The organism is Nostoc sp. NMS2 (assembly GCF_017115105.1).
GTDB lineage: Bacteria > Cyanobacteriota > Cyanobacteriia > Cyanobacteriales > Nostocaceae > Nostoc.
Window position 1 is genome coordinate 1 of the sequence record NZ_JABXKH010000037.1, and the last position, 54,257, is coordinate 54,257.

A 54,257-nucleotide genomic window follows, 5' to 3' on the forward strand; every position below is an offset into this window, starting at 1 on the left:
GATAGTTTAGGGGTCGCCCTACGCAAAAATAGCTCGATGCCAGGGATAATTTTTTTAATGAAACCCGCTAGCTTATATAACAGCTAGCGGGTTTTAGTTTATGCTGAATTTAGGATTGGATAAATTGCTATGGCTTATGACTCAAGAACTGTAGTTTTTCACTCTCCCCCATTAAAAAGCAATTAAAAAGCAACAGGAATAGGAGGATGTTTTATACCTCGACGAGCCTGAGTAAGAATCATCGCAATATAAGCCCACGTGCTTATCTTCTCGCTTTGATTCTGAAACGGAAGTTTCACTCCCCGTTGGTTCTAATTCTAGTGACGGTACTTTCTCTTTACTTTTAAATTGGTCTGATGATGGGGGTAACGAACTATTGCTTGAATTTTGCTCTAATTTTTCTAGTTGTTCGACAGCTAAAGAATGAAGATTACCTGCAACTTCTACCAATTTCTCTTTATCCAGAGATTGGAAGTAGTTCTGGTTCATCTGTGAGAGGTCTTCTTTGCTCAGTCGATTCATTCCTGCTTTGGCTTTGTTGCAAAATCATTTTTTACATTACCACACGATTGTCACCCCTACTTTTACCTACACTGCAAACTCTTGTTTTAGGGGGGAGAGTGAAAAATTACTCTCCCTTTCCTCCTATGCTCCTTTCCCCTTGTGGCGCAGACATGATTTGCTTTTGCTGTTCTTGTAGCCAGGTTTCAAAGAGTTCATTCAGCAGGCGCACTTTCATAAATTCATCCAGTTGTGCGGGGATAAATTTTTCCAGCCGCAAAATCACGAACCAGTCGGCGATGCGGGTAGGGGGCAATATCTGACCTGGTTGACTGCTAGATAGCATTTGCACCATTACAGGATGTAGTGCATTCAGTTCAATCGGGCCTACTAAGCCTCCAGTTTGGGCTTCTGGCCCGAGTGAATATTCACGCGCCAAGTCAGCAAAAGAGTTTTCTTTTGCCTGAATGCGGAAGTAAAGTTCTTGGGCAATTCCTACATCCTGGGTTCGCAGTAGGGAATAAATTACTTTGTCTAGTTTTGCCTTGGACTGAAAGAAGTAGGATTCTAGTTTATTACCCCAAGTAGCGTGCTTGAATTTTTCAATTTTGAGCTTACGAGTGGTAATCACTTCTAGTTGTTCGGTAGTCAGCCCTTGATGTGCCATCCAAGCCTGGATGTCTTCTTCATTTCTGAACTGTTTTTCAACGTAAAACTGCTGTTTGGCTTGGGCTATTTCCTCAGATGTACACTCTATTGCTATCTTGTCGGAGCGTGAATTTTGCTCTATGGCCTCATCGATGATCAATTCTCTCTGCAACTGTGGCAGCATTTGGTAATTTCCTAGCAAGGAAATCAGTTCACTCGCTGTGATTGTACGATTACCGATTTGGATCGCTTCAGTCATTAGCTTTCGGGCATCTCAATAATATCTAGTTTGTTAAAGAAGCTAAACCGTAGCCCATTCACTGGGAGCTTTTGTCTTAATTTTACCGAGTTAGGTACACTTACCTCACTTTTTCAATAATTACACACTTTAAAATATACAGATCATATATGTTTTTATAAAATATTTTACGTAAAAACGGCAACACGTGAAGACAAGATTAAAAGGGATTATCCCTCTTTCATGAAAGTGGGTTCAAACTTGATAGCGGTTCTTGACCTAGTGAGATACGTTTTCAAAGCTACTAAGCTTAGGAAAAAAGATTTGGGTGTACCTCAGTTGCTTAGGAAACGCTATACTTCGTTGGCTGTAACGTCGAAAACTCGTTAATTTATCCGAGACTGACAAAATTAGGGTTATTTCTCTTTCGCCCTCGGACAGAGGTTGGGTAAAATCTGCTAAGTACAGACAACCATAAATCTGGCAATAGCTAGATGTTGTAATTCTCTCAAACGCTATAATCTACATCTGTTGCACCGAGAGATTAACTTGTGGATGTCATTTTAGAACGATCGCACGAATTAAAAAAAGCCTTAGTTGATTTTGTCCTTGATGCTGAAGGCGAACTGGCACAAGCACTGGAAACTTATGCAGCAGCACAGTTGCGCCGTGGAAGTGGGGATAGTACCCAGCAGGACTTAATCATCGATAGCTTTCTAACAGCAGGCAAAGTCGGTGATAAGTCTCCATTAGAGTTGTTTATCGAAAGCCATCCAGATTTAGAAGAGAGCGATCGCAATCTGATCAAAAGCTGGCATCATAGTTTTATTGGTTTATTTGCCATTACTAACATCCTACCTGATGGCTTTGAATTGACGAACTGGTTGACCGATAAATGCTACGTCGTCAAGCCTAACAATACCCAAACATTACAGGCAATATCTCGGTTGAAAATAGGAGAAATTTTACTAACTCGCATTTCTCCTGTTACCGACACCTACTGGATGTTGTCTGGCCCTTACACAATAATGGGTAAATTAGGGAAACCAAAACTGGCTGTAGCAATTGGCAATTTCAAAGAAAACTATAAAAGTAATCTTTATAGCGATGCTCCAGACTTGCTAGAAGAAGCTTGGCAGTCAGTAGAACAATATCATCAGCAGTTTGTGGACTTTTTTGGCACTGATGAAATAACACTATCTGGATACCATCTTAATAAGAAAATTGCGGAATTTCAAGAAATAATTACTGAAAAAACCTTTGCAGCAGCAGGAATTGATACTTCCAAATCCTTGGCGGAAGTGGCAGAAGCCGCTGGCATTGGAGACGAGGAAATCAAAGCAGCAGCACAAGAGTTTGGCGCTGATTCTAACGTAGTCTCTCAGGTGTTGAACAGCAAAGGCGGCAATAGCAAAATGGTTATGCCAAAGGTCGATTTACCTGCCGAACTAAAAAAAGCAGAACAGGTAACGGCTCTTTCTCATCCCCGTTGGGGACAAATGTTTTTACCAACATATAGTAAGGTACAAGCAATCTTATTAGCAGAAGACTGGCAAAGTGTTCAAGGGGCGGAAAAACTAGTTCGCTACTATCTCGAAGATAAAAGTATTAATGCCTTTATTTGGCATCGATTAGCGCAACAATATCCAACTCAATTAGAAAATGTGTTGCAAATAGTTCTACAACGTCCAGAGTTTCATCTTGAAAGTGACTTGGATGCGCTTTTGCAAGAATTCCACAAACCTATTGAGCCAGAGTTACCAGATATTGCTAGTGTACCTATACATTTGCATAACTTATTTCAGGAAGCTTTAGGAGAAGTTAACAAATCTAAACCAAAGGGTAAAGGGCAAGCAAAGCCAGCAAAGGGTTTTCAACGAGGTTAGTAACTCACCGTTCGCGCAATGGCATTCATGCTCGAAACCAAATAACCCTTGGACTCGGTGTTGGCGCAGAATTTCTGTAGCTTGTTGCAACATTTTTTTTGATGACATTTGGGAAGTTTCTTTACCTATCCCTTATTTCATCAAATTAATTCTCTATTAGGCGAACGGTGAGTAACTACTAAAGAAAGAAGTAGCTAATTGAGAACACAAAAAACCCCGACTTGATAGCCGAGGTAGATGGGAGAAGTTCAAATGTTGATTAAATATAGCGATACCGAAACCTGCTTTTCTTAGCTAACACCAGTTATATAGTTAAGCTTAGTCTTTGATAAGTTATGTAAATAAATTTAACAACAATATTACAAATAGTCAACTATACTTGACAAAAAAATTCTGATAACCTTTATAAGAACTACTTATCAGTTAGAGTATAGGATTTTTTTAGAGACGTGGTGAACAAAATAGGCAAAATAAAACGGGTTACTGGCTAAGATAGTGGGATGAAAATGAGAAGCGATCTGCTTTAGAGGTAGAAAACTGAGTGATTAGCTGCATAAATTAAGGTAGTCGGAATTAAGCCAGAGATTTGAGAAGCTAGCTACTAGATCGCTAAAGTCTTTACAATTCCTTTGTTAGCTCAAAAAGTATTTCTCGACCTATGACGAATCAAGCTCCTATCCCGGTTATTGTCAACGGTGCTGCTGGTAAAATGGGCCGTGAGGTGATTAAGGCGGTGGCGCAAGCGCCTGACTTAAACCTAGTGGGTGCAATTGACCACAGTTTGGAACATCAAGATAAAGACGCTGGAGAATTGGCGGGTTTAAGCGAACCCCTGGAAGTGCCAATTACCAATCAATTGGAACCGATGTTAGGGTATGTGGCTGGCGACAGACAGTCTCCTCCAGGGGTAATTGTAGACTTTACTCATCCCGATTCAGTTTATGACAATATTCGTAGTGCGATCGCTTACGGTATTCGTCCAGTAGTCGGCACCACTGGGTTAAGTGCAGAACAAATTCAAGACTTGGCAGACTTTGCCGACAAAGCTAGCACTGGTTGTCTAATTATTCCTAATTTTTCCATTGGCATGGTGCTATTGCAACAAGCTGCGATCGCAGCCTCAAAATATTTTGACCATGTGGAAATTATCGAACTGCATCACAACCAAAAAGCTGATGCTCCCAGTGGTACTGCCATTCAAACGGCGCAGTTACTAGGAGAATTGGGTAAAACTTTTAACCCTTCTCTTGTAGAAGAAACGGAAAAATTACCAGGAGCTAGAGGCAGTGTAGCAGATGAAGGGATTAGAATTCATAGCGTGCGCTTGCCAGGATTGATTGCTCATCAAGAAGTTATTTTTGGCGCAGCAGGACAGATTTATACTTTACGACATGATACGAGCGATCGCGCTTGCTATATGCCAGGAGTGCTACTAGCAATTCGCAAAGTCTTAGAGCTAAAGTCGTTAGTATATGGATTAGAAAAGATACTTTAGACTTTAAATACACAATTGGGCATTCATGTTAGTACCACTGACTCGCCAGAAATTTGAACAAGTTATCCCCCTAATTGCCACTGGTTTGCAGTACAAGTACTATTGGGGGAAGTTTTCAAATTTTTTGCAACGGCTGTTAATTTCTGTAGTTGCCATAGTTGTTATATTGCTTGTGACAGTCGTTTTTAAGCTTGAGTTTGCTTCAATAGTATTTGTGCTAGGGGTAGTTGGCGCTTTTTTTTGGCTGTGGTATCCAGTGTTTCAAGCAAGTATGCGAAATTTGCAATGCCGCCGCTATAAGTATGGCGGCTTTTTCCGTGGTCGAGTCCTAGATTGGTGGATAACAGACCAGTTGATGGGGAAACAAGAAACAGTCAACAGCAAAGGCGAACTGGTGATTGTGGAAAATCGAGAAAAACAAATTAACTTAGAGGTGGGTGATGAAACAGGATTTACCATTGAGTTTATAGCACCATTACGTCCTGCCCACAAAGTTATTACTCGCGGTCAAATTGCCGAAATGGTAGTGCTGTCAAATCGTCCAGATTTGAGCAGTATTGAACAATTTAGCGATATATACATTCCCAGTCGTGACCTATGGATTAGTGATTATCCTTATCTGCGCCGGGATTTCTTTAACGAAGTCGGTCGTCGCTTGCGTGAAGACCAACAACAAAAACCGCGTCGTCGCCGTCGTAGAGTCGAGGATTGAAAAAAAAGTCGAACAATTTTGGATTTTAGATTGACCTCATACCAATTTAATGTGAAGTTGCACATATCTCGATCCCCCTAAATCCACGCCACTTGCTTCATTTGGGGAGACCCCTGTTCCCGCAGTGGCTCCCCGATAAATTGGGGGACTTTGATAGATGTTTTTCCGGTTCCCCCCTTAATAAGGGGGGTTAGGGGGGATCTAATTCTATGCAGCTTCATAAAAAATTGGTATCATACCGTCAATGCTAAGGCTTGAATAAATAATTTTGGCTCTTCAGTTCATTTTATGGAATCGAATAATAAATAAAATCTAATCATAGCCTGTGTTTCTTGCTGTTACTGGATTTTAAATTTTTGAACCTTTCTATAAAACTGCGATTTTAATGCCGTACCATAAAACCAACGCAAGAACCATAATTTTTAAATTTGGGGGCTTTAAACCAATACAGTTTAGTTAAGCATTTCTTTCTTTTCTTCCTTTGCGTGCTTCGCGGTTCGTTAAAAAAATTCACTTTGACAAAGAGTAAAGCCTTAACTGAACCGTATTGGGCTTTAAACCTTTTTAAAGGTTAAATCTTTCAATCCAAAATTTGGTCAAGGAAGCAGGATAATGTAATCAATTTGCTAACGAGAGCATCCCACTTTGATGAGTTTCCCTTTTAAACGATAGGTAACAGACCCACAACTAAAACCTGCCGAATTAGACTCTACATAAGTCTGCATAGGTGGATTTTGTTTATCTAACCGCCATTTCCAATTACCAGATATTTTTTTTAGAGTGGGATACTTTTTTAAAAACTGTGAGCCTGCAATAATATCGTGAGTTCCCTTAACACTTACCTTAGAACTATTAAGGTATATATTGTAATTGTAAATAACGTTTTTGTTTTTATTATTACTATTAACAGGTTTGCCAGGATAAGCATAGAGAATGTTCTTAAAAATCCTGACATCAGATGATACATTAGCAAATATTTGCCCATCTTTAATTTCGGGGCTTTGATTATTTAAAACAGCAGTATTATTTATAATATCAACATGATCGCTTAAAAATGTATGAATACCTGAACCACCATTATTAAATGTCAGATTGTTTTTAACTAAAGTGCGTCCTTGATATGCACCTAATTTTGAGTTATTCTGATTATTTCTTGAAGTATCGATAATAATGCCATTACCATCTGTAATCTTTCCGACTGCAATCCAAGGGATAAACATACGATTGTTATAAGTCTTGTTGTTGGTAACAAACATCTTGTATCCCCGGTTGTTGTCAAAATTCCAATTGCTCAACATCGAAATACCACTGCAACCATAAACGCTGTACCAAGCATTATCGAACACTACGTTATTATTTATTGTCACGTAGTCTGATTCAATGGCTGCAATGCCTACTCCTCCACACTTGTGTACCTTGTTATTGACAACACGTATATGGTGAGTGTGACCATTTTTTCGTCCATCCACGTTGATGCAGTTTCCATTCGTCAGTGGGTTTAGTTTGTTAGTTTTCTGACTCATTGCATAATCTAGGGTTACATTGTCATTGTTCCCTATGACTTCAAGCCCATTTATCTCAATATATGACGCTCCACTGTGAATCAAAATTCCATTCCATCCATTGTGCTTAATTTTCGGACGATGGCCAGGATATGCTTTAAACTTAATCCATGCATTTGCTTTTCCAGAGCGAGTAATAGATACTACCTGTCCATTTGGGTTTGCATTCCTGTACACTCCGTTCATAATCAGTACGGTGTCCCCAGGGTTAGTCAGATTTGCTGCCTTTTGAATTGTCCTAAAGGCGGATGAATTAGAGAGTCCGCTATTTTTGTCGTTTCCAGTAACACTAACATAGTATGTTTTCGGAGTCGTTTTAGTGCCTATTAGCTGGCGACTCGATACGATCATTTCCTTGTTAGTGGATACTTGATGGACGTTTTCAACTAAAGATACTTTTATATTTTCTCCCTTAGCAAAAAGACTCAATACTAAGGGAATTGTAAAATATACACTTAAATTGAAACCTGGAATTACCACAAGAAAAAGGCTCCTTGGTCAAGACTATTTAACAAAAATATCAGGATATTCAGTGATTTTGAATACTTTTTTGAATAAAAAATACAGTAGAGCCGACTTTTCTAGCTCCCCCGATTTCCATCTTGTCCATAGGCTTGCCAAGCCAAGTCTACCAATCCATCAACGATCGCAGCTGCTACAACTGCATTACCTTTGCGACTCTCAATTGTAATATGGGGCACTAAGGAGTCTTGTAAACGCCCCTTCGCTTCATCAACATTGACAAATCCCACTGGAGTCGCAATTATCAAAGCAGGTCTAATTTCCTCAGCCTCTATTAAATCAACTAGTACTGTTAGTGCTGTTTGTGCTTGACCAATCACAAAAATACCCTCTGGATAACGCTTTGCTAAGGTTTCGATTCCCCATGCTGCCCGAGTTTTTTCTTTTTGAGGGCGTGTCAGAGCTTCCATGCTGCAATACACTGGATTAGCAAAGGTGTTTTGAATCTCAGATGCAATACCTACTTGTACCATCGGGACATCTACCACAATCGTGGTACGCGCGGCTAGTGCTGCTGCTCCTGCTTGTAAGGCACGCTCAGAAAAACGAATCAAAGACTTATACTCAAAGTCAGCTGTAGAGTATATTACCCGCCGCACAATCTCATATTCTGCGGGTGAAAAGACATGATTTTCAATTTCATTATCAATGATTGCTAAACTTTGAGCATCAGTTACGTGCCATTCCATTTTTCTTGAGCTTCTTAAATAATTAGCTTTCAGCTTATCAGCTTCAGGGATTTAGGAGTTAGGAGTTAGGAGTTAATTAAAACTCATAACTCCTAACTCAGCACTTATAACTCATTATTAGAAGAAGGCCGGCTGAAAACAGGAGATAAGTAGGCAACCAAGACACCGATAATAAAGCCAGAGATATTGCGAACTAGAGGTAGCCAGTCGCTTGTGCGTGTAACCACTGGCCCAATACCAAAGGCAATAAATAAGATCCCCCATAAAGGTGAGAAAATTAAAGCCCATTGCCAAGCAAAAACTTGTCCTTTCTCGCGGGGTTGAGCGGCAAATCCACAAATTACCCCACCAATAACTGAGGTAATCAAGGTGAGAATCCATTGCTCTCGTGGCAGTCCGGGAACAACATTGCAACCACCTTTGAGCAAACAGCCTTTAACAGATTCTAAAGCTTGCAGAATAGCTTGGTCTTCGCCTTCTTCGCGGACAAAGTACAAATTACCAAAGCGGGTTTGCAGTTCTATCCAGAATGTCCTGGGTAAAAGTTCATAAACAGCATCGCCGACGCTAAAACTGAGGATGTTACCGCCACGAGAATCAGCAACTAGTAAAATGCTTTTGTCATCCAAACCCCAATATTTTATAACCGCCCGACCTGGGGTGCGGTCATACTGAGTCAATACTCGCAGTTTCCAGCCTGTATCGGCTTCAAACTGTTCTAAATCTTTGACAAGCTTTTCTTCTTGCAGCACAGGCAGAGATTTAGCTAAGTCTACAACTGGGGTAAAGGTTTCAGGGAGTAACTCAGGATTGTCATAAGCCAGTGCTGGGGGAGAATGCATGACCCAAATTGACCCAGCCAGGAAAAATACTGCAATAGATACCAGAATTCGTCGCCAAAAACAAGATTGCATGGACGTTTTTATACAAATATCAACGGTAGAAGTGAACAAGTTGTTTTATAAAGAGTACGGGAAAAATGATAGTTCTTTACACTTGTTTACTTTACTCTAATCTAAGGGATCAAAGCAAAGGGTTTTTAGGGAGTGGGGACTGGGCAGTGGCATTCATGAAATTTTAAGATAAAGTGCATTTTGTCAATCAGTCAAAATACTCAAAATTCACTAAGCTATGACGGAGTTCCCCATACAATAAAAGAAGCATTATTTATAAGTGAAAGATGACTAACAAAGAATTATTAATCCAAGAAATAGAAACGTTACCGCCGGAGTTGCTAATAGAAGCGCTCGATTTGATCCGTTCTATTAAGGTTAACTATACAAACAAAGAGTTGAAACCAGGTAAGCTTGAACCTATCCCTTTAAGCGATTCTACAGAAACGTCTAGCGTTCAAGAGCAACTTACATATCGTCCTGCTTCGGGACGCTCCATCCTTCGACACGCTGGCACTTGGGAAGGTGACGACTTTGAAGAATGCCTTCAAGCAGTATATGCTACCCGTGGTCAAGCTAAATTTGATGACGAAAACCTATTTTAATAATGTATTTACTTGATACAAATCATTGTAGTGCCATTATTTTAGGCGAACCAAATGTTATTCGTCGTGTGAATGAAGTTGGAGAAAATAATATTGCCACTTGTGTAATTGTCCAGGGTGAATTGACATTCATGATGGAAAAATCCCAACGCAAGGAAAATAATTTGGTTCGCTTGACAGAATTTTTAGAAGATATTCGTATCTACCATATAACAGAGCAAACAGCAACAGTTTACGGTCAAATTAAGGCAGCTTTATTCAATCAATTTGCACCCAAAGATAAAAATAAGTGGCGAAAAACTAAAATTGTTGATTTGGGTTTTGATGAAAATGACATTTGGATAGCTGCTATTGCACTGCAAAATCATTTAACTGTCGTTTCCAGTGATAGTGACTTTTTGCGAATTCAACAGGTGAAAACCTTTTCGCTGGAATCTTGGGTTTGATTTGCAGCATAGAGCTACCTATCGTTCAGCTTGACAGAAATTTGGGAACAAGCACATTTCTCCTAAAAAAATAGCTTGATTAAAATATACTTCACCCGTTTTCCCAAATTGCTGAATACAATGCCGAAGTTTATCCATAAACAAAAATCGCTTTTTTAAGCTGGAAAAGTAGCACGTTTTGACACTGCATAAGGAAAATATAGCGGTTCTCGAATGGAAGCAATACATTTTGACCTCTCTCCAAACCTCTCTCTTTTTAGGAGAGAGGCTTTGAATCTTACTCCCCAACACTAGTAGGGAAGGGGCTACTCTTGTTAAGTCTGTATTGGACTCAAGCGAGAACCGCTATAAGCAATGCCCCATGCCATTTTTTTGGTCAATCTTCGTCATCGAAATTGCTTTCCCAGTTAACAGCGTCGTTGTAACCGTCATTAGCGCGATATACGTCTGTGTTTATGCGACGATTTTCTTGCCTGAGCATTTCTCGTTCTCGCAACGTTAGTGGTGGTTGTTCATTGCTTGGCAAGCGATCGCTATTTCGCCTCGTGGGTTTTGGGCGGGTGAAGTTTCTCCAAGCAGCTTTCGCGCCAACAAAGATGCTGCGTGTACCTACTTGCAGATTTTGAGCCTGAATTCTTGCACTATCGAGACTTTGATCGACTTGTTTAGCTACTTGACTGGCACTTTTTACACCTTCACTAACATCATCAGTTAAGTCAGTTATTTCCAAACCAGTCACGCGGATAGCTTCTAGAGTGGGTGGTAACTCTCGTGAGAGTGTATCAAATAGCTTTTCTGCACTGCGAGCAGCGCGTGCTAACTCCTGCAAAGCCGGTATTGCCGCCACTAAAACCGCAGTCAAGCTTGTGGCGACTAAAAGTAAGGAGAGTCCCAACCAAAACAGGGGGTCAATCACGGTAATGTCATTTATGAGCGTTCTAATTGCTGGGGAAGATAATCTGAGTCTTCAACAGATGTTTGCCGCTTTAAGATTTGGCTTTCTTTTTGACTGGCATCTACACCTGCTGCGATCGCTTCCCGTAATCGATCTAAAGTCTCATCCCAGTTTCTTAGTGCGTTGGCAGAGAGACGATCTGCTTGGATTTGCACACTAGTTGATAAATCTTCTGCCAATTCTGGGAGAGCATTGGCAGATTTCTTCAAAATTTTACGTGTTTCGCGCCCTGTACGTGGAGCCACGAGCAAACCAGTTAAAGCACCGATAGTAGCTCCCAGCATCAAACCGCCAAAAAATACTCCAGAACGGTTATTAGACATGTTGTTGTTTCTCTCCTTACACCTATTTTAGGTGGGTTTTCTCTCCTTGCAAGGATCACCGATTTTATTCGGTTAATCTATACTGACAAAATATCAGCCAAAAATGTTGCTTTTATTCATTAAATATTAAAACCATTAATTACTTATTATTCAAAACTCCCTACGTCCCTATCCCACTGTATCTTTGCGCCCCTGTGTCAGCCCTAATTATAAATATTCATCTGAACTTGACATAACTCATTTTGCAACAGTTCTTTTCCCGGATATTAACTCTAGCCTCCGAAAATAACGCTGCCAGATTTGCTGTCCTTGCAAAAGTAGACTGATAATTTGTCGCACTTGTTGGATTTGTATTTTTAGCACTTGATTTTTCTGCCGTAAGTTATAAATATTCTCCTGGCTGAGATAAATATTTTCGGGTGCTTTATTTAATACTGCATGAGTAAAACTTTCATAAACAGTTAACCTATCTGCTATGTATGCTAGCTGCTGCTTGAGTTGCCACACTCGCCAAGCCACATAGAGTAGTACCAACGAAATAAGGGTATTAACGAGGATAACTAAAATTACCATTGTTTATCTTCACCAATATCAGCTTTGAGGAATTGTTCTATATACTTGACTACGAATTTTAGATTTTAGATTTTTTGGGCATGAACCAAAAAATCGCCAATTCACCAATTTTGTAACAACTATATGCCCACACCTCGCAAAACCACAGCTACAATTGCCTTAGATTCACGACTCGGTTTGCGAAATCAACCCGTATGCTCAATAAGCTCCAGCGTTACTACGTTTCACTCCTTAACCTGATAATTCTAGTCAATTTGCGACCTTTACGGCATCTAAGCACAATGGCATAGCCCCTTCAACATACTGTGAGATAACTACACTCCTTATTGGAGGCTCCTCAGCATCGCTTTTATTATTGTGCTATTACCTCTACCAGTTTTCCAGTCTGTCGCGTGAAGTTCACTAACATTTTGCCTGCAAAACCTCACCAGTGCTTCAATTTGCTGGATGTGCGATGGGTAAAAGGAAAGAGTCTATTAATTCCTCTTCCCTTATACAATTTTCCTAGCCGATGGCTTGTCCCTCTTCCCTTAACCTTTAACATCTTCCTTGTTGAAGGCTTCTCCCTGGTATTTCACTAATTCGTTACTAAATAATGATTACTTTTTCTCTATATCCAGTAGAAGGTGAGGATGTCAAAAAAATTACCATTAACTAATTCCTTCCGAGCCATTTTTGTTGCTTTGACAATTGGATTTGTTGGATGTGGAAATCAAGCTGCAAGAACTGCATTCACTCAAACTACCACCCCGGTAAATGAGAATCTTCCTCAAGTTGTAGCAACAACAAGTGTACTATGTGACTTAACCAGGCAAGTTGCCGGGAATACAGTTAACCTCACCTGCTTAATTGACCCTAGTGCCGATCCTCATGTTTATAAACCAAAGCCGGAAGATCGTAGAGCCATTGAGCAAGCTAATCTTATTCTCTATAGTGGCTATAATTTAGAACCAAATTTGATCAAATTAATTAAAGTGACTAAAAACACTGCACCGAAAATAGCCGTTGGGCAACTTGCGGTATCTAAGCCACAAAAATTTCAGAAAGACGGCAAAATTTTAATTAATCCTCATCTTTGGCACAATCCCAAGAATGCTATCAGAATGGTGGAAGTAATTAATAATAATCTGAGAAAATTAGAATCTAGTGATGCAGAAACTTATAACAGCAATACCAAAAAAATCAAAAATGAACTTACTCAACTAGATAGTTGGATTAAGTCAAGAATTACGAGTATTCCTGCCAAAGAACGTAAGTTAGTTACAACCTCTAATGCACTGAGTTATTACGCCAAAGCATACAGTATTCCATTAGCAGGGGGATTACAAGGTATTAGTAATGACGAAAACTTGACAGCTATACGAGTGAAAAATGTGGTTGCAAATATTAAACGAACTCAAGTCTCAACAATTTTTTCTGACGCGGCAATTAACGATAATTCACTTCAATCTGTAGCAAGAGTTGCTGAAGTGAAAATTTCGGATAGAAAGTTATACGTTGAGGGACTTGGTGAACCAGGAAGCGAGGCAGACACTTATCAGAAAATGATGATCGCCAATACACGCACAATTGTAGAAGGGTTAGGAGGGACGTATTTAATGTTTCAAGCGAAAGCTGCTAATTAGTTAGAATTTTGATTGATGAATCTGATAAACCGAAGTTTTTTAGGTTACAACAAATTCGGTTTATCGAGGAAGGCAGTTCAAGACAGAGGAAAACTGCACTCTATCAAGTACCGCGACCAGACGGGTTTTGGGTTTAAGACAAGAACACTGTTGCGTCAGCTTCCCGCTTTCTTACGAGAGTTCAGGGCTGCTAAATCAGTAGAAGCCGAATCCCCTACTGATTTACTCCAACTGAGCCTCCTGCCTCCTGTCTCCTTCAACAGTCTCTTTTTTGAAATTGAAAAGATGAATGCTATTTATCTTTTAATCTGATATCAATAACAGTTGCATTGAAGTTGTAGTTAAAGCCTTCCAATTCAAATGGCATTCCAATTTTAACTTTACTGTTACCTAGAACGGGACCATTGTCAGTAACCTGAGCTTTACCGTCTAGAGTCAAAAGCAAATCTGTACTAAAATTGTTGCTTTTTGGATCTTGTAATTCTTTTACACTGCCATCAGGTTGGAAAACATTGATTGTTCTAGGTAGCTGTTGAATGGATTTAATTTCAATTTGCCCATAAGGTTGATTACGGATAATTACATTAGTTTTACCGCCTTTTTTTAATCCGTTGTTAAATAATTGTTCAGGGTCACGGACATTCAAACCACGAACTACTAAGTCTACTTCTATAGGTATTGTTTTTGCCCCAACTTGGGCAACAGAACCAGAAGTTCCAGGAAAGACAAAGATGCCGAATATCACTAGCAGAATTACCAGTGCAGCACCTAAATCTAAGAGGTTGATTTTGCCGAACAAGCGACCTTTTGAATCTAAAATAGCCATAAAAAATTTTCCGAGGTAATAGCGAAGTAATTGATTGTAGCAAGAAGGCTTTCGATGAAAACGGCAATTTTTCCTATTTGGTAATAACTCAAAGCGGCTGGGCGTTGCAGTTATGCGACAGTTTATCACGAGTTTTGTAAGTTCGCTGCCACCCCAGCGAACTCTGAAACTTTTGCCTGTTCAGACTGACGCATCCAGAAAGAAAGTAATATCTAGTGTTTAAGCCTATCTCTAGAGGGAATCTCTAGCCCTCCAAAATTCGGTAGATTTGCGTAATGATTAGCTGTATCACAACTCATTTGCGTTTGAGTTAAGAATGCAACTTAGAATCCTCTAAATCCGTCTCATAATTTGTCCGATTATTTTATGTCCTCCCAAAACAATATTCAGAGCTTATTATGTTCAATTGGAAAGTTTTTGTTGCAAATTATCGGGTGTGGCGGCGTAGCTGGTTTTATCCTTTAATTTCAGTGGTAGTTGCCCTGAGTCTGTGCCTGAGTACACCCGTACCTGGAAGAGCTTTAGATTTCTTGCCTCTTCTACTCCAAGGAGTTCAGGCATTTCAGCTTTCTAATATATCCCCTAACCAAGAAGTTGATCTTGGTAAGCAGATTAATCAGGAATTAGTTGGCAGTCAAGTCAAACTTTACCGGAATTCTGAAGTTAATCGCTATGTAGAACAAATTGGTCGGCGTTTAGCAGCTAATAGCGATCGCCCCAATCTTCCTTATACCTTTCAGGTAGTTGACGATGACAGTATTAATGCTTTTGCTACCTTGGGTGGTTATGTCTATGTTCATACGGGTTTGCTGAAAACCGCAGACAATGAAGCGGAACTAGCAGGGGTACTCGCCCATGAAATTGGTCACATTGGCGGGAAACACGTAGTCAAACAGATGCAACAAAAAGCGCTCGAAAGTGGTCTATTAACAGCAGCAGGCTTAGATCGGAGTACGGCGGTGCAAATTGGTGTCCAGTTAGCGCGAGACTTGCCCCGCAGTCGTAAAAATGAATTTGAGGCCGATCAAAGAGGACTACGAACTTTGACACGCACTGGTTACGCCCAGTCTGCAATGGTGTCGTTTATGAAAAAGCTGCTTGGAAAGGGTTCTGCACCAACATTTTTAAGTACGCACCCCGGAACGAGCGATCGCATTGATGCCCTTAGACGCGCGATTAACTCTCAACCTAGTAATGGAAATTATGGGTTGGATAATGCTAGTTATAAAGCTAATATTCGACCATTAGTAAGGTCTTGAGGGCATTGGGAATTGGGCACTTGTACTGAGCGAAGTCGAAGTATTGGGAATTGGGAATTGGGCATTGCTTATTCCACTTGTCTCCCTCATCTCCCGGTTGGTGAGCGAAGTCGAACCACATCTCCCTCACTCCCCCTCTGCCTCATCTCGAATATTATTCAATTCTTATTGCGACGATCAACTTTGATTTTGGCTGGATTGACGGTAACTACAACCTCTTCTAAGGGCAGGGCACGGATATAGTTTTTAAAAATGTTAACTTGATAAACCATGTTATTCGTGACATCCAGTCCAGTCAACCAGCCACTCCGAGGATGATAAGCGCCAGTATCTATGTCTAGCCATCCCTGTCCTTGTGCCAATTTACCGGGAGAAACACCAGGCAGAGTAAAAGTAATGGTGTGACCGATGATAATCAGCTTATCTGGAAAGTAGGGTTTTTCGATGCTGTGAAATTCCTCTCGTATCCAGCACAGTTGATCGGCAGTTTGTTCTGTCACCGATTTGGAAGGGTCAACACCAGCATGAGTTAACCAAATATCCCCCAAGTCGAGATATGTAGGCAAACTCTTGAACCAATCCAGATGGTCATCGGGGATTGAAGCCTCGTGGTAACTGGCTACAGTAGCTTGTCCCCCACTGTACAACCACGCTTGCATCGTCGGGGAGGAAGTTCTTTCATTGGTCAGAATGTTTAATAACATCTGCTCATGATTTCCCAGCAAACATGGGTAGTTATGTCGCTTGACAAAATTAACTACTTGTGAACTATGAGGCCCGCGATCGATTAAGTCTCCCAAAAAATAGATTTGATCGTCTGACGTGGGAGCGATCGCCTCCAACAATGTCATCAAACCTTCATAGTGACCATGCACATCCCCAATTACAATTCGTCTGGGGCTAATTTCGCTCATTTTCTCTTAGCTTCAATAGTTTGGCTAATACTTCTGCTACAGTTTAAGCTGTCTGGTTTCCGTAATGGAAGGTAAAAATACTGAACTAAGTTTTATTTTAATTTAATTATTATTCCAGAAATAAATATTATTAATGATGAACATAGAGTAATATTCACAGTTCTTACTGCTAAGAAAGAAAATTAGCAAATTTCACTGGCGTTAGCTTAAAATCTAAGCTGTTGCTGTATTTCTAACTTTTTGCCTCAACAATGTCTAAGGATTTTTCTACTGAGATTAGTTCGCGCATCTGCAAGCACATGAATGACGATCATGCTGATGCCATAGTTCTTTATGCTAAAGCTTTTGGTGGTGTTACAGATGCGATCGCAGCACAAATGCTGTCAATTGATGCACAAGGTATGGATTTGACAGCGCAAGTCAATGGTGAAGCTGTGCCAGTTCGCATTCAGTTTGATCGTGTTTTAGCGGATGCAGAAGATGCCCATCAAACTCTCATTGCGATGGTGAAGCAGGCGCGGATGAAGGCAAAGTAGAAATTGGGAAGTCCCTAAAGACCCAATACGGTTCGGTTAAGCCAAGAGATGCCATAAATCGCCGTCAAGACGAAGGATTGATTATTGTAGAGACGGCGATTTACCGCGTCTTTGTGATTTAGAATTTTCATCAAAAAACCCTAACCGAACCGTATTGCCTAAAGACCGCAATTGCGCTTCATGTTAGCTATCACCCAGAGATACCGACCTCTTCCTTGACCACTGCGGCATTAGGCTTGCTTTGAATAATTTCAAACATCCAGTCTGAAGAATAATCAGGCAACTCATAGCCAACACTCTTAACATGAGCCAACATCAACTCATCCCGTTGATGCCAAACTGCAAATATTCTCTCTCTGCCATCATAAAGCGTTTCTAAGTCGATTTGATAAACCTCATTTATCCGCTTTAGTTTCAAGCCCAACAAATTTAACAGTCGGCTGAGTATTTTTATTGCTGAAACCTGCTCTTTTTCTCCGATTAAGTTAATACCAAGCGCCCTTTTAATATGCTTACTATGTTGAAAAACAATATTTTTAAGCATTATTAAATCTGGATTACTCTCGGTAAACTCTCGTCCTGCTTCGAGAAACTGAAGCATTCCCAACGCTCTCATTGCTTCAACTTTGAGCGTGTAAGTTTTTAAATCTGGTAGAAAAACTTTTCCTTCACCCCAAGACAATTGTTGATGCCATTCTTGCTGATCTCTAACGTGAAAATATTCACTTTCATGAGTTAGATAATAATGAATTAACAGTTGACGATAATATCCTTGGTCATCTTGCAATTTCAGCCAAGGAGTAACTTCTACACCATACCTTTGTTTGAGAACATATTTATTGATTTGGTTCCGTTCTCCATCAGTTAGAGAATGCTTTACTAATAGCTGCTCATATTCTACATAATCGATATCTTTAGCATTAGCTACCGCAGTTGCTACCGATAGTTGATTTTGCTGCTTAATATCCTTAATTTTACGTTTAATTTCTTTAGCTTTTTGACGGCTTTGTGCCCAATCTTTTTGAACTTTGACAATTTCTAAAACTAATCTTCTGCGGGTAGCCAAATCATCAGCGTCAGTTGCCAAAAATGTAAGCCGTAAATCTCGAATAATATTATTATGAACAGCATTGCTCCGCATTTGAATTTGATGCCCATCAGCAATTAAACCATCTTGCATCGATTGACGATAGAGGCGGATAGAAGCATTTACCCGTGCAGATAACTTGGCCCAAGTTCGCAAATGAATCGGGTCATGAACTAGAGGTAAATCTACATCTATTTTATGTAGTGGACTAAGCAAAGCTAAATTCTCTTTTTGATTTTCTTGATACCAATCAGATAGCAAGCGATAATTTGTACTACCACTACCAATTAAACCAATACCTCGTTTCGCGCACCAGACAACACGCGGCACATCATCTCGCACTCTCGCTAATGCTTGTCTTGCTTCTGAGTCAGGAATTACCCCTTGAAAAATGCCATAAACTCGGTCGAAATGTTGGACATCAATACTAATTCCTGTACCCAAACTAGGCGTAACAAAAACGCCGTCATAAGCAGAGATTTTTTGATTTATTGCTGCAATAAAATCAACGGCTGCGTGTCCAGGTGTGTTTGTAGTGTGGCTACTAACCACCAAAGTTTTGGGAAATTGCCGTCGTAATTTTTGTAAGCGTTCTTTGAGATAACGTTCGATTGTTTCACAACTGTAACGCCCAGCGCGACTATCGGTAGTAACATAACATTTACGTCCAGCAAGTAAATCTAATTCCAGTTGGTGAATTAGCGGTGTTGGGTTTGGCGAATCATAAAAAGTTACATCCCAACCTTGTTGAGGCTTCCATTGGTTGAGAACGACCCAAGGCGTTAATTTAATTCCTGCTAATCCCTGTAAATATTCAAGTGACACATCTGATAAATCAGCATCTTGGGCAATTACTAGACCCCCAGTTGTTAAAACTGTGGAAATTAGTTGCTGGAATAATCTTAATATTTTTACACGCTTATGTTTACAAGTATTACTGTTTAGTAGATGCCACAAAGATTGCTCTACTTCATCTAAAATTACTATTGCCCCGTGCCAATTTTCAGGGTTAAGTTTCCAAATTGAATCAACGCACAATCCAAGGGATTGCTGTAGAGAGAGTGAGCGGAGGATGGGAGGAGCAGGGGTAAGTGTCTTATCAATCTTTTTATCCCCATCTTCTTTATGCGTTCCCCATTGAATACCAATTTTTTCGCACAAAAACCGTCCTAGTAGAATTCTGTGAGTAATTAATAAAACGGGTTGATTTCTAATTTTTGCTTGCTGAACAACGGCTTGCAGTGCTGTAGTTTTACCTGTTCCTTTTGCAGACTTGACTCCTACTAATCCAGAAGTGGGGAAAGGGATTTCACCTATATAAGGTCGATTCAAGGTGAGAGCAGGAGGAATAGTTAACTCAGTATGGGGTTTGGTTTGAGCAAGATAAATTTCTAAATCAATACTTTGCCGATAAACTTTCTCGAAACTAGTTGCACCTTTGGCAACGATAAATTCATCAACCCCTTTTTCCATTCCTGGAAGTTCGATAACTTTAACAGGGCAATTTTCTTGCTGGAATAAACAACCAAGTTGAGAAATAGCATTATTTACAGCAGCAATTGTTTTAGGTTGAGTTTCAAAATCAAAACAAATATAAAAGCTGCGCTTTGTAATTGCAAACGCTGCTAAATCAGGAATTAGCTGACGACGGGTAACTTTGCCAAATTCATCTTTAACAACCCGATAACCACTGGTAATTCCGGGAATAGCAATAGCTGCATATCCTTGTGTCAACAGCGTCGCTGCTTTCTTCACACCCTCGCAGAGAATGAGGGGAATGTTATGTTGCATCACCCATTGCCAAAAGCCTCTAGCTTCACCATCAGCAGTAATGGTGATATTGTCAGGCATGACCAGATTGTAACGTCCAGCGACTTGCTGCCACACTTGCAGCGTTACCCGCAAACAAAACACCCGCGTTGGCGTGCTGGGGGGATGCTCATATTTGATGGACTTACCATTGTGATTCTGTCGGGGTTGGTTTGGCTTAAAGCATCCCCATTCCATCATTTGCCAGTTATTCAAAGGGTCTAGCCCGGAACACCACCAACCACCCTCAGCGATATGAGCATAACGCTGCAACCATCCAGTTTTTACCATTCCTGTATTGGTGCGAGGGAGTAGCTCAGAAATCAATAGGTACTCATAAGCAGTTACGCCTTGGAGTGACCTAAAATTGAGTTGCACTAAGTGTAAGTCTATACCACTACTCTTGACTAATTCCTCAAGGTGTTGGGGGTGTAAATAGTGCAGATGCATAGGGAAAGACCCGAAGAGAAGACGATGAGATTAAAACATTAACACGCATCTGTTTTTTTTCTATAAGAGAGATTGCTAGGCTTTTATGATGCTTTTTTTACTTCGTCACGGGAGACACATCGGTTTAGCTTCTAGTAGGTTATTCTGCCTATTAGATCCCCAAAGTAATAATTTTGTATTGTGATATTTGTTCGATTTTAATTTTTATTTATCAGTAAATATCTGCGTATGTTTTTTTGGGCTTATCTAAATATATTGAGATATATAAAATTATTTTTGAATTGAAATATTGCTTTAAAGGAATATAAGCTAAGTCGCTAATCTATGCTCCGACAGCTTCCTTCGCAGCGTACAACACCTCAGCAATGATTTCCTTTAAACCGCGATCGCAGACAAAAGTCAGCCATGAATTTGATTTTTTCTGCTTTAAACTGTCTGTTTTGTATCATGCTCAATACTTCCCCAGGTTTCAGGTAGAGGGTTAACCCAGGAAATAGGCACAGTAACTACATTTAGAGTTTCACCCTCTTTAAAGATTTCTAAAATATATCCTGGCTCTTGCTGAGTTTTAGTAGGACGCAGATGATCCAACACAACCCCTCTATCGCCAGCTTTTACAGGGCTATTAGGAACATCTTGCTTCAGTTCCACCCACTGAAATAAACTAGCTGTTGTCATCGTTTAATTCTCCCGTGATTTATCAAGGATATAGTGTTATAAATAGTTGCGATTGTTCCCAAGCTAGACAAAGGCTTTCTTCCACTTGCTATTTGGACATATAATGAGATTATGAACATCTTAGTTAAATACTCACTCTATAATGTTCTTTTTATCATTTATAACTGGTGATTAGAATGGCTAAAACATTAACAATACAGTTGTCAGATGACTTAGAAAGTAAATTAACTGCTCAGGCGCAAAAGCTGAATCTATCTTTAGAAGATTTAATTCTGCAATCGTTATCTCAATCAGCTAAACAGGAAAATATCTCCGAATTCGATCCAATTTTACCTTTACTAGGTACATTGAAATTTGATAATTATGATGTAGGAGAAAACCACGATCAATATCTCCAGCAAACTTTGCAGCAGGAGTTAAAAATTGGCGAATAAAGTCTTTATAGATACATCTGGGTGGGCTAATTTATTTATTGCAACTGAGTCCTACCATGAACAAGCAAAGCAGTGGTTTCAACATAAACGTCAGCAAAATCAAGCAATGGTAACAACTAATTATGTTGTTATTGAACTGGTGGCTTTGCTGAATAGCCCTTTACGCGTACCTCGTCCGCAGTTATTTAAATACGTAGAAGCTGTTAGAACTGCTTCTTATATCAACTTGATTTATATTGAACCAACAATAGATTCAGCAGCTTGGGAGTTACTTAAAACTAGAGAAGATAAAGCTTGGTCTTTGGTGGATAGCACTTCTTTTATACAGGACTTACGCAAAAATTGCCAAAAAGCTTAATTTATCGTTCGCGTAGCGTGCCGGAGGCATACCGCCAAGACGCCAAGAACGCCAAGAATTCGTAGAGTGTGCGTAAGTCCTATTATAGTCATGCAACAGCTTGGCATTAAAGAGGCATTAACCACAGATCACCACTTTGAACAAGCTGGCTTTATTCGTCTGCTGAAGTCAGAATAAGTAATAAAAAAAGGCATTCATATAAGATATGCCCTTTATTATTAAAAATTGCTAACCCATTAACTTACGCTCCAACAGCTTCCTTGGCGGCGTACAATACCTCAGCGTTGATTTCCTTGAAACCGCGATCGCAATTAAATTTCTTGGTGCTGGACTATATCTATATTCTGTTACATGAAATCATTGCTAAATAGCAGTTATTATTCAGACCTTGTATTCCGTTCTATGCGGCTTAAAAGGTCGATGATTGCTATCAATACTGCTGTAAATATATTTATAATAATGCAGATAGCCCCTACATAAATTAAATACACAAAAACTATTATATTAAATCCACCAAAACCAAAATATAAAGTCGAATTAAAGATTGAAAATAGGACAAAAGACAAAACGATTACAATGAAATAACCGACAAACTGAACTATTTTTAGAGTCGTAATTAATCTGGTGTATAGTCTATTTTCGTTAGGACTGCTAGGTAATTGATTGCTGCTCATAAATACACCATTTTTAATAAATTACTTTGTACAAAAAAAATTATTTCATAATAAGCAGAAGAGTGTTTCTTTTAAAAAACACTCTTCTATGGAATTCTAGCTATCAGTTTTATAGCTGATAACTGAATTATAATTAAGCTCCGACAGCTTCCTTCGCGGCGTATAATACCTCAGCGTTGATTTCTTTGAAACCGCGATCGCGGGCAAATTTTTCAGTATTACGCTTCACTTTGCCGCGCACAAATCCCGGAATCTTATTCAATTCTGCTTGACCATCTTTTGTCCAATTCAAATCAGAATCAGCAGAAATCCCCCTAGTAATAACTTCTTTGGTATCATGACCGCCGAAGATTTCTAATAGGTGATCTTCCATTCCCAAAGTGAAGGAATTGTAGATCAAATCTGTAATCTGATTCGTGCCTTCATAACCCATAAATGGTTTGTAACCAATGGGGAAGTTTTGGACGTGGATTGGTGCAGCAATTACGCCGCAGGGGATATCCAAACGTTTACCAACGTGGCGTTCCATTTGAGTGCCGAAAATGGCAGAGGGTTCGACACGAGCGATCGCATCCCCAATTTCACCATGATCTTCGGAGATTAGCACTTCATCGCAATACTCGCTAACTTGTTCGCGGAACCAGTCTGCATCATATTTACAGTAGGTTCCAGCCCAAACAACGTGAATCCCCATTTCTCGCGCCAGAATCTTGGTAATGGCGGCGGCGTGGGTATTATCCCCAAAGACCACAGCTTTTTTGCCAGTCAAGTTTTGACAGTCAATTGAACGGGAGAACCAAGCAGCCTGAGATACATGCAGGGTTTGCTCGTTGATGAAGCCCTCATAGTCAACTTCTGCACCTTGAGCGTTAATTACCTGCTGAATCTTGCGAATACAACGGGCAGTTTCTACTACACCCATTGGAGTAATGTCTATATAAGGTGTGCCGAATTGTTCTTCCAGGTAACGAGCGGTTGTTAAACCGAGTTCACGGTAAGGCACCAAGTTAAACCAGGCTTTCGGCATCTTTTTCAAGTCATTCACCGAAGCACCTTCAGGAATTAAGGTATTTACCTCAATTCCCAAGTCAGCCATCAGCCGTTTCAGTTCGGTGCAGTCGTGATTGTTGTGGAAACCCAGGGTGGTAGTACCGATAATGTTAACCGAGGGTTTCTCAGTTTTGCCCTCTGCCAATTCGCCCCGCTTCCGCGCTTTTTCAATGTAGTATTGGACAATTTGATCCAAAGTGCGATCGGCAGCTTGAAGTTCGTTGTAGCGGTAGTGGTTCACATCCGCCAGCATTACATCTCCTTTGGCTTCCAACTGCGCCCGTTCAACAAAGTTGTGCAGGTCTTCTTGCAAAATGCTGGAGGTGCAGGTGGGAGTTAACACAATCAGATCGGGATGTTCCTCGGCATCTTTGCGGACGATGTTATCTACCACCTTCTCTTGGGAACCACGCGCCAAAACGTTGCGATCGACAACACTGGTTGTCACTGGAGTGAAATCCCTCTCCCGCGATAGCATTGAGCGCATGACGTTAAAGTAGTCATCGCCAATGGGGGCGTGCATGATCGCATGGACATTTTTAAAAGAACTAGCGATTCGCAGAGTGCCGATGTGGGCTGGGCCTGCATACATCCAGTAAGCCAATTTCATGTTTGTGTTCTCCCTTTTCAACAGAAATAACACGGAGTCCGACAAAAATGGACTATAAGTGCTTGATTATTATTAAATCGTTTCTGATTGTCTCAAATGTTGTATCCCTGATGAAGTGAAGAGTTGTAAGGGTTTTAGCTGCGGTTTATAGCCGTAGGCATCGCTCAAACCTTGTTGCTGATTGGAATCTAGCTTCTGAATTTAACAACATTACTGTTGCTTTTTTAAAATAAATCTTAATTTTTCGGCAAGTTTGTTTTCAATTTGGGGCGGTGTGTTATGCCAATTCTGTATGAAGATGCGCTAAATCATATTTTAAGTAGAAGAAAGAAGAAAGAAAAACGAACCGCCAAGGACGCAAAGGACACGAAGAAAGAAAGAAAGAAAGAAAGAAAGAAAGAAGTATTTACGTACTGTACAAAATAATCATGTTGTGCATCAACGTATTTACGTCGTTTCAGGTTTTTATTAATCATTCATTGATGCTAAATACACCCGCGTCGTAGGGGCAATTCATGAATTGCCCCTACGACGGATCTTGTTTTCAAATCATCTATACTTGGTCTTTCCTGTCAATGCATAAGTCCTAGAAAGAAAGAACAAAATTAAAGCATGGGTGACTTTTGACTTTTGACTTCTGCCTTGCGGTACTAGAGAGGTGTTAATTACTGCCGAAAAATTTCTACTTTTTGTAACACCACTTCTTGATTCGGACGATCTCTAGTCGTAGATACATTAGCGATCTTGTTGACTATATCTAGACCTTGGACAACTTCACCAAAAACACTGTGTTTGTTGTCAAGGTGAGGCGTTGGTGCTTCTGTAATGAACCATTGCGAACCATTTGTACCGCGTCCGGCATTAGCCATCGATAGGATACCTGCACCAGTGTGTCTCAATTCAGGATGAAACTCATCCTCAAATTGATATCCTGGGCCACCAGTACCCCATCGGCTGGCTGTATCTAAATAACGACTCAGAGGATCGCCACACTGAATCATAAAATCAGGGATGACTCGGTGAAAGCGAACCCCATCGTAAGCTGGAGTTCCCTTACCAGATTCACCAGTTTTAGGGTCTTTCCAGTCGATTGTTCCGGTTGCTAGACCGACAAAATTTTTGACGGTGTTGGGGGTTCGCTCTTCTTCCAAACGAACTACAATTTCACCCAAGGAAGTAATTAAACGAGCGTGCAGCTTGCCATTACCGGGAATATTAATTTCTGGAAAGTTCATTAAGATATCCTATTTTAACAAGTGCCAGTATTTGACCTATATAAGTTTATCAGCATTCAAGTTACTGCCTTTAGACATGACAAAAAACCTGAAGGAAGAAAACTTGAGCCAACAAATATTTTACTCAGGTAAATTGATCGCTGGATTCCGGCTAAAGAATCCTCTAGGGACTAGCTTAAAGCCAACTCGGTGAACAGGCATCACAGGCCAATCTTCCGATCGCGGAATATGAGTTACGCCCATTGTGTACCACAGCACGATATCTTCACCCATCAAGGTTTCATCGTCGGCAATATATTTTGGTAAACCCTGTCCTGGTTGAGTCTGGTTGGGATAATCGCCGCCAGCATAGAGTTCAGCAGGTTTATATTTTGTTACCCAGACGTGATGAGTTGCAAATTCTGCTCGTTGACGGATTTTCGAGCCTTCCACTGGGAAAAACATAGAATTTCCTTCAGGCATCAGCATATATCCAGGTGCAGCCCCTAGCGGATTTTTCTTATCGGCACTAACAATCATCCATTCCCGACTGCTTTTCATATCCAAATCGCGTACAGCAGCCGTTTCTGTTGTGAGTGGGGTTTCTGCAACTGCGATCGCATTTCCTAATGGATTTTTCTCATCTATCGGCAAAGCTTTCACGTTCATTTCCATGACAGAATTAGCTTGACCATCGACATCAAAATCCAGGCGGTAGTTGAAAAAGTGTTGGTGATTTACTCCAAAGATATTCTTAGCGATTAGCCGACCATAGGAATCATCCTCAGATTGCTTTTGAGCAGCCGTTCCCTGCGCCAGCACGATACCTGTTAACTCATTTTGGACTTCCAAAGTCCCATCCTGGTGAAAAATCCAATTAATGCCGTAATCATAATTGTCAACGGCCACAGTCATCGACATCACTAATTCTCGACTGCGACGAACATCATTACGCTGAGTATTGTAATCATAGTGTTTCCATAGCATTCCGCGATCGCGTTCATAGATACCAACAACTCCCGGTATCTTATAAGGTTCTCCCTGCTCATTCGCAAATACAGCATCCAGCAACAGACCGTTTTCAGGAATTTCCTTACCTAACTCCATCGTATTTGCTAACAAACCAAGATTATATTCCCCAACATCAAATGCATTCCTAAACGACCAAGTGGGATCTGGATCGCCGTAAGGGACTACCATTTCCGATAGGCTAGCGCGGTATAAAACTGGTCTGACATTTTTTCCGTCATCGTATGTCACTTGGTATAAAACCAATCCACTACGGGGATGCATTAAATACCGAAACTTCCAACCTTGCCAGCTAATCTCATTGTCTTTGATTTGAAAACTTTTACCATTAGGTTGCAGAATCTTTAATACTTTAGGCGCTGAAAGTAATTTGCCCAAAGATTTTAGATCATAGTTCCAGTTTTCTTTAGAGAAAGGTACATTTCCCTTGTCAACGAAACTGACGATTTTACCTGTGTTTAAATTGACAGTTGCCACCACTCCTTCAATCGGACTACCGTAATAGTTCCAGTGTTGTCCCTGGTAGTAAGATAAACTGCGACAAAGACGATTACCTGCTGCTTCTTCCTGTTGACTCAGGATTCCTGGGGCCCATGAACTGATTTTGACTCGATCGAAATCGGTAATTCCCCGCCTTAGCATCGCTTTTTGCCATCGAGGATCGGCTTTAACTACCTTAGTTGCCAGTTCATATTCTAAATTGACGATCGCAGGCTGAACAGACGGTATTTCTTTCCAGGAATTTAAAGTTTTGCTTGTTAGATCGACAATTCCCTCATAAGTTTTGTTTTGCGTAGGACAGAGTCCTTGCCGCAGGCATCGCTCATAGATTACCAAAAAAGCTTTTCGCCCAAAAGCTTTACTGGGTGTAAATTTTAGAATTTCTTCTTTATCTGGTTCTTGTAAAGCAATAAGTGGAAAAACTGCCGTTTCGCTCAAAGTTTTTTCACTTTTAATCACCGAAACAGCTGTACTAATTTCTGCTTCAGTTAGCGAAGTGAGAGGATGGGAAATCGAAGGCTGTTGAGCCGTCAATATTTCCATTAGTCCCAGTGAGATAGAAATCATGACAATGATGGGAATAGCTAGCCACAAAAAACGCTTTAGCCGCTTAATCATCTTTTACATTTTTACAAAATACTTATAGTTATCTATTTCTGAGCCGAAGATTGAAACCCGATAAATTAAGAGGTTGTTTGAAAAGTGGTTAGCTGTGATTTTAGGCACTTAATTTATCCCCCCTACCCCCCTACTTCTGCACCAGATTTAGTTAGGGTAGATTACTTCAGATTCGGAAATTGATAAAATCCCTAATCCCCTTTTCGAGGGTTTTTACAAAAACCCATTATTTCTTTTTATTATTTAGAGTAACTTTTAATTAAGTATTAAGTAAGTTTTTACTAACTTTTCATACAAATATTTATAGAAAGGTAAGAGATTGTATCGTTGACTTAAGCATTACTTTTAAAGTAGTAGGAGAATACCATGATAACGCTACTGAATGAGACGATTGAGGGGCTGAAGACCAATGTGAAGGGTCATGTGGTGCTTCCCGATGATCCGAGTTATGACGAAGTTCGTGAAATATGGAATGCGATGATTGATCGCAGACCTGCTGTTATCGTGCAGTGTGCAGAAGCCGATGATATTCCCCATGTAATCAAATTTGCGCGAGAGAACGGGCTGGAAATATCAATCAGGGGCGCTGGACATAACATCGCGGGGAACGCTGTGTGTGATAACGGCGTGATGATTGATCTTTCAACCATGACGAATGTCCGTATTGATGCTCAGAAGAGGCGTGCGTATGTCGAACCAGGTGCCACACTTGGTAATTTTGATTCTTCGGCACAGGTACATGGGTTAGCTACTCCAGTAGGAGTGAATTCAACGACTGGTATAGCAGGTCTTACCCTGGGTGGCGGTTTCGGTTGGTTGACCCGTAAGTACGGCATGACGATCGACAATCTGATCTCTGCGGAAGTGATTACAGCAGATGGAAATAAGATCCGCACAAGCGAAAACGAAAACGCTGACCTTTTCTGGGCGATTCGAGGTGGCGGCGGTAATTTTGGGATAGTAACTGAGTTTGAATTCGCTCTCCATCCTGTGGGCCCTGAAATATTGGCTGGATTAATCGTTTTCCCGTTTAGCCAAGCCAAACAGGTACTGACACAGTATCGGCAATTTGCTGAATCAGCCCCCGAAGAACTCAATGTATGGGTAGTACTTCGCAAGGCTCCGCCACTGCCTTTTCTTCCTGAAAATGTGCATGGCAAAGAGGTAATCGTGCTGTCTGTTTTTTATGTAGGCGATATTGTCGAGGGTGAGAAACTGATCAAACCTCTACGCAGTTTTGGCGATGCCTATGGTGAACATATCGGTGTTCAGCCTTATGTAGAATGGCAGCAAACCTTTGACCCTTTACTTACACGCGGTGCGAGGAACTACTGGAAATCTCATAATTTCACAGAGTTACGTGATGGAGTACTGGATGCGATCGCGGAATTCGCAGGCAAGCTACCCTCGCCTCAATGCGAGATATTCATAGCATTGATTGCAGGGGCATCCAACCGCGTCTCGGCTACGGCTACGGCATATTATCATCGGGATGCGAAGTTTGTGCTTAACGTGCATGGACGATGGGATGATGTAGCACACGATGAGATATGCACTGCTTGGGCACGTGAGTTTTTCCAAGCTTCTGCACCTTATGCATCTGCTGGTGGCTATGTGAACTTTATGACCGAAGAGGAGGGCGATCGTGTCGCGGCGGCTTACGGCTCTAACTACGATCGCTTGGTACAGATCAAGAAGCGGTATGATCCTGAGAACATTTTCCATCTCAACCAGAACATCAAACCCTAAGCTGGCTCTCAGCAATTACGCAGAAACCAAACGCCGTAATGATTCCGCACGACGTTTCGCTATAGAGTTATTTGGATCGAGCTTTAGTGCTTCTTCGTAACTTTGTAACGCCTGAGTAGTTAACTTTTTTTTCTCGTAAGCGTGGCCGAGATTATTCAACCCTGTTACGTAGTCTGGTTTAGATTTTAGGGCTTCTTTGTACTGACGAATTGCCAGGTCATATTGCTCTTGGGTAAAATAAATATAACCCAGACCGTTGTAAATCGGGGCAATATTTTCTTCTTCCTCTTCTTCGGCAGCTTTCAGAGCTTTTTGAAACAGTGCGATCGCTTGGGAATATAGTTTCTTTTCTGAATAAATACTGGCTAACTCATAATATTCTTGAGTCGTACCCTTTTCTTTCTCTAACTTCTTTCGCAATTTTGCAAAGGAGCCTTCAATCTTGCGAGTTTTGAAAATCTGGCGAAAAACACTCACGGCTGCAATTATGAGTATAACCACCAAAATTGAGAGATAAACAACGGCTAGACTGTTATCCATTGCTGCAAATATTATAAAGTTGCTTCTGTAATCTATTATCAGGCTATTGGGGATGAGGGAGATGTGGTTCGACTTCGCTCACCAACCGGGAGATGAGGGAGACAATTCTTCACTCCTGTAAAGACGCAATTAATTGTACAGACGCGATTCATCGCGTCTCTTACGGTAAACCCCAATATTGAGAGCGTTGCTGGAGCCAACCTTGCTCTAAGTAACGAGCGATCGCTTGATTCACATTTCGTCTTAATTCATCGGACTGCAATCCCTTGGGCATTACTACAGACAATGGTTCTGTTGATAGTTTAGTTGGCAGTAGCCGATATTCAGGATATTGTTGTACCCAACCGCTCAGAACGGTTGCATCTGCGGCAAAGGCTACGGCGGTATTACTTTCTATTTGCTCTCGCGCTTCGTGATATGAATTTACTCCTACCAACTCGGCGTTTGGCAAATAGAACCGCACTTTAGCAATAGTGCTGGAATTATTGAGTACGGCAATTTTTTGTTTTGCCAAATCACTTAACTTCTTCACAGACTCATCTTTTGTAACTAATACAGTGCCATCCAAATAGTAGGGAACACTGAAACTAACTATCCGGCTGCGTGACTCGGTTGCTGTCACCCTAGCGATCGCAAAATCAACTTTCTTGTCTAAGACTACAGACAGGCGATCGCGATTCGCTACAGGTTGCAATTTGACAGCATCTGCTTTCCCTACCAAGTCAAGTGCTAATCGCTGTGCCAAGTCAATTTCTAAGCCTTGCAAATTACCATTGGTATCTCTAAATCCCAGGGGACGCAAGTTATCTTTGACAGCAACAGTTAGATAGCCGCGCTGCTGAATTTCTGGCATTTCGGCGGCAGATGCAGTGAATCCTGTCCCCACTATGGAAAAACAAGATATCCAAAAAATAATGGCGGATAATACCAGATGTAACCGAGTAATTACTTGCCATCTGTTACATCTGTTATGCATCCGTGTCCACCTTTATCCTTTAGCTTGATTTGCTAGTTCCGCAACTTTGCCGAAGCTAGCTGGATCGAGGACTGCCAATTGTGCCAACATCTTGCGATTTAGTTGGATATCAGCTTTTTTCAAGTTACCGATCAACTGGCTATAGCTCAAGCCGTGTTGTCTTGAAGCAGCATTGATGCGGGTGATCCAGAGGCGACGAAAATCGCGCTTTTTCTTTTTGCGATCGCGGTAGGCACTCCGTAGCGCCTTCATTACTTGTTGGTTGGCAGTTCTAAACAGAGTTGAGTGAGAACCGCGAAAACCTTTAGCTAGTTTGAGAATTTTATTGCGGCGCTTCCGAGCTACATTACCGCGTTTTACCCGTGTCATAACTTATTTCCTGAAGGACTTACAAATATGGGAGCATCAAGCGCACGTTGAGTTCATCGCGTTCATGTACAAGTGTGGTCTTGGACATGCTACGTTTTTTGTCGGAAGATTTGTGTTCTAAAAGGTGGCTTTTGCCAGCTTTCCGACGGACGATTTTTCCGGTGCCGGTGGCACGGAATCGCTTCGCTGCGGCTTTACGAGTCTTGAGTTTAGGCATGGTATAGCTTTAATTCGACACGATCCATTATTATACTAATAAAATTGCTCTAATGGCAATTAAATAAAGGATTTAACGCTCTTTTATGACTCTCGTCGGATAAAAATCATCCACTCTTATTTTTAAGGACTTTGATGAATTTAGGTGTAGGTTGGGTTGAGGAACGAAACCAAGAAAGACAATTACGCGCGAGTGTTTCACCAATAATTACGAATTACGAATTACGAATTAATTCGCTGCTGTTTGGGCTTCTTGATAAACTATTTCTTGAAACTGAATCATATCTTTTTGCGGATCGGCGTGGCTAACTTTCACCACTATCTGTTCGCCCAAGTTAACAGAACGTTTGAAAACCATTGGTAACTGCAAGCCCAAATCTTCTATCAAAATTAGGGCTAAGTTACTGTCTTCCCGCAACCACATCAACACCGTTACATCCCAAGTTTCCTCGGGATGACGGCGTAAATACTCTAGAGCGTAATATCTATTAGTTTGCCGTTCTACCATCGTCACCTCTTGGGTGATGCTGGTGACAGTCATCATTACTTCTTTAAGTTGATCTGCGGAAAATGGTAGAACTTCACCGCGCAAATGGGCTTTCAGTTGAAAGTGGGTAAGCAAATCACTGTAGCGGCGGATGGGAGAGGTTGCTTGAGTGTAGGTATCCAAACCTAAACCAGCATGGCGCAGAGGCGTAATGCTCATTTCACTCTTGGGCATACAACGACGCATGGCGCAAGCGCGAACGAATCCGGCGGGAAGTAGCAGTAATTCTTCTTCTGGGGGCAATTCTGGTTGGGGTTGACCGCGAAAGGGCAAAGGTATGTTATGAGCTTTACCATAACGAGCCGCAACTTCACCGGCAACAATCATCATTTCTGCGACTACTTGCCGTGATGGGGAATCGTCCAAAATATCAATGTTGATCTCGTCACCTTTGACTTTGATCGTTGCTTCGGGCATTGTGATGCTAATTGCCCCTTGAGCATAACGCCAAGTTCTGCGCTTTTGTGCCCAAGTTGCGATCGCAGCAATTTCTGGTTCTGCCTGTACCCGTAATTGCAGCATTTCATCTACATCTTCGTAGGTGAGGCGATAAGTCGGCTTAATCGAACTGGTATGAATGCTGTAATCTTCTACTCCCCCACTTGTACCTAAAACAATTCCGAAACTGAGGGCGCAACAAACCCGTCCCTGGATCAGACTCATTGGCCCAGTTGCCAATACCTCTGGGAACATGGGAATCATCCCCGTAGGTAAATAGACTGTGCTGCCCCGCTTTCTGGCTTCCAAATCTAATTCATCTTCCGGCACTAACCATCTAGTAGGATCGGCGATATGCACCCACAGGCGCTCCCGGCCATCGGGTAGGACTTCCCAACTTAAACCATCATCAATTTCTGTGGTAGTTTCATCATCAATGGTGTAGACCTTCAGGTGAGTCAGATCAAGGCGGTTTGTATCTGAGTCAATCGGCGGGAAATCCAAACGCTGTTGCGCCACTTCTAATACCTTATGAGGAAATTGAATCGGAATTGAAGAACGACGCAGGAACAAGTTTTCATAAGGACTCCAGCAACCCAAATCTACTAATAGTTGAAAGGCCCCTTGGGGCGTTGTGGGCCGTCCCAGCATGGTCATAGTTTCTAATACTGGAGCGCTGGGCGGATAAGCGCGAGCTAAGGAGTCATAATTCACTCCCGTCCGCACTGTGTCAGCAATCAACGCTGCGTATTTTTCTAGTCCTTCTAGACGCTGGCGATCGTGGCGCTGCCATTCTACTGCTTCACCATTGAGCGCCTGCTCTACACGAGTTAAAAATTCTTGCTGTCCTTTAGCTTTTAATGCCTCTACTTCCATCTGGTGCTTGCGTTCTGCCACTTGAGCAGCAGTTCGCGGCTCATAAGCGTCTCCTTTTTGCTTGAAATAAAGTTTGTCGTCTGATAACAAGCAATAGGCGGCGTAACAATGAGGCGCGGCTGATTCCGAAAATAACAGATTCGCCATCAGGTCTGGGGTGATTGTTTCCCCATCTTCAACCAGTATTTCCCAAGCTACCTCTAAGCTAGATGGGTCTAAATAAGGGTTGACTTGCTCTAAAAAGCTGGCAATCTCAGAGGGTTTGTAGGTCTGTCCGGTAACTGTATAAGTTATTTGTCTAGGCGCGAGGCTGTGGGATTGACCACGGTCGTCTACCACAAACCAGCGGGTTTTACCGTCTGGACGTTCTACGATCCCCAGACGGCGATCGCCTTGAACCCTAAATTCAACTAGCGTCCCCTTCTCCACAACTCTCGCACTCTAATAATTTTAGATTTTGGTCGCACCTTTGGTGCGCTAGAAGCGCAACTGGGATTTTGGATTTTATAACTGGTGTTTTTTAAATCCTAAATCCAACAATTTTTCATGTAGCAATCTATCTTACACTCTCTGATTCAGATTTGAGATTTTGGACTTTCTCTTTAATAATCCAAAATCTCAAATCCCAAATCCAAAATTGTTTTAGCCTTCCGCATTGATAAATGGCAACAAGGCCACAATCCGCGATCGTTTAATTGCTAATGTCAACTCTCGCTGTTGCTGAGACGTCAGCCCAGTAATCCGACGTGGCAGTATTTTACCCCGCTCGGTGACAAACTTACGCAATAAATCAACATCTTTATAATCGATTGGTTCTCCTGGCTTGATCGGAGAAAGACGACGACGGAAATAACTCATCTCTACTTAATTTCCTTGTGAAGGGTATGTTTGTTGCAGTGGGTGCAGAACTTTTTCAGTTCTAGCCTGTTAGTGGTGTTGCGGCGATTCTTGGTACTGGTATAACGTGAAACACCAGCAGAACGCTTATCTGAATTTGTCCGACACTCAGTACACTCTAGTGTGATAATAATGCGGGCACCTTTACTCTTAGCCATAATCTTACAAACAGTGAAGCCTGAAGAGAATAAACACAAATGACTATCTTCTCACATTCCGCCGCATATTTTCAACTAATCTTTTAATTTTTATATCGAGCGAGTAGCCACGACGAGACGAGACGATGAAAGTTCCACAATAGCGATCGTGTAAAGCCTGCCGCATCTGGGTATCAGAGAGGGCAGTCCCACAATCAATTGCTAGGGGAAGTACTAGCAGTATAGCAGTGGGATTGGCTCGAATATTGCTCAGGGCAATTGACACCAAAAGCGCACCCAAGCCGACGATCGCCTCTCGCTTCACCAGCGAGAGCAAATCTGGAATTCTGCCTACTACTTCCCCATCTTCGACTTCTAACACCTTTAAATCGAACGCCCAACGCCCTAAACTTTGTCCTTGGTTGTTGTATACCACCAGCACCCGCAAAACTAGCCAAAATATCACAAAAACTAGGATTTGCACAAGTTGAATCCCGATATCACCGCCTCCCAGTAGGGAACTGACTAACCAGACACCAAGGAAATCAAGCCCTAATGCCATACCTCGCCGCCCAATTTCAGCCTTGGGATAGTGTTTTTGGGGAAGTCGTTCGATAGTCATACAAAATTAAGTATTTTTATTTAGGGGTTGGGGAATAACGATCGCTCCTGTTTTTTATATTAAGGTGATGACTTGGGTTTGGCGTTTAAACTGTTGCACATAAAAGCTCCATAATTAGGGCGCTCACGTTGCCCAACCCACAAGAGTGTATTTTTGGGAAATATCATATTGTATTGTTGTAAGGGACTTCCAAATAAAAAAATATTCAATTACTTATTGTGGGGTGGGCAACATGAGCGCCATATAAACCAATACGGTTCAGTTAAGAAAAATAGTAGGTTGGGTTGAGCAATAGCGAAACCCAACAAATGGTTAATAATGTTGGGTTTCGTTCCTCAACCCAACCTACACAACTTTTAGTTTTTACCCTTAACTGAACCGTATTGCCATATAAACTGGGCGCTCACGTTGCCTACCCCACAATATTGGATAATTTATTTCTTGGAATTCCCTAAAAACTATTTGGAAGTTGTATCTATGACAAATCTGTTTACTAAAAAAGCTATTGGTATGATGGCGATTACTGCTTTAGCATTAGCGATCGCCATAACCACTCACGATCTAGCTGATGCTGCTGAGTTCAGCTTTAACTGGAAGGGAGACACCGGTTATTCAGCTAAAGGTTCATTTAACTACGACACAACAACTGCTCCAAGCATCATTTCTGAAGCAGGTTTGGGAGCTACGAAGAATTTGCAGTCTCTCTCAATTTCCTTCTTCGATCCATTTAGTACTCTCATAAATAGTTTCACTCCCGTGCTTAGTGGTGTATCTAACTACAGCTTTTTGAGATTTAACTTTGATAACACTAAAGAGCAAATCTTTGGCCCCTTTGATGTTGGCAAGGATAATGACCTTCCTGGCGATACATGGCTCAATAATAATCTCGCACTCATAGACGAAGATTCGAGTGATGAAGTTATAACTAAAGAATTTGGTTTGTACAACAGAGATGCAGCAGGCACAAAGCAAATACTAGATTTGAGTAACAATTCCGTTCAGGTATCCAAAGTCCCCGAAGGAAACATAATTATCGGTTTACTAGCAGTGTGTAGTTTGGGATTTAGCCTCAAGCAAAAATTCAATCCAAAATCCAAAATCTAAAATCTAAAATTAGTCAGTGTTACTTTACAGAGATGAAGTAAAAAGTCGGAGGCGATCGCTATGGTATCAGTCAGCGATGCACAAGCAATTATTTTAAATTTAGTACAACCGTTGGATCTTCAACGGGATACAGAAGTTGTAGATTTATTGACAGCCAATAGTCGGATTTTGGCAATGCCTGTCACCAGTCCGCTAGATTTTCCCCATTGGGATAATTCAGCAATGGATGGTTACGCAGTTCGCTACGAAGATGTGCAGCACTCTAGCGCCGAACAACCAGCCGTTTTAGAAATTGTTGAAGATATTCCGGCTGGGTATCAGCCTAAGTCTAGGATTCAATCAGGAGAAGCCGCGCGGATTTTCACAGGTGCGGTGATTCCAGCAGGTGCGGATACTATAGTCATGCAAGAGTGGACACGCCGGGACGAAAACCGCGTGTATATCCTGGATGCGCCAAAACCGCAAGAATTTGTCAGACACAAAGCATCTTTTTACCAAGCTGGAACACAACTATTACCAGCCGGAATTAAGTTAAATGCCTCAGAAATAGCTGTATTGGCGGCAGCACAATGTCCGCAATTAAGTGTTTACCGCCGTCCGCGTGTGGCAATTTTTTCGACTGGTGACGAGTTAGTACCAATTGATCAACCGTTGCAATCAGGGCAAATTGTGGATTCTAATCAGTATGCGATCGCAGCTTTGGTAAAGGAGAGTGGCGCAGAACCATTACTGTTAGGCATTGTGAAAGATGATCCAGTTGTTCTGGAGAAAGTTATTACCCATGCCGTTGCGATCGCTGATATAGTTCTCTCTTCTGGTGGTGTCTCAGTGGGAGATTATGATTATGTTGACAAAATTCTAGAGTCACTAAAAGCAAAAATCCACATTCGATCTGTGGAAATGAGGCCAGGGAAACCCCTCACCGTCGCCACACTCCCCAGTAGAGACGCGATTAATCGCGTCTCTACCCACTCCCCACTCTACTTTGGTTTACCAGGAAATCCTGCGGCTGTGTTGGTGACATTTTGGCGGTTTGTGCTACCAGCAATCAAGAAAATTTCGGGAATTACTGAAGGTTGGGAGCCAGCATTTTTGAAAGTGCGATCACATCACGAATTGCGATCCGATGGCAAGCGCGAAACTTACCTTTGGGGTAAATTGCATTTAATTGATGGTGTTTATGAATTTCACAAAGCTGGTGGTAGTAATAGTTCCGGCAATTTAATTAATTTAGCTCAAACCAATGCTTTAGCTGTTCTCCCGGTGGGTAAAACATTAATTTCCTCACAAGAAGAGGTGCAAGTTTTGCAGCTTAGTAATTCGTAATATCTCGACTTCGCTCGGCACAAGTTCGTAATTAGAAACAGTTGTATAAGGGGATTTAGAACACTGTGTGAAAGAAAACCACGTATAGACGAGCGCGTAATGTATTTGCAGGAGAGGAGGGAATTAAACCCCAATTTCTTGGCTTTAAGACAGGCAGGAGGAGCAGGGGATAAAAAAAGGCTTAACCCAAGCGTCTTGAATTAAACCCGATAATTACGAATTACGAACTTGTGCCGAGCGAAGTCGAGGTATTACGAATTACGAATTAGTTAAAATGTCTGCTCAAAAGCCTCAATCAAGCTGTTAACTTCCTCAAGGGTGTTGTAATGTACCATACTCACCCGGACTATTCCACCTTGCGAGGCTAACCCCAGGTATTCAATCAGCCGTTTAGCGTAAAAGTCTCCGTAGCGAATCGCAATGTAATGTTGGTCAATTTTTGCCGGAATGGTTGAGCTATTCATTCCATCTACCACAAAAGATATAGTTGGTACACGGCATTGACGATCAGCCTTTGGTTGACCAATTACTCGCACATTAGGCTTGCTATTGAGGTAGCTTAGGAGGCGATCGCTAATTTCTTCTTCGTGTATGCTAATTAAATCAAACGCTTGCACCATCTGACTTCTCAAATCAGGTGCAGTTTTATCGCCGTAGTGCAGTTGTGCTAACTCACTTAAATAATCACATAAGCCTAACATTCCATAACTTAATTCAAAATTGACATTCCCTAACTGAAATTTATAAGGTATATCTGTTTGTTGAATAAAATAATGATTAAGTCCAGGCAATCTTAATAAATGTTCTTCTTTGCCATAAAGTAAGGCATGGTGTGGCCCATAGACTTTGTAACAACTCAAAGCATAAAAATCAACATCTAAATCTTGCACATCAACTAATCTGTGGGGTGCATAAGCTACACCATCCACACAAATCATCGCGTTGCGATCGTGGACAAATCTAGCAATTTCTTTGATCGGGTTAATAGTTCCCAGAACATTAGAAGCATGAGTCAAGGTTACTAATTTGGTACGCTGACTCATCAATGCTTCTAAATCTGCTAAATGAAGTTCTAAGGTATCTGGGCGAATTTGCCACACTTTAACCTTAATTCCTTGTTTTTCCAAAGCCACCCAAGCACCAATATTAGCTTCATGGTCACAATTAGTAACAATAATCTCATCACCAGGTGTAAAGATTTGACCCAGACAAATTGAGAGAACTTTCAACATCATTGTCGTAGATGGGCCCATAACTACTTCTTTAGAAGAATTGGCGTTAATGAAAGTAGCCATTCCCCTAGTTGCTAAAGCCAATCTTTCTCCTGCAAGTTGAGAAACTGCATAAGAAGCTCCCAACTGGACATCAGAACTCAGGAGAAATTCGCTAATTCTATCTACTACTTTTTTCAGAGTTTGTGAGCCGCCAGCATTATCAAAAAAAGTCCATTCACCAGCTAGCGCCGGAAAATATTGACGAACTTTATCAAGATTCAAAAGCATAGTATAAGTTTTGTAGATAATGTTATTTACCCTAACCTACCTTTTGGCAAGTCGCCCAGAGAGTATCTACATCTGCTATTTACAGCTTCTTCTGTTAGCCTTCTTGCTGCAAAAATCTCTCTTGAGGGGGTATACCGAGAGACTCAAAGAGTATCTTACTGAGATATCTAACTTTCAGCAAGAATTAATGTCTTGATTCTTCACAATTCTCGCCAATTTATTTGATAAGTTTAAGGTAGAGTCAAATAAACTATTGTTTGGATTCTGAATTCCTTGATTGAAAATAAAGGAACAACCTATGAACACTACGGTTAAATACGACATCGAAGTTATCAAGGAAGAAGCACTTCAACTTGTTAAAAAGAGACTTGTTAACCGTCAGCAGCCGATTTATACCCTGTGTAAATATATTCCTCATCGTGACTGGGTTGATTTTGAACTTGAGTTAGAAAAAAACGAATTTCTACTCAGAGATAGAATTATCGACCTACTCAATCATGAATCTTGGGAAGATGATACAGGCTGCACCTGAAACAGTATGCCATTAGCAGTATCCTGATAAAATCAAAATTAAAAACTCATTTTTCAGCATTAAAAACCCTCGAATTAAGTCGGGGGTTTTAAACAAGAGATTATTGAAGTAAACATTGAAGAAGAATTCAAAACGGGCTAAACCCTAGCTATCCGCTAACAGAATTCAGGAGCGGAGCCGGAAACGTCTCCGGCTCTGCTCCTGTTAGCGATAGCGGGGCGTTTGGCCCATTCTAACTTCTGAATTCTTCTTCAAATTTTGACCCTCATCTAAGTTGAGAACCGTAGTTTTCGCCCTCACCCTAAATCCCTCTCCCAAATCTGGGAGAGGGACTTTGAAATTCTAGCTCCCCGAATCCCAAATATGGGAGCTACAGTCTACACACAAGTCTTGGAGAGTTGCCCCACAGCCTTTTGATCCCCCCAACCCCCCGATAAATTGGGGGGCAAAAGCTTTTCAAAGTCCCCCTTTTTAAGGGCAGGGCCGATTCATTCCCTAAAAGGCTTTAAAAATCAAGAGTTCTAGCAATTTAAATTTGATTATTTTGCTAAGAGCGTGTCGAGAGAACAGATAATTACACTGTTGTTTATGTGCTTAAAAGTCTATTCAGTCGCTACTCATACTTATGATTTTTATCGCTAACTATCTTGACAAATCCTGTTTAAGAGGGAACGAAACAGCCCTGCCTTTTTAAGGGGGATTTAGGGGGATCTTCAACGATTTTGGTTTTATACAAAGATGTGTGTACACCATAGCATATCTGGGAGAGGGACTTTAAAAGTCTAGCTCCCCGAATCCCAGATTTGGGAGAAGGGGTTGGGGGATGAGGGCAAATCCTTATTCATTAGAGTTGAACTACAGGTTTCAAGATAGACGCGGTTTAGTTTAAAAAATGAGGAACTTGTGAAGACATTTAAGATACTTAATGGTCTTCCAATATTTATACATACTTTTTAAGTAATAACTTTAGCTATTGAGAAAATTCTCAAATTATCTATAAATATGGGGCTTAAGAGCAGCCTTACTGGTGGCGTACCACCCGCTATGATTGAATAAAGATGTCAAACCCTTTTGCTTTATGGCTTCTGTCTCTTGAAAGTCTAGCTGGATACTGATCAATAAAGCCAAAAACACGAACGTTCAGGGGCAAGGTTTTAATCTTTACACTCATCAATTAATTTCAAAGATTTAACACTCATAAGACTACAAAAACTATCAATTAGGGTAATCTCTTGAGATAGTAGATCATCTATTTCCAATTTGACAATAGAATGAGTTTAGCAACTCTAAAATTCTATCTACTTCCTGATTTAGTTACTAACTTGTATCATGTTGCCTGTGTTGGGTCTTGTAAGGTTTACAAGGCAAGTAGTTGATTGATTGGCAATTGCAGCAGAATAATTCTCGATTTCAATAATTTACTTACCCTCGCTTTTATTATTTCGTACTGATATCAAAAAGATCATTAGAATTGATGAATTAACTATGCGATTCAACGATCGTCTGATTAACATACCTAGCTTAAATAATGTTATTAATCGTTCTCCCTTAACGATTAGCATTGATAGTTTTGTAGTCGAATCTATTGCCTTAATGAGTCAAGAAAGAGCTAGCAATTATGCACCTACTAGGTTAAATTCATCATTAGATTTAGGCTTTAGAACTCAACCACTAACTAGTTGTATCTTCGTTTTGGAGGCAGGAAAATTATTAGGTATTTTTACAGAAAAGGATGTAATTAGACTTATAGCTTCTGGGGTAGACTTATCCACGCTGACAATGGCTGAAGTGATGAGGCAGCCAGTAGTTACCCTGAGACAATCAGATTCTAATGATATTTTCATTGCCTTATCGTTATTGCGTCAGCATCAGACTGACTATTTGCCCGTTTTGGACGATCGCGGACAATTGGTAGGAATCATTACCCAGACTAGCCTGCTACAAGCATTTGACCTGGTAAAAATGGTTGGGGTCGTTGAAGGCTTACAGCAATATTTACAAAAACCCACAGATGAATTCAGCCAGATTAATCAGCCAATTGAGATAGAGGAGGTGTGTTGCCAAACTCAAAATCGCTTAAAAGCATGGGTTGAGGCCCAATCGGCTGAAATCATGCAAGTTAATCAGGAACTTCAGTTAGCCCTCGAAGAACTCCGGGTAGTGGAAGAAGAACTGCGCGAACAAAACGAAGAGTTGTCCGTTGCCCGTGAGCTAGTAGAATTGGAGCGCCAACGTTATCAGGATTTGTTTGAATTTGCTCCAGATGGTTACTTGGTAACTGATGCAGCAGGGATTATCCAAGAGGCTAATCGAGCGGCAGCAACGATGCTGGCTGTCCGGCAAAAATATTTGCGAAACAAACCATTAATTTTATTTATTGCTCATCAAGACCATCAGGCTTTTACCGCCCAACTGAATAATTCGCAGCAGTTACAGGAGTGGGAAGTTTACCTAAAACCACGGGGAGGTAAAACTTTTCCGGCTAGCATTAGAGTCGCTGCCATGTACGATTCAGAGGGTAAGCAAATTGGCTGGCGCTGGTTACTCTGCGATATTAGCGATCGCCAACAGGCAAAGAAAGCACTGCGCCAAGCTTACGATGAATTAGAAAAACAAGTGGCGGAACGGACAGCAGAACTTGTTATGTCCAATGTTTTGTTGTTACAAGAAATTACCGATCGCCAACACGCAGAACTTGCATTACGGCAAAGCGAAAACCTCTATCGCCAACTAGTGGAAAGTCAAACTGACATAATTATCCGCATTGATTTGCAGGGGCAGATTACCTTTGCTAATATGGCTGCCTGTCAAACCTTCGGCTGGAAACGAGATGAGTTTCATGGTCAGTCATTTTTACCGTTTTTTCACCCAGATGACTTGCCTCAAGTGATGGAAAATATCACAGCTTTAGGATCTTCATCCCAACTCTTGATTAATTGTGAGCACAGTGCATTTACAGTTAACGGTATTCGCTGGTTTCAATGGAATGCGATCGCAATTCATGATGACAAAGGAGAGGTTGTTGAAATCCAAGGGGTAGGCAGAGATATTACCGAACAGCAAGCCGCGTTACACCAACGCCAACTTGCAGAAGTTGCACTGCGCCAAAGCGAGGAGAAATTTCGTACTTTTGCCGAACACACCCAGGCATTCATTTGGATTCGTAGCGCAGATTCATTTCAACCCTTGTACATTAGTCCTGCTTATGAGAGGATTTGGGGTCGATCTTCTCAGAGTCTGTTTGAGCAGCCAAAATCTTGGATAGATAACCTTCATCCAGACGATCGCGATCGGGCCACCCAATCAATCGAGCAACTGCTTAGTAGTAGTCAATCTATTTCAATAGAATATCGGATTTTGCGACCTGATGGATCGGTGCGCTGGATTTGGAATCAGGGCTTTGCTGTCTATGATGACCAAGGACAAGTTAATTATTATGGTGGCATCGCCGAAGATATCACCGAGCGGAAATTGGCCGAGGAGTCACTGCAAGAAAGTGAAGCGCGATTGAGTTTAGCTACCGAAGCAGTCCAAATTGGTATATGGGATCGAAACCTAATCGCCAATACTGGTATTTGGTCTGCCAATATGGGGCCACTTTATGGTCTACCGAACAACACCTTGTGTCCAAGCCTTGAAGATTATCTCAATTTAATCCATCCAGAAGACCGGGAATCTGTGGCTGCGAATATAGCTCGGATGATTGAGGAAGGACAAGGAGCTATAGAGTATCGGATTATCTGGCCCGACGGCAGCCTCCACTGGTTACACTGCAAAGGTCAGGCTTACTATAACGAAATTGGTCAGCCGATTCGGCTGATTGGCACAACTAGGGATGTCACTGAGCGCAAGCTGGCGGAACAAAAAATCTCAGAACAAGCCGCTCTACTTGATATCGCCACCGATGCCATATTAGTTAGAGATTTCCAATCTCAAATATTAGTTTGGAATAAAGGTGCGGAGCGGATGTACGGTTGGCTCTCTACAGAGGTTATAGGAAAAGACCTCCAGGAGATTTTGTACCCACCAGGAACTCAGCACCAACTAGAAGCACCGCTAAAAAGTGTAATTGAGAGTGGCTCGTGGCAAGGTGAGTTATCGAAAGTGACAAAATCCGGTAAGGAAATTGTTGTGGAAAGTCGGTGGACATTGATGTGCGATCCTCAAGGAAAACCTAAATCCATCCTGAGTGTTGACACTGACATCACCGAAAAGAAACAACTTGAAGAACAGTTCTTTCGCGCCCAGCGATTGGAAAGTATTGGTACCCTTGCAGGTGGTATTGCCCACGACTTAAACAATATATTGACACCAATTTTGGCAACGGCTCAATTGCTACAGGGAAAATTGTTCCAAAATGAGGAGCGTTCTGAGCAACTGCTAGCACTTGTAGAAAGCAACGCCCAACGTGGAGCAGCTTTAGTGAAGCAAGTCTTGTCATTTGCGCGAGGATTTAAAGGAGAGCGGATAATTATCCAAATCAAGTACCTAATTTTAGAAATTATCCAAATCCTTAAAGAGACATTTCCCAAATCTATTGAATTATCCACGATTATCCCAGAAGATACTTGGGCGATCGCTGGGGACACCACACAGCTGCATCAAGTGTTGATGAATCTGGTAGTAAATGCCCGCGATGCTTTACCAAATGGTGGCGATATCACAATTTCTGTAGAAAATAAGTTTATTGATGAAGCTTATACCAGAATGAATCTCGATGCCAAAGTTGGGCATTACATTATGATTACCGTTGCCGATAACGGAGTTGGGATACCGCCAGAAATATTAGATAGAATTTTTGAGCCATTTTTCACCACAAAAAGTGTCAACACAGGTACAGGGCTTGGACTTTCAACAGTGCTGGGCATCATTAAAAGCCATGATGGTTTTATCAAAGTGTCTAGCAATGTTGGTAAAGGCAGCAAATTTGACCTGTTTTTACCAGCAGTGGAAGCAACCCAAACGTTCAAGATAGAAGACCTGGATATCCTTCCGGGAGAGGGAGAATTGATTTTAGTTGTAGATGATGAAGCTCAAATTCGGGAGATTGCCGCAATTATTTTAGAAAACTATAACTATCGGATACTAGCTGCCAGTAATGGCATAGAGGCGATCGCACTCTATGCCCAACACAAGCATCAAATCAATGGCGTATTAATGGATATAATGATGCCGGAGATGGACGGAATCACCGCTATTCGCACCTTGCAAAAAATGAACAATCAGGTTCAAATTATTGCCTGTAGCGGACTGAACTCGATAGAAGTCTTTGCTCAAGCTCCTGATGCTAATGTGAAAACAGTTTTATCAAAACCCTATACGGCCAGAGAATTATTGAAAAGTTTACATTACTTATTTAGAGGTTAATGAGGGAGTGGGGAGTGGGGATGTGGTTCGACTTCGCTCACCAACCGGGGGATGAGGGGGAATTATTGAATAAATCTCTCCCTTGTCTTCCCCATCTTCCTTGTCTCCCTAATCTCTAATTTTCGATGGGGTGCGTTCAAACCTGGCTATTGTCTTTAATTAAACGGCTGTAAGTTCGTTGGGGAATGAAGTGAAGTGGATTGTAACCAACGAAACGCAAAATTAGTACACAAGCCCAGGAATATCGACCATCAGTAATGGCTTCCATAACCTGCTCTAATTGTTCTGGACTAATGGCTTTGTGAAAATTTTTTTCAGAAGAAATATGGTAGTTCATAGCTAACCTGATGTAACTTATCTAAATCGAGGTGTATCAGTTTATCTCACCGTAAGCTGTTGCTTAAATTGGGCTGAGTAGTATGTCTGCAATACAACGACGACGGATGATAATTTTAGCAGTGACTGTTTTACCAGCCTTTAGTCTGCTTACATTTGGTTTGATTATGCTAAAGCTTACTGGATTTAACTTAATTTTTATAGAGTAGTGTTCTACTAGCGATCGCTCAAATTTTGCTGTATTGCTTGACCGAGAATAGTGTTTTATGCCTGATTGAAAACTAACTACTATACATAGAATAATCTGTCTTTGCCGCTACACCAGCCAAATTGACAGTTTTTTAATTGGGCATGGGGAAGAGGCAGAGGGGCGGGGGGCAGGGGGCAGGGGGAAAATTCTTCTCCCTTGCTCCCTGCTCCCCATCTCTCTCATCTCCCGGTTGGTGAGCGAAGTCGAACCACATCTCCCTCATCCCCCGGTTGGTGAGCGAAGTCGAACCACATCCCCCTCATCTCATCCCATAGATTTGAAGTCCTCGCAAAGTTTCATCCCATAGCTAGACGCGCGTGGTCTTCATATTTACCTATTATCAAGAGTGGAAAATGTACCTCACGGAACACGGAGCCTGGAAAGAAGAATGAGGTCGTGGACTAGCTAAAGTTTTGGAATTCGTCATCATGTATGAACTAGTTCAAGCAGTCTTCAACGGTGATGAAAAAACTGCTTTGCATCAGTTGATTTATGCGTTGAGTGTTTCAGGTAAGCGTTACTTCCTCAGAAATGAGATTTTGCTCTTCTTTGCTGATTACTGTCATCAATCTCAAAAGCCAGCCTATTTTTACTACTCTTCTTCTGTTGGCAAACTAATACAGTACACTCACGAAATAATTATCGAAGATAAAAATACCTGGTTCGTGATTCGACCCACAATCGCTAACCAGGAAGTTTGGCGACTGACAGCCGATTTGAACAGCTTTGAGCAGATGACGCAACAAGCGCTGCTAGATGTAAGAGATCGCTTAGTCAACCGCTATCAACCCCAAATCCTCGAAATCGACCTCCACCCCTTTTACGAAGGTTCCCCAAGAATCGACGACCCCAGAAATATTGGTCAAGGTTTAGCCTACCTTAACCGTTACCTGTGCAATCAATTGTTGACTGACCCCGAATATTGGGTAGAGATGCTGTTTAAAGCATTACAGGGGCTACAACATGGTGGAATTCGCCTGTTGTTGAGCGATCGCATTCCCTCCGGTATTCAGTTAGCCAAACAGATTAAAATAGCACTTAATTTGCTAAATGAGCGATCGCCTCATGAACCTTATGAAAAATTCTGCTTAGACCTCCAAGAACTCGGCTTTGAGGCAGGTTGGGGTAACACTGCGGCGCGAGTCTCCGAAACCCTAGAACTCCTCGACCGACTCATTTACTCTCCAGAACCCGGCATCTTAGAAGCATTTGTGGCCCGCGTCCCCGCCGTTTTTCGCGTCGTCCTTATTTCCATCCACGGCTGGGTTGGACAGGAAGATGTTTTAGGAAGAGATGAAACACTCGGTCAAGTTATCTACGTCCTTGAACAAGCTCGCAGCTTAGAAAACGAACTGCAAGAACAAATCAAACTTGCTGGACTAGACCAGCTAGGTATCAAACCTCATGTAATTATTCTTACTCGCCTAATCCCTAACTGTGAAGGAACATTTTGCTACCTGCCCTTAGAAAAAGTCCAAGATACAGAAAATGCTTGGATATTGCGCGTTCCTTTTGGTGAATTCAATCCAGAAATTACCAACAATTGGATTTCTAAATTTGAGATTTGGCCTTATTTAGAACAATTTGCCATCGATGCAGAAAAAGAATTACTAACGCAATTCAAAGGTAAACCTAATCTTCTTGTTGGCAATTACAGCGACGGGAACTTAGTGGCTTCTCTTTTATCTCGCCGGATGAAAGTTACCCAGTGTAATATTGCCCATTCTTTAGAAAAGCCTAAATATCTATTTAGCAATTTATATTGGCAAGATTTAGAAGATAAATACCACTTCTCGGCACAATTCACCGCCGATTTAATTAGCATGAATGCAGCCGACTTCATCATCACATCATCCTATCAAGAAATTGTCGGTACACCAGACACCATAGGTCAATACGAATCGTATAAATGCTTTACGATGCCGCAGTTGTATCACGTAGTTGATGGGATTGATTTGTTTAGTCCCAAATTCAACTTAGTACCACCGGGAGTAAATGAAAGTCTTTTCTTTCCTTATAGCCAGAAAGAAAAGCGAGATTCTAACCTTCGTACAGAAATTCACGACCTAATTTTTAACCGCGAAGACCACCAAATATTGGGTCATTTAGATTACCCTAATAAGCGACCAATCTTTTCCGTTAGTTCCATCAGTTCAATCAAAAATCTCGCGGGATTAGCTGAATGCTTTGGTCAAAGTCAGGCGTTGCAAGAGCATTGTAACCTGATCCTCTTGAGCGGTAAACTGCATCCTGATGAAGCTACAAACCCAGAAGAAGCAGAAGAAATTCAAAAACTCCACAATATTATCGATCAATATCATCTCTATAGCAAGATTCGCTGGCTGGGGATGCGTATTCCTAGCAACAGCCTTGGCGAAGCCTACCGAGTAGTTGCAGATTGTCAGGGAATTTATGTCCACTTTGCCCTCTTTGAATCCTTTGGGCGAAGCATTTTGGAAGCGATGATTTCTGGCTTGCCAACTTTCGCCACTCAATTTGGCGGTTCTTTAGAAATTATCGAAAACCAGGAGGAGGGATTTAATATTAATCCTACAGATTTAGGCGAAACAGCAAAGAAAATTTTAGATTTTATTGAAAAATGCAATACTCATCCTGAACATTGGCACGAAGTCTCAGAATGGATGAGTCAGCGAGTTCATAATCGATACAATTGGTATTCACATAGTAATCAATTACTACTACTCGCAAAAATGTTTACTTTTTGGAACTTTGTTGCGCCAGAAAATAACGAAGCCAGAGATCGCTATATGGAAACGTTATTCCATCTTATTTATAAACCCAGAGCCGAAAAGATTTTAGAAAAGCACATGGGAACTAATTCGTAATTCGTAATACTTCGGCTACGCTCAGTACAAGTTCGTAATTCGTAATTGTGACTGGATGGGAATTTTGAGTCTATCAGAAGGAGTTAGAACTTGAAGCATTAAGCTCAAAGACTGATTGATCCACCTCTAAACTGGATTCATCCACCTTGGAACTCCGTTCATCCACCTCTGAACTCCGTTCATCCACCTTGGAACTGGATTCATCCACCTGGGAATCAAATTTCCCAATGCCCAATTCCCCATTCCCCATTCCCCAATTCCCACTTTATGCAAACAAAAGACCGTTCTCGCCATTTTATCTACACAGATTGGATATTAATCGAAACCCAGTTTGACCCTGACCAATTGCAATCTAAAGAAACCGTCTTTACAATCGGCAATGGATACTTGGGAACAAGAGGTAGTTTTGAGGAAGGATATCCTCATTCATCACCAGCTACTTTTATCAATGGTGTCTACGATGATGTGCCGGTGGTGTACACTGAACTGGTAAATTGCCCTGACTGGCTACCCTTGATAGTGATTGTAAATGGCGATCGCTTCCGGCTCGATCAAGGTGAGATATTGAGCTACGATCGCCAACTTGACCTTCGTCAGGGACTAATCATTCGGGCTTTGCGTTGGCGTTCTCCTAGTGGAAACACCATAGACATCAGCTTTGAACGCTTTGCCAGTCTTGCAGATCCGCACGTGTTGGCGTTACGCTGCCATTTAACGCCATTAGATTTTGATGGGTTAATCGAAATTCAAGCTAGTATCAACGGTTATCCCGAAAATCAGGGTTTCAATCACTGGGAAGGACTAGATCAGGGCAAAACTGACCAAGGAATCTGGTTGCAACGCCGCACCCGCCACTCCCGAATTGAACTCGGAATGGGAGCTAAGATGACAATATTAGGCGCTGAAGCATCTTTGCAAGTCAATACTGCACCTGGTTATCCAACCTTAAGCACTAACTTTTTAGCTAAGGCGCAACAGACCGTAACAGTAGAAAAGTTAGTGACAGTTTTTACCTCAAGGGAGATTGATACCCCAGTCTCAGCCGCTCAAGAAAAACTCGCACACCTCCCAGACTACGCAACACTACAAAAAGCCAATCAGCAGGCATGGGATGAGGTTTGGCAGCAAAGTGACATCCTGATTGAGGGGGATAGCACAGCTGTTTTTGCTGTTCGCTACAATCTGTTTCAGTTGTTGATTGCTGGCCCACGCAATGATGACAGGGTGAGCATTCCTGCTAAAACCCTTTCGGGATTTGGCTATCGCGGTCATATATTTTGGGATACAGAGATTTTTATGCTGCCCCTATTTATATTTACCCAACCAGCGATCGCCCGAAACTTACTCAGTTACCGTTGGCACACCTTACCAGGAGCTAGACGCAAGGCGGCTCATTATGGTTATAAAGGGGCAATGTTTGCCTGGGAAAGTGCTGATAGTGGAGATGAAGTAACACCACGTTGGGCACTCGGAAATGATTTTTATGGTGAAGATGTGCGGATTTGGTGCCGCGATCGCGAAATTCATATCAATGCAGATATTCCTTATGCCGCTTGGAATTACTGGCAAACAACTGGTGATGATGAGTGGATGCAAAAGTGCGGCGCAGAGATAATCTTAGATACCGCTATCTTTTGGGCTAGTCGGGTAGAATTCAATTCTGAGCGTCAACACTATGAAATTCAGGGCGTGATTGGAGTCGATGAATACCATGAACTCGTTCACAACAACGCCTTTACAAACCGGATGGCGCAATGGCATTTAGAGAAAGCGATCGCAGTCTATGATTGGTTAGTTCAAAAATTCCCCGAACGAGCCAGGGAATTAGAAGAGAAACTGCAACTCACCTCAGAACAGCGATCGCACTGGCAAGATATTATCGCTAAAATCTTGTTTCTCTATGATCCATCAACAGAACTAATTGAGCAGTGCGAGGGATTTTTCCAATTAGAAGATATAAATTTAGCAGACTATGAACCACGCGATCGCTCTATGCAGCCGATCTTGGGTGTTGAGAAAATCAACAAATATCAAGTAATCAAACAGCCAGATATATTGATGCTTCTTTATTTAATGCGAGAATCAGCAGATTTTCCCTACAGTGAAAAAGCATTGCAGGCAAACTGGGATTACTACGCACCCCGTACCGACATTACTTATGGTTCCTCCCTTGGCCCGGCAGTTCACGCCATCTTAGCTTCCGATTTGGGCAAATCAACCGAAGCTTACGAAGTGTTTATACACGCATTAATGGTGGATCTTGAAGATAACCGAGGTAACACCAGCGATGGAATTCATGGTGCTAGTGCTGGTGGCATTTGGCAAGCTGTAATTTTTGGATTCGGTGGCATCCAAATCACCGAAAATGGCCCAGTAGCTAACCCCCATCTGCCTGATGGCTGGACGCGCCTGAAGTTTAAACTGCACTGGGGCGATAAATGGCACGACTTCGATTTACATCATGAAGTGGGGATTGGGCATGGGGCATGGGGCATGGGGCATGGGAAGAAGGAGACAACACAGATAACCAATGCCCAATCCCCAATACTTCGACTTACCTCGGCTTCGCTCGGCACAAGTCGCTCAGTACAAGTGCCCAATCCCCAATTCCCAATTCCCAATATTCAAGGATTCATTTTCGATCTAGATGGTGTGCTGACAGATACAGCAGAACTTCATTATCTAGCTTGGAAGCAGTTAGCAGATGAAGAGAGTATACCATTTAATCGGCAGGATAACGAAGCGCTGCGGGGTGTATCCCGTCGTGCTTCCCTGATGCTGATTCTAGGAGATAGACCATATACGGAAGCCCAAATCCAAGAGATGATGGAGCGGAAGAATCGCTATTATGTGGAATTGATACAAAATATGACATCCACGGATTTGTTGCCAGGTGCGATCGCCTTTTTGGATGAACTGCGACAAGCTGGGATTAAAATCGGCATTGGTTCAGCTAGCAAAAATGCCCGCACAGTAATCGAGCGATTGGGCATTGCTGATAAAGTAGATGCGATCGCAGACGGTTATAGTGTACAGCAACCCAAGCCAGCACCCGATCTATTTTTGTACGCAGCCAAGCAGCTAGGACTTGAACCAGCGCAATCTGTAGTTGTAGAAGATGCCGCAGCAGGCATTGAGGCGGCTCTAGCTGCTGGGATGTGGGCAGTAGGACTTGGCCCCATTGAACGAGTTGGAGCCGCTCACGTTGTCTTACCCAGCCTAGAAGGTATCAAATGGGCAGATTTAAGAGCCAAATTGAGTGACATTGCCACACAAAAACATTCAGGGACTTCCAATTAAGGGACTTCCAAATTAAAAAAATATCCCATCGCTTTAAGGGCAGGGGGGCAGGGAGCAAGGGGAGCAGGGGGGGCCTGACAGGTGTAGGTTTATTACGTGGTTGTGAGTATTCACAACTGGAAACTAGAAAATAGAGCATGAAACCAGGGGTGTACTAAAAAGAAAAATGCTGAAAAACAAGTACCTCAAAGAATGGTCATGCATAGTTTCACAGCGAATGTCACATTTATCAATGCCTCAAGCGATCGGGCTGGCAACGTGGAGCTTTGGCATGGTGATGACAAATTCAAGCAGTCTAACACAGGTCTCAAGATTCATTGCGCTCGTGAATGGCGAAAAACCAAACACAGTTCGTCAGCGACTCAAAGAATGGTATCAGGAGGCAAAAGCTAAGAAAGGAAAGAAACGTTCTACTCTAGAGGTGAATGGATGTTTTGCACCATTGCTGTTGTGGATAATTGATCTTCTACCCAGAAGTATGAAGCAAATTGCTCTTGCACTGGATGCAACGAGTATTGGTGACAAATTCACCGTTTTATCGATTAATGTTTTGCTGGCAGGGTGTGGAATTCCCGTTGCATGGTGTGTTGTCAAAGCAACCGTTCCTGGAAGCTGGAAACCACAATGGCAAAAATTAATCAAAGATCTCAACGGTGTAATTCCTCAAAACTGGAATGTGATTGTCAGTGCTGACCGAGGGTTGTATGCAGATTGGCTTTACGAACTAATTATTTGTGCTGGTTGGCATCCATTGCTACGAATTAATCATCAAGGTACTTATCGAGTTCCTCCACATGGAGAATGGCGATCGCTGAGTGAAGTTGTTTCTGCTCCAGGGCAATCATCCTCTGTTCGAGTTGTTTGTTTTAAAACCAACCCAATTGAATGTACATTGCTTGCCCGATGGGATTTTGGCTACAAAGACCCGTGGTTGATCCTGACTGACCTGGAACCAAACCAAGCTGATGTACTCTGGTACGGTTTGCGTCCTTCCACTGAATGTGTTTACCGCGATCTCAAATCTGACGGTTGGCAATGGCACAATACTCGTCTACTCGATCCAAAGCGTGCAGAACGTTTATGGTTAGCGATCGCAGTTTCAACTCTATGGATGGTCATACTAGGTGGTGAAGCAGAAAATCTATCACCCCTGCCAAATTGGGAACAACTTCCCAAAAAACACATTAGCTTCTCAAAACCTCTCAAATTACGCCCACCTCGTGTGATTTCTTGTTTCCTCCTTGGCTTGCTCACCCTTATTGCTGATTTACTTAACGGTATATCAATTCATCTTCATCGCTGGAGTTCATTTCCTCCCACCCCTATTGATGAGTTTTATTACCGCAACTTTTCCTTATCGTAAAATACCTACACCTGTCAGGGGCAGGAGGCAGGGGGAGCAAGAACTAATGACAAATGACTAATGACCAATGACCAATGACCAATGACTAATGACTAATGACAAATGACCAATGACTAATGACTCCTGACTCCTGACTCCTGAATTCTGTACAAGAATAAATCACTTTTATTTATCGAATTCAAAATAAAAAGTAATTGCTTCTATACTAAAAGGTCTTTAAAGTAGAGTTAGCCGGTCAACAATTAGTTGATTGTAAAGTGTTTCTTAACAATTGGTTAGGAAACAAACTCAAGGACTTTGTATATTTAAGTGTGAGTTTAAAATATTACGCTTGTGGTCATCTCTAACAAATCAGAGTACGCACTTCTAGCCCTGTTAGAGTTAGCAACCTGCTACCCTAACGGTGAAGCGCTGCAAATTCGAGAAATAGCGGTCTTACAAGACATCCCAAACCGATACTTAGAACAACTTCTAGCAACATTAAGACGTGGAGGTTTAATTAAGAGTATACGCGGAGCCAAAGGTGGCTATGTTCTGGCACGAGATCCGGGAAAAATTACAGTGTTGGACGCTTTTAGCTGCATGGAAGGGTCAGATATTGTTGTATCTGATTGTGAGCCGACTCCTAACACCGTAGAAGGTGAGCTAATTCAGGAAGTCTGGCAGGAAGCACGTCAGGCTGCTAACTCCGTTTTAGAAAAATATACACTCCAAGACCTTTGTGAACGAAGATCAATGCGAAAGCAGAAGGAACTCATGTATTACATTTAGGTAATAACCTGTGAAGCTGTTATATGCCTGAAGTTAATTCTCAACACATAAATACTGCCGCTACTCTTGTGGAGAGTTATGCAGCAGGAAAACGGGACTTTAGTAAAGCAGAACTGGGTAATGCCGATTTACAAGGCATTAACTTGAAAGGATCTGACCTTAGTTATGCTGACTTGAGTGAAGCTAACCTAAGTGGCGCTAATCTCAGGGGAACTGACCTGAGTTTCGCCGATCTGGGTCAAGCTAATCTGAGGGATGCCGATCTTAGAGGAGCATTATTGATCTCAGCCAATCTCCGCCAAACCGATCTCAAAGGAGCAAAGCTGGAAAAAGCAGACTACGATCGCAGCACCCATTTTCCCCAATATTTCGACCCAGCGAAAGCGGGTATGCAAATAAAATTTGAAGATTAATTAATTTAAACCACGTCTATCTTGAAACCTGTAGTTCAACTCTAATGAATAAGGATTTGC

Annotated in this window: 46 protein-coding genes and 1 pseudogene; 21 read left to right on the forward strand and 26 right to left on the reverse strand. The window is 41.7% G+C overall.

The genetic code is table 11. The features are described from left to right. Nucleotides 1-171: 171 nt before the first annotated feature. Both HWQ36_RS04165 and HWQ36_RS04170 read right to left on the reverse strand, forming a co-directional pair. A complete protein-coding gene (locus HWQ36_RS04165) occupies nucleotides 172-522 on the reverse strand; it encodes a DUF6444 domain-containing protein (protein ID WP_292698390.1) in 351 nt (116 codons plus the stop codon). A gap of 106 nt (nucleotides 523-628) precedes the next feature. Next, entirely contained in the window at nucleotides 629-1,408 is a 780-nt protein-coding gene (locus tag HWQ36_RS04170) for a peptidylprolyl isomerase (protein ID WP_292698392.1), read from the reverse strand. A 530-nt stretch (nucleotides 1,409-1,938) separates the two neighbouring features. Between HWQ36_RS04170 and HWQ36_RS04175 the strand changes: the two genes are divergently transcribed. From HWQ36_RS04175 to HWQ36_RS04185, 3 genes are all read left to right on the forward strand, one after another. After that, complete coding sequence (locus HWQ36_RS04175) at nucleotides 1,939-3,273, forward strand: hypothetical protein (RefSeq protein ID WP_292698394.1); 1,335 nt, start codon at nucleotides 1,939-1,941, stop codon at nucleotides 3,271-3,273. 658 nt (nucleotides 3,274-3,931) lie between these two features. Next, complete coding sequence (gene dapB, locus HWQ36_RS04180; protein WP_292698396.1) at nucleotides 3,932-4,768, forward strand: 4-hydroxy-tetrahydrodipicolinate reductase; 837 nt, start codon at nucleotides 3,932-3,934, stop codon at nucleotides 4,766-4,768. A 25-nt stretch (nucleotides 4,769-4,793) separates the two neighbouring features. Further along, nucleotides 4,794-5,480: a phosphate ABC transporter permease gene (locus HWQ36_RS04185; RefSeq protein ID WP_292698398.1), complete on the forward strand. Its 687-nt coding sequence runs from the start codon at nucleotides 4,794-4,796 to the stop codon at nucleotides 5,478-5,480. A gap of 626 nt (nucleotides 5,481-6,106) precedes the next feature. Here HWQ36_RS04185 and HWQ36_RS04190 read toward each other — a convergent pair. From HWQ36_RS04190 to HWQ36_RS04200, 3 genes are all read right to left on the reverse strand, one after another. Next, nucleotides 6,107-7,522 (reverse strand): right-handed parallel beta-helix repeat-containing protein, encoded by a 1,416-nt coding sequence (locus tag HWQ36_RS04190; RefSeq protein WP_292698400.1) that lies wholly within the window; start codon nucleotides 7,520-7,522, stop codon nucleotides 6,107-6,109. A gap of 101 nt (nucleotides 7,523-7,623) precedes the next feature. Next, nucleotides 7,624-8,253, reverse strand: a complete 630-nt coding sequence (locus HWQ36_RS04195; protein ID WP_292698402.1) for a precorrin-8X methylmutase — start codon at nucleotides 8,251-8,253, stop codon at nucleotides 7,624-7,626. Between the two features lie 104 nt (nucleotides 8,254-8,357). Then, on the reverse strand, nucleotides 8,358-9,167 hold the full coding sequence (locus tag HWQ36_RS04200; protein WP_292698404.1) for a TPM domain-containing protein: 810 nt from the start codon (nucleotides 9,165-9,167) through the stop codon (nucleotides 8,358-8,360). Nucleotides 9,168-9,433: 266 nt separating this feature from the next. Between HWQ36_RS04200 and HWQ36_RS04205 the strand changes: the two genes are divergently transcribed. Together HWQ36_RS04205 and HWQ36_RS04210 are read left to right on the forward strand one after the other, a co-directional pair. After that, on the forward strand, nucleotides 9,434-9,751 hold the full coding sequence (locus HWQ36_RS04205) for a DUF2281 domain-containing protein (protein ID WP_292698406.1): 318 nt from the start codon (nucleotides 9,434-9,436) through the stop codon (nucleotides 9,749-9,751). 2 nt (nucleotides 9,752-9,753) lie between these two features. After that, complete coding sequence (locus HWQ36_RS04210; RefSeq protein WP_292698408.1) at nucleotides 9,754-10,197, forward strand: type II toxin-antitoxin system VapC family toxin; 444 nt, start codon at nucleotides 9,754-9,756, stop codon at nucleotides 10,195-10,197. 376 nt (nucleotides 10,198-10,573) lie between these two features. On the opposite strand, the gene HWQ36_RS04215 is transcribed toward HWQ36_RS04210, so the two are convergent. The 3 genes from HWQ36_RS04215 to HWQ36_RS04225 form a co-directional block, all read right to left on the reverse strand. Next, nucleotides 10,574-11,113 carry a DUF948 domain-containing protein gene (locus HWQ36_RS04215; RefSeq protein ID WP_292698410.1) on the reverse strand — a complete coding sequence of 180 codons (540 nt, stop codon included), beginning with the start codon at nucleotides 11,111-11,113 and terminating at the stop codon, nucleotides 10,574-10,576. A gap of 11 nt (nucleotides 11,114-11,124) precedes the next feature. Continuing rightward, nucleotides 11,125-11,475, reverse strand: a complete 351-nt coding sequence (locus tag HWQ36_RS04220) for a YtxH domain-containing protein (protein WP_292698412.1) — start codon at nucleotides 11,473-11,475, stop codon at nucleotides 11,125-11,127. 237 nt (nucleotides 11,476-11,712) lie between these two features. Continuing rightward, nucleotides 11,713-12,048, reverse strand: coding sequence for a hypothetical protein (locus HWQ36_RS04225; protein ID WP_292698414.1), 336 nt, complete (start codon nucleotides 12,046-12,048; stop codon nucleotides 11,713-11,715). A gap of 632 nt (nucleotides 12,049-12,680) precedes the next feature. Here HWQ36_RS04225 and HWQ36_RS04230 point away from each other — a divergent pair. Continuing rightward, the gene (locus HWQ36_RS04230) at nucleotides 12,681-13,673 is read left to right on the forward strand and encodes a zinc ABC transporter substrate-binding protein (RefSeq protein ID WP_292698416.1); all 993 of its coding nucleotides are present in this window, start codon (nucleotides 12,681-12,683) and stop codon (nucleotides 13,671-13,673) included. Nucleotides 13,674-13,965: 292 nt separating this feature from the next. Here the strand turns inward: HWQ36_RS04230 and HWQ36_RS04235 are convergent, their stop codons facing one another. Then, nucleotides 13,966-14,499: a DUF4330 domain-containing protein gene (locus HWQ36_RS04235; RefSeq protein ID WP_292698417.1), complete on the reverse strand. Its 534-nt coding sequence runs from the start codon at nucleotides 14,497-14,499 to the stop codon at nucleotides 13,966-13,968. Between the two features lie 398 nt (nucleotides 14,500-14,897). Between HWQ36_RS04235 and HWQ36_RS04240 the strand changes: the two genes are divergently transcribed. Further along, complete coding sequence (locus HWQ36_RS04240) at nucleotides 14,898-15,758, forward strand: M48 family metalloprotease (RefSeq protein WP_292698419.1); 861 nt, start codon at nucleotides 14,898-14,900, stop codon at nucleotides 15,756-15,758. Between the two features lie 158 nt (nucleotides 15,759-15,916). Here the strand turns inward: HWQ36_RS04240 and HWQ36_RS04245 are convergent, their stop codons facing one another. Then, entirely contained in the window at nucleotides 15,917-16,672 is a 756-nt protein-coding gene (locus HWQ36_RS04245) for a metallophosphoesterase family protein (RefSeq protein WP_292698421.1), read from the reverse strand. 251 nt (nucleotides 16,673-16,923) lie between these two features. Between HWQ36_RS04245 and HWQ36_RS04250 the strand changes: the two genes are divergently transcribed. Further along, nucleotides 16,924-17,208 (forward strand): DUF2470 domain-containing protein, encoded by a 285-nt coding sequence (locus tag HWQ36_RS04250; protein ID WP_292698423.1) that lies wholly within the window; start codon nucleotides 16,924-16,926, stop codon nucleotides 17,206-17,208. Nucleotides 17,209-17,398: 190 nt separating this feature from the next. Here HWQ36_RS04250 and HWQ36_RS04255 read toward each other — a convergent pair whose 3' ends face one another. Both HWQ36_RS04255 and HWQ36_RS04260 read right to left on the reverse strand, forming a co-directional pair. Beyond that, nucleotides 17,399-20,554, reverse strand: a complete 3,156-nt coding sequence (locus HWQ36_RS04255) for a plasmid replication protein, CyRepA1 family (protein ID WP_292698425.1) — start codon at nucleotides 20,552-20,554, stop codon at nucleotides 17,399-17,401. Nucleotides 20,555-20,980: 426 nt separating this feature from the next. Further along, complete coding sequence (locus HWQ36_RS04260; RefSeq protein ID WP_292698427.1) at nucleotides 20,981-21,232, reverse strand: hypothetical protein; 252 nt, start codon at nucleotides 21,230-21,232, stop codon at nucleotides 20,981-20,983. Between the two features lie 176 nt (nucleotides 21,233-21,408). Between HWQ36_RS04260 and HWQ36_RS04265 the strand changes: the two genes are divergently transcribed. Next, nucleotides 21,409-21,666, forward strand: a complete 258-nt coding sequence (locus HWQ36_RS04265; protein WP_292698429.1) for a hypothetical protein — start codon at nucleotides 21,409-21,411, stop codon at nucleotides 21,664-21,666. Next, the gene (locus HWQ36_RS04270) at nucleotides 21,656-22,024 is read left to right on the forward strand and encodes a PIN domain-containing protein (RefSeq protein WP_292698431.1); all 369 of its coding nucleotides are present in this window, start codon (nucleotides 21,656-21,658) and stop codon (nucleotides 22,022-22,024) included. The genes HWQ36_RS04265 and HWQ36_RS04270 overlap by 11 nt, the downstream gene beginning before the upstream one ends. Before the next feature lie 807 nt (nucleotides 22,025-22,831). Here HWQ36_RS04270 and bchB read toward each other — a convergent pair. The 3 genes from bchB to HWQ36_RS04285 form a co-directional block, all read right to left on the reverse strand. Continuing rightward, nucleotides 22,832-24,358 (reverse strand): ferredoxin:protochlorophyllide reductase (ATP-dependent) subunit B, encoded by a 1,527-nt coding sequence (bchB, locus tag HWQ36_RS04275; protein WP_292698433.1) that lies wholly within the window; start codon nucleotides 24,356-24,358, stop codon nucleotides 22,832-22,834. 665 nt (nucleotides 24,359-25,023) lie between these two features. Then, a complete protein-coding gene (locus HWQ36_RS04280) occupies nucleotides 25,024-25,593 on the reverse strand; it encodes a peptidylprolyl isomerase (protein WP_292698434.1) in 570 nt (189 codons plus the stop codon). A 120-nt stretch (nucleotides 25,594-25,713) separates the two neighbouring features. Then, the gene (locus HWQ36_RS04285; RefSeq protein WP_292698435.1) at nucleotides 25,714-27,720 is read right to left on the reverse strand and encodes a primary-amine oxidase; all 2,007 of its coding nucleotides are present in this window, start codon (nucleotides 27,718-27,720) and stop codon (nucleotides 25,714-25,716) included. Between the two features lie 411 nt (nucleotides 27,721-28,131). Between HWQ36_RS04285 and HWQ36_RS04290 the strand changes: the two genes are divergently transcribed. Next, nucleotides 28,132-29,469, forward strand: coding sequence for an FAD-binding oxidoreductase (locus HWQ36_RS04290; RefSeq protein ID WP_292698436.1), 1,338 nt, complete (start codon nucleotides 28,132-28,134; stop codon nucleotides 29,467-29,469). A 15-nt stretch (nucleotides 29,470-29,484) separates the two neighbouring features. On the opposite strand, the gene HWQ36_RS04295 is transcribed toward HWQ36_RS04290, so the two are convergent. The 8 genes from HWQ36_RS04295 to HWQ36_RS04330 form a co-directional block, all read right to left on the reverse strand. Then, nucleotides 29,485-30,009: a tetratricopeptide repeat protein gene (locus HWQ36_RS04295; RefSeq protein ID WP_292698438.1), complete on the reverse strand. Its 525-nt coding sequence runs from the start codon at nucleotides 30,007-30,009 to the stop codon at nucleotides 29,485-29,487. Between the two features lie 160 nt (nucleotides 30,010-30,169). Continuing rightward, complete coding sequence (locus HWQ36_RS04300) at nucleotides 30,170-30,985, reverse strand: transporter substrate-binding domain-containing protein (protein WP_292698440.1); 816 nt, start codon at nucleotides 30,983-30,985, stop codon at nucleotides 30,170-30,172. A gap of 12 nt (nucleotides 30,986-30,997) precedes the next feature. Continuing rightward, nucleotides 30,998-31,354, reverse strand: a complete 357-nt coding sequence (gene rplT, locus HWQ36_RS04305; protein ID WP_069069781.1) for a 50S ribosomal protein L20 — start codon at nucleotides 31,352-31,354, stop codon at nucleotides 30,998-31,000. A 19-nt stretch (nucleotides 31,355-31,373) separates the two neighbouring features. Next, a complete protein-coding gene (rpmI, locus tag HWQ36_RS04310; RefSeq protein ID WP_012411238.1) occupies nucleotides 31,374-31,571 on the reverse strand; it encodes a 50S ribosomal protein L35 in 198 nt (65 codons plus the stop codon). Between the two features lie 228 nt (nucleotides 31,572-31,799). Next, a complete protein-coding gene (locus HWQ36_RS04315; protein WP_292698447.1) occupies nucleotides 31,800-33,860 on the reverse strand; it encodes a ribonuclease R family protein in 2,061 nt (686 codons plus the stop codon). Between the two features lie 213 nt (nucleotides 33,861-34,073). Continuing rightward, the gene (gene rpsR, locus HWQ36_RS04320) at nucleotides 34,074-34,289 is read right to left on the reverse strand and encodes a 30S ribosomal protein S18 (protein WP_012411240.1); all 216 of its coding nucleotides are present in this window, start codon (nucleotides 34,287-34,289) and stop codon (nucleotides 34,074-34,076) included. 2 nt (nucleotides 34,290-34,291) lie between these two features. After that, nucleotides 34,292-34,486 carry a 50S ribosomal protein L33 gene (gene rpmG, locus HWQ36_RS04325; RefSeq protein ID WP_292698452.1) on the reverse strand — a complete coding sequence of 65 codons (195 nt, stop codon included), beginning with the start codon at nucleotides 34,484-34,486 and terminating at the stop codon, nucleotides 34,292-34,294. Between the two features lie 43 nt (nucleotides 34,487-34,529). Continuing rightward, a complete protein-coding gene (locus HWQ36_RS04330; RefSeq protein ID WP_292698454.1) occupies nucleotides 34,530-35,087 on the reverse strand; it encodes an RDD family protein in 558 nt (185 codons plus the stop codon). Between the two features lie 477 nt (nucleotides 35,088-35,564). Here HWQ36_RS04330 and HWQ36_RS04335 point away from each other — a divergent pair, with 477 nt between their 5' ends. Beyond that, nucleotides 35,565-36,191: a hypothetical protein gene (locus tag HWQ36_RS04335; RefSeq protein ID WP_292698456.1), complete on the forward strand. Its 627-nt coding sequence runs from the start codon at nucleotides 35,565-35,567 to the stop codon at nucleotides 36,189-36,191. A gap of 60 nt (nucleotides 36,192-36,251) precedes the next feature. After that, nucleotides 36,252-37,517 carry a gephyrin-like molybdotransferase Glp gene (gene glp, locus HWQ36_RS04340; RefSeq protein WP_292698458.1) on the forward strand — a complete coding sequence of 422 codons (1,266 nt, stop codon included), beginning with the start codon at nucleotides 36,252-36,254 and terminating at the stop codon, nucleotides 37,515-37,517. Nucleotides 37,518-37,786: 269 nt separating this feature from the next. On the opposite strand, the gene HWQ36_RS04345 is transcribed toward glp, so the two are convergent. Further along, complete coding sequence (locus HWQ36_RS04345) at nucleotides 37,787-39,019, reverse strand: cysteine desulfurase-like protein (RefSeq protein WP_292698460.1); 1,233 nt, start codon at nucleotides 39,017-39,019, stop codon at nucleotides 37,787-37,789. A gap of 298 nt (nucleotides 39,020-39,317) precedes the next feature. On the opposite strand from HWQ36_RS04345, the gene HWQ36_RS04350 reads away from it, so the two are divergent. Continuing rightward, the gene (locus HWQ36_RS04350) at nucleotides 39,318-39,551 is read left to right on the forward strand and encodes a DUF4327 family protein (protein WP_292698462.1); all 234 of its coding nucleotides are present in this window, start codon (nucleotides 39,318-39,320) and stop codon (nucleotides 39,549-39,551) included. A 1,485-nt stretch (nucleotides 39,552-41,036) separates the two neighbouring features. Then, nucleotides 41,037-44,918 carry a PAS domain S-box protein gene (locus HWQ36_RS04355; RefSeq protein WP_292698464.1) on the forward strand — a complete coding sequence of 1,294 codons (3,882 nt, stop codon included), beginning with the start codon at nucleotides 41,037-41,039 and terminating at the stop codon, nucleotides 44,916-44,918. Between the two features lie 139 nt (nucleotides 44,919-45,057). Here the strand turns inward: HWQ36_RS04355 and HWQ36_RS04360 are convergent. Beyond that, nucleotides 45,058-45,255: pseudogene (locus HWQ36_RS04360) on the reverse strand (HetP family heterocyst commitment protein); the annotation flags it as partial. Between the two features lie 82 nt (nucleotides 45,256-45,337). On the opposite strand from HWQ36_RS04360, the gene HWQ36_RS04365 reads away from it, so the two are divergent. After that, entirely contained in the window at nucleotides 45,338-45,463 is a 126-nt protein-coding gene (locus HWQ36_RS04365) for a hypothetical protein (RefSeq protein WP_292698466.1), read from the forward strand. A gap of 469 nt (nucleotides 45,464-45,932) precedes the next feature. Then, nucleotides 45,933-48,350, forward strand: a complete 2,418-nt coding sequence (locus tag HWQ36_RS04370) for a sucrose synthase (protein WP_292698468.1) — start codon at nucleotides 45,933-45,935, stop codon at nucleotides 48,348-48,350. A gap of 73 nt (nucleotides 48,351-48,423) precedes the next feature. Here the strand turns inward: HWQ36_RS04370 and HWQ36_RS04375 are convergent, their stop codons facing one another. Next, a complete protein-coding gene (locus HWQ36_RS04375) occupies nucleotides 48,424-48,600 on the reverse strand; it encodes a hypothetical protein (protein WP_292698470.1) in 177 nt (58 codons plus the stop codon). A gap of 17 nt (nucleotides 48,601-48,617) precedes the next feature. Here HWQ36_RS04375 and pgmB point away from each other — a divergent pair, with 17 nt between their 5' ends. The 4 genes from pgmB (at nucleotide 48,618) to HWQ36_RS04395 (ending at nucleotide 54,197) form a co-directional block, all read left to right on the forward strand. Continuing rightward, the gene (gene pgmB, locus HWQ36_RS04380) at nucleotides 48,618-51,650 is read left to right on the forward strand and encodes a beta-phosphoglucomutase (protein ID WP_292698472.1); all 3,033 of its coding nucleotides are present in this window, start codon (nucleotides 48,618-48,620) and stop codon (nucleotides 51,648-51,650) included. 166 nt (nucleotides 51,651-51,816) lie between these two features. Continuing rightward, nucleotides 51,817-53,013, forward strand: coding sequence for a transposase (locus HWQ36_RS04385; RefSeq protein WP_292698474.1), 1,197 nt, complete (start codon nucleotides 51,817-51,819; stop codon nucleotides 53,011-53,013). Nucleotides 53,014-53,346: 333 nt separating this feature from the next. Further along, nucleotides 53,347-53,784 (forward strand): Rrf2 family transcriptional regulator, encoded by a 438-nt coding sequence (locus HWQ36_RS04390; RefSeq protein WP_190897163.1) that lies wholly within the window; start codon nucleotides 53,347-53,349, stop codon nucleotides 53,782-53,784. A 23-nt stretch (nucleotides 53,785-53,807) separates the two neighbouring features. Then, entirely contained in the window at nucleotides 53,808-54,197 is a 390-nt protein-coding gene (locus tag HWQ36_RS04395; RefSeq protein ID WP_292698478.1) for a pentapeptide repeat-containing protein, read from the forward strand. Nucleotides 54,198-54,257: the final 60 nt, after the last annotated feature.

Coding starts and splice junctions, on each gene's coding strand:
- HWQ36_RS04165 (WP_292698390.1), bottom strand. CDS start 522: ATGAATCGACTGAGCAAAGAAGACCTCTCACAGATGAACCAGAACTAC.
- HWQ36_RS04170 (WP_292698392.1), bottom strand. CDS start 1,408: ATGACTGAAGCGATCCAAATCGGTAATCGTACAATCACAGCGAGTGAA.
- dapB (WP_292698396.1), top strand. CDS start 3,932: ATGACGAATCAAGCTCCTATCCCGGTTATTGTCAACGGTGCTGCTGGT.
- HWQ36_RS04185 (WP_292698398.1), top strand. CDS start 4,794: ATGTTAGTACCACTGACTCGCCAGAAATTTGAACAAGTTATCCCCCTA.
- HWQ36_RS04195 (WP_292698402.1), bottom strand. CDS start 8,253: ATGGAATGGCACGTAACTGATGCTCAAAGTTTAGCAATCATTGATAAT.
- HWQ36_RS04200 (WP_292698404.1), bottom strand. CDS start 9,167: ATGCAATCTTGTTTTTGGCGACGAATTCTGGTATCTATTGCAGTATTT.
- HWQ36_RS04205 (WP_292698406.1), top strand. CDS start 9,434: ATGACTAACAAAGAATTATTAATCCAAGAAATAGAAACGTTACCGCCG.
- HWQ36_RS04210 (WP_292698408.1), top strand. CDS start 9,754: ATGTATTTACTTGATACAAATCATTGTAGTGCCATTATTTTAGGCGAA.
- HWQ36_RS04220 (WP_292698412.1), bottom strand. CDS start 11,475: ATGTCTAATAACCGTTCTGGAGTATTTTTTGGCGGTTTGATGCTGGGA.
- HWQ36_RS04225 (WP_292698414.1), bottom strand. CDS start 12,048: ATGGTAATTTTAGTTATCCTCGTTAATACCCTTATTTCGTTGGTACTA.
- HWQ36_RS04230 (WP_292698416.1), top strand. CDS start 12,681: ATGTCAAAAAAATTACCATTAACTAATTCCTTCCGAGCCATTTTTGTT.
- HWQ36_RS04235 (WP_292698417.1), bottom strand. CDS start 14,499: ATGGCTATTTTAGATTCAAAAGGTCGCTTGTTCGGCAAAATCAACCTC.
- HWQ36_RS04240 (WP_292698419.1), top strand. CDS start 14,898: ATGTTCAATTGGAAAGTTTTTGTTGCAAATTATCGGGTGTGGCGGCGT.
- HWQ36_RS04245 (WP_292698421.1), bottom strand. CDS start 16,672: ATGAGCGAAATTAGCCCCAGACGAATTGTAATTGGGGATGTGCATGGT.
- HWQ36_RS04250 (WP_292698423.1), top strand. CDS start 16,924: ATGTCTAAGGATTTTTCTACTGAGATTAGTTCGCGCATCTGCAAGCAC.
- HWQ36_RS04255 (WP_292698425.1), bottom strand. CDS start 20,554: ATGCATCTGCACTATTTACACCCCCAACACCTTGAGGAATTAGTCAAG.
- HWQ36_RS04260 (WP_292698427.1), bottom strand. CDS start 21,232: ATGACAACAGCTAGTTTATTTCAGTGGGTGGAACTGAAGCAAGATGTT.
- HWQ36_RS04265 (WP_292698429.1), top strand. CDS start 21,409: ATGGCTAAAACATTAACAATACAGTTGTCAGATGACTTAGAAAGTAAA.
- bchB (WP_292698433.1), bottom strand. CDS start 24,358: ATGAAATTGGCTTACTGGATGTATGCAGGCCCAGCCCACATCGGCACT.
- HWQ36_RS04280 (WP_292698434.1), bottom strand. CDS start 25,593: ATGAACTTTCCAGAAATTAATATTCCCGGTAATGGCAAGCTGCACGCT.
- HWQ36_RS04285 (WP_292698435.1), bottom strand. CDS start 27,720: ATGATTAAGCGGCTAAAGCGTTTTTTGTGGCTAGCTATTCCCATCATT.
- HWQ36_RS04295 (WP_292698438.1), bottom strand. CDS start 30,009: ATGGATAACAGTCTAGCCGTTGTTTATCTCTCAATTTTGGTGGTTATA.
- HWQ36_RS04300 (WP_292698440.1), bottom strand. CDS start 30,985: ATGCATAACAGATGTAACAGATGGCAAGTAATTACTCGGTTACATCTG.
- rplT (WP_069069781.1), bottom strand. CDS start 31,354: ATGACACGGGTAAAACGCGGTAATGTAGCTCGGAAGCGCCGCAATAAA.
- rpmI (WP_012411238.1), bottom strand. CDS start 31,571: ATGCCTAAACTCAAGACTCGTAAAGCCGCAGCGAAGCGATTCCGTGCC.
- rpsR (WP_012411240.1), bottom strand. CDS start 34,289: ATGAGTTATTTCCGTCGTCGTCTTTCTCCGATCAAGCCAGGAGAACCA.
- rpmG (WP_292698452.1), bottom strand. CDS start 34,486: ATGGCTAAGAGTAAAGGTGCCCGCATTATTATCACACTAGAGTGTACT.
- HWQ36_RS04330 (WP_292698454.1), bottom strand. CDS start 35,087: ATGACTATCGAACGACTTCCCCAAAAACACTATCCCAAGGCTGAAATT.
- HWQ36_RS04335 (WP_292698456.1), top strand. CDS start 35,565: ATGACAAATCTGTTTACTAAAAAAGCTATTGGTATGATGGCGATTACT.
- glp (WP_292698458.1), top strand. CDS start 36,252: ATGGTATCAGTCAGCGATGCACAAGCAATTATTTTAAATTTAGTACAA.
- HWQ36_RS04345 (WP_292698460.1), bottom strand. CDS start 39,019: ATGCTTTTGAATCTTGATAAAGTTCGTCAATATTTTCCGGCGCTAGCT.
- HWQ36_RS04350 (WP_292698462.1), top strand. CDS start 39,318: ATGAACACTACGGTTAAATACGACATCGAAGTTATCAAGGAAGAAGCA.
- HWQ36_RS04355 (WP_292698464.1), top strand. CDS start 41,037: ATGCGATTCAACGATCGTCTGATTAACATACCTAGCTTAAATAATGTT.
- HWQ36_RS04365 (WP_292698466.1), top strand. CDS start 45,338: ATGTCTGCAATACAACGACGACGGATGATAATTTTAGCAGTGACTGTT.
- HWQ36_RS04370 (WP_292698468.1), top strand. CDS start 45,933: ATGTATGAACTAGTTCAAGCAGTCTTCAACGGTGATGAAAAAACTGCT.
- HWQ36_RS04375 (WP_292698470.1), bottom strand. CDS start 48,600: ATGGGGAATGGGGAATTGGGCATTGGGAAATTTGATTCCCAGGTGGAT.
- pgmB (WP_292698472.1), top strand. CDS start 48,618: ATGCAAACAAAAGACCGTTCTCGCCATTTTATCTACACAGATTGGATA.
- HWQ36_RS04385 (WP_292698474.1), top strand. CDS start 51,817: ATGCTGAAAAACAAGTACCTCAAAGAATGGTCATGCATAGTTTCACAG.
- HWQ36_RS04395 (WP_292698478.1), top strand. CDS start 53,808: ATGCCTGAAGTTAATTCTCAACACATAAATACTGCCGCTACTCTTGTG.